This window comes from Cupriavidus sp. (assembly GCF_057315035.1).
Genome location: NZ_DBHKYV010000060.1, coordinates 1 through 40,444 on the forward strand (window position 1 = coordinate 1; position 40,444 = coordinate 40,444).

The window sequence follows — 40,444 nt, forward strand, 5'->3', positions numbered from 1 at the left end:
GCTTCCGTCCTTCCTGCGTAGCCCCGTCAAGACGGGTTCACCGGGCGCTTACACCGGAGCCGATTCTGAATCGCATGAACCAGGCGATAAACAAGGTACTCACCGATCCGGAAGTGATCAAGGCTTTCACCGAGATGGGCGCGGCACCGCTCGGCGGGGAACCGGCGAAGCTTGCGAACACCCTGTCGGCCGACTTGACAAAGTGGCGCTCAGTGGTGAGGCAAGCGAATATAGAGCTTCAATGAGTTTGCGGGCAATCGACGCCACACGACAAATACGAATGGCGGGAGCGTTGGCTAGCTTGGATTTGCTATTTATCATTGCTAGTGTGGCTTTGCGACACTGGGGCATCGTCCGACGGACTGTAGTGCCATCTAGCCTGAGCTACGACTACAGTTCCGCGTTGGCGTGCTCAGGTTTACCCACTGAGAGGGGATGCGCGCTCTGGTGTGGGGCGCATCTGGTGCTATTGCGATTGGATTCCTTATCTTAATAGTGCTGCTGGCGCGCATGTTGCCGAGGTGATCTCCCGCAATATGGTCTCGGTATGCCCGGCGCTGCCGATTTCGTGACCGGCTATCCCCTGCTGAGTGCCCTGCTATGGCCGGAGGCGCTCGAGGCGCTACGCCAAGCTCCCAACCTGCAAGCGTGCGCCAGTGCTGCAGATTCAGGTCGCGCCGGGACCTGGAAGCCGGGCAGCAGCTTGCTGCGCTGCTCCGCGACCGTCTGTCGGACTCGGCAAAGCCGTCATCCGCGCGGTCTCTGCTCGATGGCAGCGCAATCTGATGGCGCGTACGTCCACCAGCATGCGGGCCTGAGCCTGCGCCGCAATGAATTGCTCCGCGGCGCCAGCGGTCAGGTGGACGCTGGCCGGGTAGTCCTTGCCCGTGTTAACAGGTTGTGCGTCAGTCCGCGTTGACAACCTGCGGCCTTCCCCATTTGATGAGCTTATCTTCAGGCCATGCATTAACCCATTCCAGTGCGGCGGACTGGCCGGCCAGGTACTGCTGGACAAGGTCAAAGCGATTCTTCGTCAACGCCTCAATTTCTGCCGTGGCCGGCAAGAAATAGAGGAACATCTTCCAGCCTGGCTTGACGAATTCTGCAACCCAGCGGGAGGGCACGAAGAACACGTCGGGCTGCATGGTCATGTCGCCTTTGAAGTCCAGTAGCGCATAGACGAAGGACTCAGCGTGCTTGCCAATCACAGCGCCACCAACGTACCACTCGTAGCCTAGACGGCCGTAGCGCTTCTTCTTCGCGCTCTTTGCTGTCTTGACCTGAATCGCCATGGTGCGGCGCCCGTCGCTTGATGACGCTAGCGCGTCGACACTGGGAGCATTACCAAGCGTCAGACTGACGTTGATATGCCTCGCGGCTAGGGCATAAGATAGGTAAAACTGCCCGGCTGCACCAATAAATTGGGACTTTGCTTGTGCCAACTTGATATTTTTCTTGAAGAAAACTCCATTCTATTACGCGCAAAGAATCGAGGGTGCCGCCCGCATGTCGACTTCCGGCACGTTGACGTCGTACCTGTACAGGTCAAGAAACTGCTCCAGAAGCGGGCGAATCTGGCTTATGTCACCAATTGCCCCCGATGCCTGGAGGTCAAGGTTGGCCGCTGCATCGCCAGCCTTGTACTCCTCGATCTCTTCCAGATTGTTGCCTTGTTCACGGCGCTACCCATCCCCGGCGAGACTCGCCACCTCGAAATGCGCGCAGATGGTGTTAATTACCTCGGGGGTGAGAGCCTCGATTCGTTGGACGGCGTGGGGTTGCTGGCGCGCATGATTTGCGCCAAGCGTTGGCGATGCTTTTCCCACTCCGCACTCAGCTTGGCTTCTTCGCGCCGATGCGGCTCTATCGCAGTCCGATAATCTTTGGTTCTTAGGGAGAAGGACTCCTCGGTCTTGCCGGGGTAGCAGCTCAGGACGTCGGTGGATGCGGCGGCGCAAGTAGTACACGCCGGATTCTGAGTCGCGACGAAGGTCGGTAGGCGCCATGGGCATGAGTTCCAAAGTCCCGGTTTCAACCTCTTCCGCTTGGCACATCTCCAGGAGTGCTATGAGATCAGCTCGCTGTGTTCGATTTCCTCGATCGGAAGATAGCGGCGGTTGAGGCTGATGACCGATACTGCGGCGGACTGTCAGGACCCCACTTCCGGCTGGACCGCCATCACGAAGTCTTGTCTGAAGGACCGGATCGATCCGAAGTCCCAGAAACCGACCAATTCACCGTGGACCTCAGCGACGACGCGAGGATAGCTACCGTCTCCCACGATGCAACATCCGCCTACCTCGATTCGCGGCGCATCTGACAAGTTCCTGCTCCAGAACAGGCCAAATTCGTTGGCGAGCCGAATCCATCTGTCCGCGCGCGCGGCGTCCAAAGGATTGGGCCGAAGCGTCGCCGCAGTGTAGCGCCTGAGTTCGTTGCTCGCGGCGGCGTCGCCCGCAACAGGGGGCGCCAGGGCGAGAAACATCGCCTTGGCGCGCAACTGTTCGTTCTGACCGTTCGGGTCAAACGCGTCAAATTGCGATTCCGGAACCTTGTCACCGATACTCCATGCCAGCCACAGCAGCAGCACACGGAGCTGAATTGCTTCCTCGGTTTCAGCATGGGTATCGTCCGTCAGTGTGTCGATGAGCCGCGTTCTGGAATTGAACAAACACCCCATGGATTCGTCCAGAAAGCGACGGCGATCGGCCTCAGGAACGAGGAACTCGCGCGCCATTCGCCAACGGGGCAAGCGCTCGATACGCACCAGCTCTTTCACAAGCGAAAGTACGGCGATGAGTTGAACGACCGCTCGCGCCTTGGTGTCGGGTTGGTCGGCCTTCGTCAGCTTTAGGAGCATCCGGTTGATGAGGTTTGTCACTTTCTTGGCGACCCGCCGTGCGATCTCGGCATCTTGGAGTGCCTGAGCCTGAGCGTCAACGTATGGCATGTCGTCCGATTGCTCCGGTTCGTCGTCCTGATTAATCTGTTCTTCCTCGGTACGGCCTGACTTGTCCACAGGCACGGTCGGCTGCGTCTGTAGCTCCTCGCCGATTTTGCGGGTCAGCAGGTCAATCAGCGTGACGATATCAGCGGATTCGACCAGACGGCGACGTTTCCTGGACTGACGAAGCTCGCTGACGCTTACTTCAAATGTGTCAGGCCGGCCGCCACTCGCTGTGCCGGCTTGTGCCGATCCACGCCGTGATCGCACTTCGTTCTGCACTTCTTCTTCGGAAGCCGGTTCGAAGATCGCATCTTCGACCGCCTTGAGCATCTCCGAAATGCTCTCACCGGACGGGTCCAATGCACCGAGCGCATCGCGAACCTGACGATGCGACGATTGCGTCTCTGCCATCAGCAAATGCGGGTGCGCAATCATCGCCCTTGCCACGCGCTCACTACCCATGAACAAGTCGCACGCGCGGACCAGCCTCATGTCGACCGAGACGGGCACGCTCAGAACGTCACCCGTCCGAGTTACGGCGATATTCGCCTGAATCACGTCCAGACTGTCGCCCAACAGACTGGCGCTACCCAGCTCAATCGCCGGGCCCAGCGTCGCGATTCGCAGTTCGTTGGGGCTTGCCGCCACACCTATCCAGAAGGGCTCGGCGGATTCATCAGTCGCGCGTATTTCGGCGACACTTCGTGCAGCTGTTGCCTCAAGCTCGCTGGCCGAAAGCGCTGGTAGCGCGAACATTCCGCACAATCCCAGCGCCTCTGCCGTGGCCTGCGCGTCCGGGCCCATGCGCATAACCACCGCTTCGACATTCGCGCTGTTTCGATTGCCCATCCAAGCGGGGCGGCTAGGGTTGGCGCTTCCGGAGATGAGTATGCTCCCATCGCCATGCGTCTGCTCGATGTAAAGCGCCTTCGCGTGCAGGTACTTGTCGCCGCGATTGCCAGCGCTCGTCCAAAGAAGCCTCGCGTCCACGAAACGCGCTTGTACCTCACGCATGCTTGGCAAATGCACGGTTTCCGGATCAATTGCCACGACCACGTCGGCCCGCGGCCAGCGTTCGTGTAGATGCGCAACGAAAGCCAGGTCGCTATCGAAGAAGGCGCCGGTCACCCCGATCCTGCGAACCTCGCCATTCACACGCGCGCCGATCTGCTCGATGAGCGACGGTCCTCCCGGGCATTGATGCAAAGCGACAGTCGTCGTGGCCGCGCCCGGCGTCGACAATTGCGCCACGCTTTTGGAGAAGGAAAGTACCGCTTCGATCAAGGATGGCGGAACATGCTCGCGTGCGAGTTCGATCCATTCGCGCACCATCTGCCACACCGAGTCCAGCAATGCGGTGCCTTCCCGATCCTTACGGTCTGTCACGTGCACCCAGTTCGTGATCTCCCGGTTGTAGCCAAAGCCAGACAGTGTCAGATTGTGGCTGCCAACGAGAATCGCCGCCTTCTTTTTGCCGGCCAGAATGCAGACCTTCGGATGGAACGCCCCGGGCACGCTTACCGGCACGAGCGAATACGCCGTGCCTGCAAACCTCGGACGGGTCGCTTCAGATTGCCAGCTCAAACTGCATTGCGCGTGATCCATCAAGACGATGTTCTGCTGACATCCTGCCGCCACCAGACGACGCAGCACGACCTCCTCGTAGAAGGGCAGACTCGCGTTGAACGAGGTGATCAGCGATGCGTCGAAGCCGCCTTGCTTGATGACATTCAAAAGGGAGATCGAATCAATCACTGACGGCCTCCATCAACTGCTTGCCTTCCGCACTCAACGACGTCTGTTTGTCTTCATCGCGCACGACCACGCCTATGTCCATCAAGATCTGGAACGCTTGACGGAAGCGCGGCGTGGTATTGGATGGCGCCGGTATGTTTCCATCTGTCAGTTGCAAACCGCGCTCGGAGGGACGGAAGCGAAACGTCGCCGAACTCGTGCGATGAAGTTTGCGCAACGAAACGCGCAAATGCGTATTCATGCACCACGCAACGACGTCATAGATCACGTCGCCCAGTGGCATCTCGCGCCATGCCGCAGCTTTGCGCCGAAACGTATAGAGATTTATGGGGTAATCTTGCAGCGCTTGGGGCGTGATCGCGAGCCCGTCATAGGGCGCGCAACTCAAATCGTCGCGAATAGCGAGGATCGCGAGCACCCGCATGGCCGACGCAAGCAAAGCAGAGTCGCTTGCGCGCCCCCAGGACGACACCATTTTTTGAGCCAGCGGCAGCTCGTGACCGTCCGCGGACCATTCGCCGAGCGCCGGCAATGCCGATTCGATGTTCGAAAGCCACGCTCCAAACGTCGCGCAGTCCGTCTCGGCAACGAAGCCAGCCACGTGGCCCGATTCCCTGAATGCCTTCGCGAAAGCCTCGACCGTGTCGCACACGTAGCTCTCACCCGCAGTCCGCGGTGACAACTTGTTCAAGGTAAGCGCGAAGATCGTCTGAACGGCGACCGATAGCAGATCGTTGCGGACGTAGACAGCCCAGTTTTCACGGGTAGACGCCAGATCGGCCGGGATGTTCCAGCCCGTCGGGCCAGGCAACGCATTGCCATACACGGCGGCGCGGAATACGTTTTCGGAAAACTCGATACCGGGCGGCAGATTGTCGATGAGGCGCTGGATCAGCGCCAGCGAACGCTTGCGCTGAGTACCTTCCTCCCCGTACTCACGCTTCCGGTCGAAATAGATATCGGTGAGCTGATCGCGTTCGCTCGAGCCCGCGTTTCGAAGATTACACGGGCAAAACGCATGCAGTTGTTGAAGGCTGGCGTCAGCGACCTCACCATGCTCGACAATGTTCCAGAAGAGGTCTGCCGGCACCGAAGCATCAAAGGCTTCGGCTATTGGCTTGCCGACTTCCTTGGTGAATCGAAACCACGGCTTTCTGCCTCCGTCCAGCACGCGCAAGTCGGCGAGTGTGCCCGCGTAGTACTGCGAAAGTCCACCCATGCGATTCATAAAGTACCGGTCTTCGGAGTCGTTGGCGGTGAACCTAACGAGCTTCAGTGTCTCGCCGTCGAGCACTCGTTGCACCGCGCTGACCAGCTTCTGTCGACCGACCATCGCTGCGCCGTGGCGCTCGCTGATCTTGTCGGTGCATTGCGCGTGGTGTTCGGCGATCAGCGTGAACAGGCAATCGGCCCGCCGAAAACGCTCGACGAACGATGTCTCATCCTCGTCATCCGGAAAGCGTTGAGCAAGCGACCATATGAGCCACGGATAGAAGGAATAATAGCGTGCCCGGTCAGTGACGTTCGTGATACCAGGCAATAGCTGGCCGTAAATAAGAATGCACGGCGCCTGTGCGCCGAGGTGATCCAATCCGCCGATGGAGTACGGAGGTTCAACCCACGCGGTGTCGACTTTCAATTCCCTCTCTCTTAATGATCATATCCGGACCCGCGTAGCAGCATCTGCGGGGCCTTCGCTTCCTCATTTGCTTTATGCTGCATACGCATTCGATCGCACTAGGTCATGGCCTAGCGATTAACCGCCGCTGGTTTGCGTTGGAATGGTCAAGGCTAACAACTTGCTACCGCTACCATCGGACAGGTATCACTGTTAGCTAACTGCCGTGCCCTATCACCCTGGTGATCGCCGAACGGGTTCTTTCCAGAGATTTCTGCATCAGATGCCAACCGATCTCCACCGAAGCACCCTCCGCGAGGATGTCCTGCACTTCCTGCTCAGAGTCTTCCGCGAGTAGCACCTTGACGCCATCTTCCAGATCCCGCTGTGCGATGCCCTTGCGGATCTCCACGTCCGTGTCAATGGCCAGCAAGGTTTGCAGACGGATATCCTCAATCGCGAAATCGGCTAGGAGCTGTCGTTGGACCAACCCTCTTCGCCAGGTACTCAGCCCGGCGAGCGCTATGAAGAACGAATCACCCAACCTCGGGTTGGTCTCAAACATGCAACATCCGAACTCCCGTAGCGCAGGAGATTCACTATCCAGCAACGCAAGCATAATCTGTTCTGACGACATGTAAGCATCCACCATTCCCAGGCGGACCGCCTCACTGAGCGTGGCGTCGTACAGTAATCGACATCTTTGGACATCGTTCAGTGACTCGCTGAGACACTCGCATACCGCCTGCCTAACGGCATGGTCGGGGTGCTGGATCATCTTGTCCAATATGGCGTCCGAGAACGTCCGATAGTCGCCCGCCCTAGACTTGATGAGTTTCAGCTTCCGCGCCGCGCGACTGCTCAGGATCTTTTCGCACACCGCATCGGGTATGTCGCTTCGCCCGAGCAGCGCGCCGAAGACCGCTTCATTCTCATCATCCACGAGCGCAAGCAGCGCTGCTTCATGATCGCCCGCTGCAAGTTCCTGTCGCACCTTCAGACTGACGTCGCCCGCGAGTATAATCTGGATATCATGAGTCAGAGACCAGTTCCCCGCCAGCTCAAAGCGTACTGCTTCCGAAGCATCGCTGGCCATTTTTCTCTGTATTTCTTCGGGAATGCGTGCACCGGCCAGTGACTGTCGTACCGTTTCGTCAGCGTCCTCCGCTAGCGTATGCTGCGTCGAGGTAGACAGGCCGTAATTTCTTGCTAGATTTTTGCGAACCTCGACAGGAACTTCGTTTGATGACAGAAAGCGTTGCAGCGACGACGTGACATGCGGATTACGTGCCAATGCCTCCATTGCCGGCGTTGGGGGGCGCTTGCCACGGCTCGAGGTGAATACCCTCGATGCGAGCGAACCGCTTGGACGCCAGTCATCCAGGGATGCGGCCTGCAGGATGCGTTCGGGCTCCGCCGTCACGCGCAAGATTTTCCAAAGCACATCGTCGGGAACCTTGCTCGATTTGGTAATCCTCACCAGCAAATCGATCGGCGCCTTGCCATGGACACATGCCAGAGGAAAGATGTCGTCATCCTTGCTCTCCCCCTCCGCTCTGCTGATCTGCTCGGAAAGAAGGGACTCGGGACAACGAACATGCGTGTAGATGGCCTTGCGAACCTCGAGATCAGAGTCCTCCGCCAGTTTGAGCATGAGGTCCTCTGGCACCTCGCGACTATGGGCTACTTCAAGCCGGCGCAGCGGGTTCTTGGCGTCCGCCAGCCGGATCATCTCCGCCACGCTGAGTCCATCGTACCGTGAGGCTGGCTTAAGCTTCAGCTTATCAAACGCCTCTTCATACTCGCGCACCTTCTTTTGCATCGTCTCGCGCAGCGGCGTCGTCTGCTCGATGGCGGCATCGATCTGCTTCTGGCTCAGGACGCCACCCTCGACGAACGCGACCTCCATGGCCTCATTGATTGCGTTCTCGATATCGGCACCAGTATAGCCACGGCTAAGTGCAATCAACCCTTCCATGTTGAATGCCGTCGGATCCTGATGCCGTCGCTTGAGATGGATCTCGATGATCTCGCGACGCTCGTCGGAATCCGGGAAACCGACATAGAAAATCTCGTCGAAGCGACCCTTTCGCAGCAACTCAGGAGGCAACGCAGTGATGTCATTGGCGGTGGCGATCGTGAACACCGCGCCCGATTTCTCCTGCATCCAGGTGAGGAAGTATCCGAGCAGGCGCGACGTCACTTCGGAGGCGTTGGCGCCTCCCATGCCAACAAACGCCTTCTCCAGTTCATCGATCCACAGCACACAGGGACTGATGGCCTCGGCAGTATGGAGAGCCCGCCGCATGTTGTGCTCGCTTTCGCCCACATACTTCCCCAGCAGCGAACCGATATCGAGGCGAAGCAGCGGCAAGCCGAACATTGACGCGGTGATCTTGGCAGTCAGGGACTTGCCGCAACCCGGCATGCCAGCGATCAAAACGCCCTTAGGGGCTTGGACACCGAATGCCGTGGCCTCGGCAAGGTTCACCATTACCTTGGCGCGACGTTCAAGCCAGTCCTTCAGATTGCGCAAGCCGCCGACACTGTGCGCGGTGACGTCAGCACGCACCATCTCGAGTACACCGCTCTTGGCGATGCCCTGCTCCTTCAGCTGGAGCACGATATCGAGCGCCGAGTCGTCCAGCACCCCCGCCGCAAGCGGACTCGCAAGCGACAACGCATGGACAATCTCTTCCTGACTCAGGCCACCGCACGCTACTGTCAAACGCTTCAGCAGATCGTCGCTTGCAGCCGCATATCGATCTTTCACCAATGCAGCGACTTCTTCGCCGCGCGGCAGCGCCAAGCCGTACACCATCAGCTGCGCCTCTAGCTCAGACGGTACGTTCAGGCGCTCTGCGATAAGTACGACGGCGGATCGTCCCGCGTGATGACGCGTCACGCGGCTCAGCAGTAGTTTGAGTCGCGCGACCGCGACATCATTGCCCTCGAGCGCCAGCCGGGCATGACGAATGATCACCAGCCGTCCGTCCAATTCTTCGTCAAGCAGGCGCTCGAGTGCCTGCCCGAGTTCGTAGGCACGGTCGCCTTCCTCACGCAGCGGCCGTTTGGTGTCGAAGCGGCATAGGCCGTATGCACGATTCCATTCCATTGGTTTGAGAGCGCGCATCTCGCACAGCTCCACGAGAAGGCCATCCAGGCGCCCTTCCTCGGCCGATTGAATGTAGAAGCCGGTGGCGCCCGCCTGAATTTGCCGATCGAGTTCATCGAGCAGATCTTGTCTTCGCAGCATGAAGCCTCTACCAGGAGAACAGTGCCGCGACGGAGCTGACCGCGTTCTTTGCAGTCTCTGCAACCGTACTTGCCGCCGCGGACAAGAATGAAACAGTCTGTTTGCCGAGCTTCTTAGCGCCGGCGTAGATCGCCTGCCCCGCGGCACCGCCCGCGATGCCGCCGACTAGGCCGCCAGCAAAGCCTCCGATCGCCGTGCCGACCGGCCCGAACACCGTTCCGATAGCGCCACCGATCGCAGCACCCTCCCCTGCGGCAACCAGCGAGACTAGCGCGACCGTGGTGGTTTCCCCCATGGCGTCCAACGCCTCTTCACCATTAATGTCGCCCTTCCCTAGCTTGAACAGAATCTTGATGTTCTCTAGCGCGACGAACGCGGCGGTAGCGATGCGGCCCGGTGGCGTTGCCTTCAGCACTGAACCAACCAGCCCGCGCTTGACCGCGATCACCATCGCACCTGCGAATACGGTATGAACCCCGGTATTCGCGAAGCTCGACAATGAGGTTGACAGGAACTCCTGGAGGTCTTCGCTGGCCGACAGATTCCGCTTGCCTCGCAAGGTGTTCCACGCGCGGCGTCCCAGAATCCGCGCACCCTGGAAGCCCACCGAGATTAGCGAGGCGATCAGCGCATCCTTCAGCAGCTTCCGCGCGAATGTGCCGCGGTCGACGGTCTCCCAGTCGTAGCTTTTTGACTTGCCTTCCTTCTGCGCGCGCTCCTGGTGCTCCTTGGCGGCCTCCTTGCTGAAGGGCTTCGACTTGATGTCGCCGATCTCGATCGTCTCTGTGCTCTTGTGGATGTCCTTTCCGTGGCCCTCGGGCACGAGCTTGGTCTGGCCCCGATAGTCGCCGCTGTCGAAAAGCTTGCCCGTCGAATCCGCATCGGCGCCATACTTGGACTGATAGCGCTTCACGATCTTGCCGTCGCCATTGCGGATGACGATGTCGACCGAGTTCTTGCCGAATGTCTCGCCGGGCTTCGGTTTGAGGACCTCTGCGCGATACGGGCTGCCCTTGGTCGTTGCTTCGATATTGAAGGTGTCGACATGATGCTGCTCCGCGATGAACCCGTCGAGGTTCATGCATTGGCTGACTTTTCCATCCTGACGCAGGACGGCTGCCATGCTGTTCGCGGTGGCCTCTCCGAGCGCTGTCTCAATGCGTCCCGCATACGCGCCCATGTCGTTGATATTCTGAGCCGCGCCAATGCGGCTGATCTCGCCTGCGAGCCAGCTCGCTCGGCTTTTGCCCGCTGCCTGCGCCTTCTGCAGATCGGCCTTGCTGCGAAACGCCCGTTCGACGGAAGCCGCTACGTCACGCGCTGCGGACTCCCGTTCGGCGTCACTTTCCCAGACATCGGGATACTTGCGGAATTCCTTCGCTAGCCACTCCGCTTCCGTCTCGTTCGGCTGTCGCTTTGCGTACGACTCGAAGAACGATTGGACGACGTCAGCGGTGTCGGCGGCCGCGACGTCGATCGGTTGGCCGCCTGCATCGACCGGCAGTGGCAACAGGCTATCGGCATCAGCGCCTTCTTCGGCATTGAGTCCGCTGATGGCATCGGTTGAGATTGGAGCCCGTGCGGAATTCGGGCGTGGATAGGATTTGTCGAGGTGTTCGGATGACATGGTTCGGTTCAGTTTGGAGTTTTTGTGCTTTTCATTCTGTTCGGCAGTTTCGCCGCAATCTTTAGCGCTCTATGGGGGCCCGGATCGTTGCCTTGAGTCGATTAGAACGCCACATCTACGCATGCGTTGCGGAGATCGGCATGAACAATCCTCCTTGTCGTACTTCACTGGAGAAATTGCATGCACGCTCTGATGTCTGTTGCCCCCGCCGCCGCGCAAGGCCGCGCCGCTGTCCGCTCGAGTCGCCAGCAGGTGCTGCTGCGCCATTGGGGCTTCTCCAATCAGGAGGCCGCCAGTCTGCTGCCTGATCTGCCTGACCTCGGTGGTCGACTGGCGTGGGCGGTGGATGCACAGCACATGGGCTGCCCCGACCTGGTCGTCCATCTCGTCGATGCCACGCGATTGAGCGGCGTTTTCGGCGGGGCACGCTGGAATGCGATGGGCCCGGTCGACGCCATGGGCAAGGCGTACCGGCGGGGTGCCAGCGAGATCGCGCTGGTATTGGGCTCGATCCACCATCTGCCGCAGCGCCGCTATGGCTGCTGGGTGCTGTCCGGTGCCAACAGCCTCGCCAGTTCGCTGGCCATCATGGCGCGCACGATGATAGAACCGATGCTGAAGGCTCCGCAGGAGAAGCCGTGGAGCGCCCAGGAACTGGCGCGCATGAACGCGCTCTGTGTGCTGTCGAGCGAGCGTGGATCGAACCGCGACACCGTAGGTCGCCGCCTTACCGCCGCGGTTGCTACCGCGTTGCATGCGAGCCTTGTCACCCCCGCGCGTATCGTCGTCGCTGCGGAGATGCAGGTCATGGAGTGCGTCGTCTCGCTCAATCCGCTGATGCGCGAGCGCATGTGTTTGTGGCGACGCCCCTCCTCGGCTGCCGACCTGTCGGCCGAGATGCTGGTCGCCTATCCGTGGCCGATGTCTCACACGGCGGACTCCGGGCACTGAGGACCAGGCGCATCGCCTCGATCCGCGTCGTAGCAACTGGCAGCCTGCTGTAGCTGCGACGCAATCTCGGTGCGCAAGGCTGCCGGGGCCAGCACCTCGACGCGAGCACTGCGTTCCATCAGCAAGTTGCGCAGTGCCACGGAGAGCATCACAGTGGCTTGAAGGCGGAAGCCTCCCGGCTCATCGATGATCTGCTGGTCGTCGGCCAGCCACTGCTCACGAAAAAGGTGGCCGAAGTTGTCGTCCTCGAGGACGCGCAACTCCAGCCGGATCTTGCCGTCCGGAAAAAACGAGAAATACTCGCTTCGTCGGACGTATTCGTCCAGATCGAAGGCAGGATCCGTTTCTCCGGGCGTTTCGGTGCATGTCGCCGCAACGAACCGGTCCAGGCGCAGGTGGTAGTAGCGGAACGGGCCGGTGTGGCTGCGGCGCGTGGCAACCACGTACAGCACCGGCCCACGTTCGACCAAGCCCAGCGGCACCACCCTATACGACGACGGTGTCTTGGTGTCGAGCCGGGAATTGCGATACGTCACCTCGAGAACCCGGCCCGTGTACAGGGCATGTCGTACTGCGTTGAGAATCTCGTTCGATACAGGCGGCGATGTCAGTGGGTAGCCGACTTCAACCCGCACCGTCTTGCCTGGCCACGCCCTTGCCTGCCGTAGCAGCGGATCGACCAGGCTTTCCCCAAGCACCTTTTCAGCGCCTTCGAAATACGCCTGCAGGCCACGCGAAATATGGCCGGGAAGATGGTGGTGCGCATGCCGTCGCAGCGTCATCAGGGCGATCGCCAGGTCCAACGGCGGCCGGCGCGCGTGATCGGATGGAGCAGGCCTACCAGTTCGCCACCAGACTCGGGCCCGCGCTTCTCCCTGCTTGTCTATCAGGCCGTCGGCGTGCATCTGGTCGAGCGCGCGCGCGATCGTGTCGCGGCTAGGCGCGCCATCGCCACAGCGCTCCATCACGCGACTGTAAAGGATGCCAGACGAGATCGGTTCCCGCGGAACCTCCGGCATGCACTGCAAGATAATGCCGTCGAGTTGCGGCCACTTGCTGGAGTTCATACTCCCTCGCCCGCAGGAAATCGCTTTGACTGGAAGATCGAACTCGGGATTGAAGGGTCGCGACGGTTGGCTTGTTGCATGGTGCGGAAACAGAGCAAGAATAGGGGCGATGGATGCGGTCCTCAGCCTCAAATATCGACGCTGCCCGGTATGCCCTGAACCCGACGTCGGAGGGATGGACCACCTGAGGCCCAGCATGGTCGCCGTGTCATCGCAAACACAACCGACTACATCCCTCCGGAAGCAGCCGAATGACGAACCGCCCTTCACCTTGCAGAACTATTCAGTGTGGCCCTGAAAGGTTGACGCAATTTATGTTAAATGCGGTGTGTAGGTCGGAATCTTGTTTCGAACCGCAGACTCCCTCGTGGCCTGCCGGCCCCGATCGCTCCGATACCAATCAGATGGGTAGTAGTTCGGCTGACTCAACCCACCCGGCCAGAAGCGGGGGGACAAAGTGGGCTCGGGCTCCACCAGACCCCGATCTTGCCGATTCGCTTCTTCGATGTTCCCCCCTTGTTGCCGGCCTCCACCGCATCCACGCAGATGGGACGACCTCAGCTTCGATCATTCTTTTATTTCGTTGAAAACTTCATTCGTGTGACATCCCTATCCGCATAGGGAGACGTCGTTACCATGTATCAAGTTGTACCACTACGGACAACTCGGGTTGTCTTAAATGACGTCGTTACATTTCGCATGACGATGGGCTTCACCCTACTTTGCGCGTCCAGTCTGGCGTGGACACATGATTATCGGCGTAAAAATTTTCTAGCCGCATGCGGGTCGGCATTCCGGGCATCAACCCAAGGAAGTCGACTGCATTCTTCCCGAAGAACGCGTTTGTTAACGTCGTCTGCCGTACAACAACGCCCGTCTCCTCGGCCTCAATTCTCCCCATCAGTTCAATGAAGTCTGCCAGGTAGCGATCGACATTCTTCTGCGGGAGGATCATGGTCCAGTCTGTACCGTACATCAGCCGTTCACGTAGAACGTGATCCTGGGAAGCTGCGTATAACTTTTGCATGATCTCAGCCATCTTAGGCTGGTTAAGCAGCACACCAGCGAAGTAGCCACTATCAGCATAGGCGTTTATGCCTGCAGCGCCCTTCGTCGCACTCATTAGCTCGAGAAACTTGAGAGAACGATCTCCGCGATGGAGCTCCGTGTCCGTGTCACCGAAATGACCGAAGCTCACGCGCAAAGTCGGAAACTCCTTTAGTGCAAGCGCCCAATACTCGCTCCCAGCAAGATCCATGAGTGCATCATTTGGGCCATTCGAATGATTCGAATGCGCCATGACGGGAACATCGTTGTCGCAGCAGTACTTAAACAAGCTCCTCATGGATGCATCAAGGCGGTCACCAAAAGCAGGGGCGTACGCAGCTGGCAGTAGACCCGGGGTACCTTTCCAGACCGTTTTCCCACGATTTCCCAACGGTGCGAATCCCATTGGAGGATATAGCTTTACGCCTATGAACCCTTGCGTTTCTACTGCGCGTCTGACTAACCGCATGGAGTCGCCGAAGCCATCCTTACGTTTTGTCATCGTCTCCCGGAATGGGCAGAACGGTACAAATCCATGAACTCGACCACCCAGGAGAACCGAGATCTGCCCCATCAGATCGATCTGCTCTTCCATTGTCGTCGGCGTATGCCTTCCTTGCGCCAGCCACCAGTCATAATCGACCATACTGGCAACCAGAAGATCGATCTTGCGGCTCGAATTCCGCGAGTATGTCGTAAGATAGTCGATCGCGTTGACGTGACGGTAGTTGAAGTTATTCAGCACAAACCGCAAGTACCCGAGTACGGTCGGGTTGGATCCGAGTACGTGCAGAGAATCCGAACGAGTCTCTTCAAATTCCTGATACGTCGCTGGCAGCGCGCTTACAGCCGCTGCCAAACCGATCGCGTCGCCTGGCGCGGGCCCGAGAACAGCGGCGGCCTGAGGGGACTGCGAGACTCGATTTACAGCGCCCTCCAGCTCCCTCTTTCCTAGTTGGTAGCCCACATCGAAGGCTTGCGACGTTACGGTCTTCAGTTGTTCGCTCCCTTTGCACTCCTTCAGTCGGGCGGCATATGTCTCCAGCGCATTCTTTTCTCTCGATGCACTTGGAGCGAGATGCCATCCAACAGTTTGCAGAACCGCCCCCATGACATCCACAAGCGGATACAGCTCGGAACCTTGCTTGACCAGCGTCTTGGACAAGAACTTTCGAACCTGAAGGTCTCGCCCGTTGAAGATATGCGCATGAACGTCAATTGTCAGCGGTGCCGTGAGGTCCGAAATGGTCGGATCGTCCGGACAAAGAGTCTTCGCGCCTCCTAGCGACGGTACAGATGCAAATGCGGCGGCAAGCGTAGTAAGAAAGGACCGGCGGTCGATATGCATAGTAAGGATCCCTCAGTATCGAAGTTTCGCGGCGGGGTCGCCGTAATATACATACAGAAGTCCAAGAGGATTCTTCTTTTCGCGCAGAAGCTCCTGACGAACTTCGGTCAATGCGTCGCTAACCGATTGCCCTTGCCCAAGCTTTGCGATCAAGCGCGTTCCCACTTCGTGTCCAAGTGGGATCCACACTGAAACCTCCGTTACCACGACTCCCTGGACGCCAAGTTGAAACAGCGCGTCTTGGAGCTTCACGTGAGGCAGATGAGTGGACGGTCCCGTCTCACAAGCATTCAGGATTACCAGAGGCGTCCGGCTAAGATACGGCACCCCGGAATCAAACTCCTCCTCTGACAGTACATTAAGAAGGTTCTCAAGTTTTTCGCTCGTTACGAGATCGCCTGTATTGAATTCGAGCTGCGGCCCGACGAGGTCTGCGGTGCCCCCTCCCGCTCCCGATGATGCGTGCAGAAAGGCGACTACAGCGGAGATCTGCTTGCGCTCTTTTGACAGCGCACTATTCAGGAATTTTTGCCCAGAATCCACAACGAGCAAGTCCTGCACACTACCCTGCCGCAACTGTTTGATCTGTTGTAGCGCCAACGGCACGCTGCTATCCGCGCTGCTGCCATAGCGGGCAAACACGACCTTGTATTCTGCCGGGTCGTCCTTGAGCTTTCCCCGGTTCGATCCCCCTGCACTTGCGCGCGAGACACTGATACTGAATCGCATGCCCCAGAATTTTTTTGCATCAATAGAAGGGCCAATGGGATGAAGATACTGCCACGGCAACGAGATTCGATTCGTCACCACTTTGAGCCGAAGCGGTTTCGGCCTTGGCAAATCAGCGGCGTTCTCCAGAGATTGGATCATGGTGCGAAGATCGGAATCGGCTGACTGCGTGAACAGATTCCGGTAGAGCCGCTGCCCACTTTCCGCGATGGTGTTCGTCACGGCCATCGATTCATCGTCAGTAAGAGACAGGCTTTGCTGTGAGGCTTTCGACACTACTGCGTCCACGCCGGTCGCACTCAAGCGCCGGAGGAATTCGCCCTGCAAACTCACGGCAGACATTACTCCGTATGCATTCCTCGTCATAGCATCGACCATATCAGCGTCATTGATTCCGGATCGGAACCTCCTTCTCTGGCCCCCTTTGTCAAATGCCAGCTTCCCCAGCAGTTTCTTCATCTCCTCGCTTACCGGCTGGATCTCAAAACTGACATATCGCTCCAGCTCTTCGTTTGCGTAGAGAACAACATCGGGTTCCCAATCTGCTTTCGGACTCGGCTCGTTCACGGTAGCAAGCATTGCCGGCGCGAGGTTAGCACCTGCGGGAGATGTCTCTGCAGGCTCGATGACTACATCGACCGAGATGCGGTCTTGCTCCTGTCCTGTTCTGTCGTTGCTGACGAGAAGGAGCAATGTTCCGGTGTAGGGTGTACCCTGAGCAGTGCGACGCGGCGTAAAATTGAAGACGACTTCGTCGGACTTGTGCACATCTGGTCGATAGACCACTCTTTTGAGAGAGTCCTGAAAGGGCTCACAGAAAGAGCAGGCCATGACGACGCTCAAAGCAATGTCTGTTCGACTGGAAAGGATTTGCGGTACTGGAGACTGCTTGGCTATTCCGGAGGCCGGATCGCGCGGGCCAATGTTGAACCGCATGGTGGAGGCCTGGCCCGCTTTCACCGCTTGCCTGTTTGGAAACGCTGTGTTCTTCGGCAATGTTGGCGAGAGAATGGCGTTGTACACGACGTCAGCGCTTTGCGTCGGAGTCTTTCCCAAGTCAGCGGCAAGCCTCTCCATCTCAGCATAATTAACTGGCGTGAAGTCTATGTTTCGACTCACTGCCGGGAAGTACTTTTGTGACAATACGGCATTGCTGGCCGAAATGGCTCGTGCCACCTGCCCGACGGATCCTGGCTGATGCTCCTCAAGGAAAGGCTTCAGCTCCCCGATCAACGTGTCATAGTCATGCATCGAAAGCGGCGTTGTCGCGTGTGCCCTGCCCTGTACCAGCAAGCGATCTCTGGCTTCAGCCCGGGCTACTCTAGTGTTTTGCCTTCTGATGGCGACACTCGTTTCGTTTAGGAAACTCTTACGCAACAATTCCGGTAAGGCTTCCATAGCTCGACGATTCGCGACTAGCACGTAGCCCTGATACCGATGGTTAGTTTCCGCAACGGACCAGGCTGCCACCGAAGCGTTCACGAGTTCGGACCACCGTACCTCGGCAGCGTCGACTTTGCCTTCCTTCAGGACGATAACTGGGTTGTTATCTGCCTCCTTCACCGTGGTCACGCCGAAATTACCCCACTGTTCTTCCCTGACATCGCCCGACGCTGTCGTGCCAAGCGTAATGCCGTTTAGGTCTCGAGGTACCTTTAACTGCTTAGGCGAGACAATCTGTGACATGCCGGCGTGCAGGTAGCCCAATCCAACAAGCCCTTGGTGACCGACTCGCCGTAGCAAGGCCTGGCCGTCGTTGCTCCGTTGATATCGCTCCACCGCAGCCAGATCTCGGAAGACAAACAGCGTATCGAAGATTTCAAAACCCTGCGTTTGGACAGCCATGACCCCCAAAGGAATCACGGCCAGTTGAATGTCGCCACGCTTCACTTGCTCCAACGCCGAAGAGCTTGATGTCAAATTCTTAGCTGATTCAATTCGTAATGCGCGGCTGGCGCCTGGATCAAATGAGTGAAAAACCTCGGACATAGAATCTCGTGCGACGCTGGAGATTTCTGCTGGTAAGGCAACGCGCCAGTTGTAGACTTGGGCGACTGCGGACGGTGTCGCTAACGCGATGGCGAGCCACGTCAATATGAACAAAAGCCAACTTTCTTTGCTGGCTTTCCAGCATCCATGCCCAGATATTTTTTTCATTTTGATCCTCCCCCGAACAGCAAACTCAATCAAGCACGGTCCCGTGTCAATCCCCCCGATAGGGTGACGTCATTGTCCAGCAACACGTCAATAGATTGGGGGCGGACAAGCGTCGGTCATATTTGTCTAAGAACGGCGAACGATTGACGCTCAAATAGCCTAGGCAGGTGTACTGATCGCAACATCCTCACCGCAGGAGTGCTAGGGGGTTCATGGAGCGCCAATACCTACCTGCACCCGAGCGTCCCATGTCTTTGTCCGCGCGGGCAGGGAAGCTGATCCGAATATTAGCTCGCAGACAAGTCACTCTGATTCATCAAGTCGTCGGCTGGATAGTCCTCGGGCCATGGCGCGGCGCGACGAGAAGCACAGCCTGCCGCGCACTGCAAATATGAGAAAGAAACGTCCACACTAATGATTTCGCAGTGCCTTACGGAAGAACCCCTCCTAAGTTGGGATCTGATAGCGCGATCGACTTCATCCTCGTTTAGCTAGACTAGCTCTGAGCTGAAAAAACAAAAATCACGCTTCGATCGGGATTTCAACAAGGGAGAGAACAATGAGACGATGGAAATGGATGGCGGTGGGCGTCCCGGCATTACTAGCGTCCGGTTGCGGAGAAGATAATGCACTGCCCAAAGAGTGGGTCAAGACCGTGCGGCAGTACAACTACATCGCTGTATGGCCAGCGCGAAAGGACTTGCAAGTGGGTGACATTTACGCGGTCTGTGACGACAGCGACGAACTCGGCGTCCACAACATGTACGAGGCAGAAGCGCTCCCCAGACTGCTCGGGCGACTGGACGTTAAGGAAGACCTCAGAAAACACTATGAAAAATCGGTCGTGCTTCCGAAGAGGCCGATTACACCAGCGTCAGGAGCACAGGCACGACCAGCCGCTGCCTCAGATGCAGGTGCGACAGTCCCGGAAATGACTGTCGCACTGCCAGACCTCGGTTCCGTGACCGTAAAGAGCGCTAAATTTGGTGCGTCTCTGCCGGCAGGAGCGTTCCTAGGAACCATGGGGCTCTCAAGCGATTCATTGAAATCAGTGTCGATGTCGGTGCCTTCTGCCGTCTCATACGGTCTGCCGCACGATGCGCTTCGCGCACTCATCAAATCCGAAAAACAGAATAACAAGGTCGATGCATACGCTGAAGACAACCTGGTATCGCTTAACAATCTCGCGCGGCAATGCAAGACCAAGAATGCAACGCTAATAGTCATCAGTGAAGTTGTCGCGGCCTATGCAATCCAGGTCAGCATGGAGTTCAAGGAGGGAACAAAGGCCGCTGCCAAGGTGGCGATGTTGCTGCCCCCTGACTCCCAGCGTGCACTGGTCACGAAGACGCTTGGGAACCTTTTTGGTGTGAACCTGCCAACTGAAGGCGGTGGAAATGGAGGCGCGGACAAACCAGCGGCACAAAGCGAACAGACTGGAGCAAGCGCGCCAACCGCTACGCCTCCGATCGTCGACGCCAGCAAGCCGCTTGCTCAGCGCACCAAGGAGGTCGTCGATGCACTGGTCGTCGCTACGTCGATCAATAAGACGAACCTCGGCCCCGATTTCCCTGGCGTTTCAGCGTCCTTTTCCAGCGCGTCCGATTCACAACTGTCAATGGATACCCGGTTCGAAAGCCCAGTCACCTACGCCTTTCGGTATATGGCGCTCTGCCACGCAACGGACAGGCCGAAGACGACGCAGGGCGGCAATGGGGGAGCAAGTGCGCCCGCGGTTGGGGCGGCTAGTGCCACTGCGGCCAGTGGGGCAAGTACGCCTGCCGCCGCGCCCCCACCCACAAACTCAGCCGGTTGCGGCGAGAATCAGGTGGGTGGAGGCACCGGATCACCAGGGCCCGCCTACACAACACCCCCGCGTGTAGACCGATAATGGCGCAGCCATCAGATCTGCCGTAGAAAAATTGATCTGCCCAGCCCACGACCCCTGCCCTGGCTTGAGACGCGGCCTGCTGATCGACGTAGGGGACGGCACATCGGGGCCGCATCCTCGTCGCACCATCTGATATGCCGGTCCGCCCGGACGAAGTTCTCGAAACGGCGAAGGGGTCCTCAGGATCGAGAGTCCCTCGGCAACGCATCACTAAACCGTACCGATGTGGATCGAGCGGCCAGACTAGGTGAAGTCATGCGGCTCCCGTAAGAATTCGGTCAAATCACCTTTTAGCGGCTCCGACCTCCGGTACCCTTCCTACGAGAGAGATCCTTGTATGCCCTTGCGGCGCTAAGCTTTAAAATTGACTACTAGATCGGAATTCCAGTAGAGCAATGCCGGAGAGAACCGCCAGGAAACTGCCATGAGCAAAAAAGTGTTAGTCGGCGTGGCCGCCGTGATGGTAGTGGGCGCAGTCGCGAGTTACGCGAGTCCGTACTGGACCATCTACCAGATGCGCTCAGCAATCGAAAAGCGTGATGCGGAGAAATTCTCCACATACGTTGACTATCCTGCGCTCAGAGAAAGCCTTAAAGCCCAGCTGCTGATTTCGCTCCAGGGCGATGTAGCATCTTCTCCTGAGTTAAAAGACAACCCATTCGCCGGACTCGGGCAGATTATTGGCCTCGCTATGGTCAACACCCTCGTGGAAACCATGGGGCCCCCCGCTGGGGTGATGGCTCTGATGGCCGGTGAGAAGCCTGGTCCGAAGCCCTCGGCGCTGCAAGCACCTGCACCAGCCCCGGCACCAGAGCCGGACACACCTCGCAAAGACGCGGCAAAGGACACATTGCGGTATGACGTCTCGTATCGAAGTTGGGATTTGGTACAGGCCACAGCTACGAAAGAGAACGGAGAACCCATCACCGCTGACCTTCGACGCGACGGTCTTTGGTCCTGGAAATGGGTAGGCATCAAGATTCCCGATCTGTCGAAACCATAAATGGCTTCGACCGGCGCGCCCGTTGACATCGCCGGGCGAGCCGATCTTGCTCCAGCGCTCGATGCGCGCGAATAGCCCTTCAATGCGAGGATGGTAGCGGTGGTTGACGAACCCGGGCGGTCGTGTCGTCACGGAAGGGCCTACCGCTGGCCTGGAGAACCGCCACCAAGTCTTCCGCGCCTGAGGGAATGAAGACGTCGGAATCGACAGCGTCGAGGTACTACGGCAGGCCTTTTTCGGTCTTCCGAAGGATCGATGGCACCGAAAGGCCCCAGCCGAAGACGAACGGTCCATTGCGGGCGCCGGAGTCGTAGTTCAGCGAGAGTTGGGGTCCGAAGCCTGAACGGCATGGGCTGACGGCGATGGGCACCGACATCGAATCGGTGCTGGTCGCCGGGTTGGCGGCGAACTTCTTGCCGAGACCGCGGATCGCACCGCCGCTCTTTGGCAACGAGATCGAGGGCGTGGACAGACGCTGTGTCCCGTGATCGCCCGCGTTCTCGCCCGCTGCAGTGCCTATATCCATCGCAGGGGCTCCCGTTTAGTGCGTCTTGCTTTTACATGGGGAACCGCACCCAGGCGGATCCGAGCAATTGCTGGAGCGTAGAAGCCACCCGGCGAAATCCAATTGCACGAAATTTAGATCTGATGTGCACGAATTTTTTGCTTCCATCACGATTGATCGAGCGCCTTCTTAAAATAGGGAAGAGAACTGGCGGGCCGGATTCCCTTGGCGTTGGGATTGTCCTTTGGCTACCGTCGTAACGATTCGGTAGTTCAGGAGTAGAAATTTTTCCCATCGGCTCGCTCGAGTTGGTCAAGACTTCTCGCCAAGACCGGTCATTTGTGATTGGAGGATTTCCCTGCACCTTCAAACCCCACGAAACGATTCATCTAATACTTCTGGATGGTTGTGAGGATGCTTCATGCTCCTAAGCTTCAGAAGCTGAATTCTGGAAATGGTGGTGGCGTTCTTCGTCTTACATATTTTTCCACGAAGAAGATGCGGGGGAATAGACCGATGGCGGCCACGGGAACTGCGACACTGACCAGGATTGACCCAACGGATCCGGCAATCGAGAAGCTGCAGCTAGCTGATATAGCGCGAGTTGCGGCGTACAAGTTGAAGACCGCCCATCCGGGCGTAAGGTTCACCAGCGGCCGCCGCACACTAGTGAATCAAGCTGAAGCAATGGCAGAAAACGTGGCTCAAAATCGCGATTGGATCGAGCAAACATACTTGCCATCGTCATTGCGGTCCCAATGGCAGGAGTGGGTTGATCGGCACACGGAGATTACGAAGTCATCCGATATCGCTGCGGGGTTGCTCGACATTTTCAAACACGCCACTACTGAAGACCTCAATCGCTTCAGTAAGCATCTCTCTGGCCTAGCCTTTGATGTGAAGCCGATGGTAAATTCAACACAGATAGTTGCGACTATCAAAGCGTTGCCTGGCCTCAAAAAATTCCTTCAGAAGGAAGGAGGCCTTGTGCGTTGGCACGCCGAATTTTAGGAAGGCAGCTGGTCGTTGACGGAGGAGCAGAGCGTCAAATCCGGCACCATCCGCTATCTAGGAGGCATGAGCTGCGCAGAAATGCTTGCCAAACTCGAAGGCGAGCACGTCATCCTTTCCTATACGAGTGAGACAGCACATGCCATCCATACTGCACAAGATCGCCTGCCTGATGGCAACGATCATATTGACCGGACCCTCCCCAGCCGTTGGTGTTGAGATCTACGATGGGCTCTGCGACGCTTCTGCAGGCTTCGCCATCGGTCCGGAGCACTTTGTCGTGGTTGGTGACGAACGAAATGTCCTTACCTTGTACAAGGCAGGACAGAGAAATTGGGTTCGAGAAATCGATCTTTCCAACTTCCTCAATACGAAGCCAAAGAAGGAATCCGACTTGGAGGGTGCAGCGGCAATCAACAATCACGTTTACATCATTTCATCGCACGGCAGAAACTTACACGGCGAAATGCAAGAACGTCGCCATCGGTTTTTCGCCGTCGAGATCACCCCCCAAACCTTGACTGTTAGAACGATAGGGAAACCCTACGCGAAACTGTTGGACGACCTGCTCGCTACTCCAGGACTCAAACCGCTAAATCTTGCGAACGCGGCCAGCCTACGACCCGAGGAGCCCGGAGGACTGAATATAGAAGGACTTGCGGCGACGAAGGATGGCAGCCTGTTGATCGGATTCCGAAACCCATTGGTAGAGGGCAAAGCCCTCGTAGTTCCGCTCCTGAATCCTCGTGAGGTCGTAGACGGAAAGTCTGCGCGCATCGGAGAACCGGTGCTTTTGAATCTCGGTGGGCGTGGGATACGGAGTCTCGAGCGAGTCGGAGATGAATACCTCATCGTGGCTGGTCCTGTCGCGGACAATGGCACATTTGCGCTGTTCCGTTGGTCCGGTCGAGAGGGACAGCCGCCTTTGGCGTGGAATTCCGATCCTCTCGCAGAATTGAGACCGGAGGGGCTATTTGCCGTCCCTGGCACTTCGCAGGTGCGGATTCTTAGCGACGACGGTGGGATACCACAAAACGGCGTGGAATGTAAAAGTCTTCCGCAATCCAAGCAGTCGTTCCGCAGCATTACGATTACACCGTAGCGAGAGGGCATGCCGTCTGCCTCCACGATTTTCTACTTGGAGGCTAAATTCGCAGTCTGCATACTGCAAGACTGATTCCTCAGGTTAGCTCCATGGCGTTCTAGTAACGAAGGAGAAAGCTATGCCTAATAGCGAAATATCTGGAAGGTGCATGTTTGTTTGGCAACTTGGTCCTGTGATAGTCGCCGAGATGGGCGTCGACCGCATGGTCGAGAAGGCGCAAAAGGCAAATCTGAGCGGCGTCTGGATCAAAGTCGCTGACGGCGCGGCCCGTTTCGCCAACGTAACCGGTACGCGTCTTGACCAGTTTAAGGAACTGCGGCGGAAATTGAAGCAAACAGGAATCTCGGTGTGGGGATGGCAGGTTCCCTATGGCGGGACGGAGGGCAAAGCAGTGAGCGAGGCGGATCTTGCCGCAGCCTTAGCGGAGGAGTTGGATCTCGACGGAATTCTGATGGATGCTGAAGGAGGCAGCGGCTTCTTTGTAGGCAATAGCAAAGTAGCGAACGCTTACGCGGAACGTCTGGCGGAAAAACTGCTGCTAAAGGGGCGCGGTTTGGCGATGTGCGGAAACGATATACCGCAAAACTTTCCCGATTATCCATTCGAGACGTTTGTCAGCCGCGCCAAGTTCAATGCTCCGCAAGTCTATTACGGCGGGAGCCCCAGTGTCGAAAATAGACTTTCCCGTGCTATCAAGGCCAACAAAGCATGGCATCAACCGCTCATACCCGTAGGTGCTGCATGGGTGGGCGACGGGGGCGGCTGTCAATCACAGTCGGCGTGTGCTGAGCGTGCAAGAGAATTCGTGCGGCAAGTAAACGAACATGGTTTTCAAGGATATGGATTCTGGCACTGGATGGGAGCACCCTCGGCGTTCTGGCAGGCCATGTTCGAAACGCCAGCCTGACCGCGACCGTCACGCACGGAAGGCTGTTCGGTATTACTACCGCTTTGAGTGCCCCAAATTCGACCGGCGCACGCCGCATCCTGGCCTCGGTTAAGCTGGACTCGCCAGATTCGTTCGATCTCCGGGATCCTTGCATGGCTGGGAAGAAGGGCCCGTGACCTTCTGTTTCTGATTGGCAAGACAACACATCACTTTGGAGATATCGATGCCGAACAATTCAACGCGATTGTTAGCTATAGTCACACGCAGGCTATTCTTTACGCTTCTTCCGCTTCTCGCTATATGCCTCGCTCTCGCGGCATTTGTTTCCCATAAAGCCTACATTGTTACCGCACTGGTGATTGGTGCAGGCTCGATAGGCGGCTTTGTCGGCTTGCAACGGCGCCTAAAGGATCTGACAGAAGATGATCTGGAATTGCTGGCGACGTCATGGTTTCACACCTCGTTATCACCACTAGTTGGCAGTGTCTTGGCGCTTTTGATGTACATTCTTTTTCTTTCTGGGCTTCTGAGCGGAAGCCTATTCCCTTCGTTTATAGCGGATGATTCTGGAACTCAAGATGGTTTTTTATCGATCGCAAACCAGCATGCCAGAGACGGCTTTTCCGGCTATGCGAAACTCCTCTTTTGGTCATTTGTTGCTGGTTTCTCTGAACATTTCGTCACGGACGTTATAGGACGATTCGAAGGCGAAGCAATAAAATTCAAATCCCCGACACCGAATAGCGATCCAAACGAGTAACGTCTTCGATCGCGAAGTGAAAGCTGCTCAGAAGCAACTCGACAAGCTTCGCGCCGATCTGACAAAACAGGTCGCTGCCGGCAAGAAGGCCATCGCCAAGGCAGCTGCTGATTTGAAGAAGCGGCAGGAATCGGCACGCGCAGCCCACGCTGTAGAGAAGGCCGCTGCCAAGGAAGAGATTGCGGCCGCCAAGGAGAAGGCAACGGCAGCCAAGGCGAAGGCCAAGGCGGCGGTGAAAGCCACACCGTCGAAGAAGGCCGGCAAGCCGGCAAAGGCTGTCAAGGTCGCTAAGGTGGACAAAGCGGTCAAAACGGTGAAGACAGCTCCGAAGGCCACCGCTAAGGTTGCTCCGAAGGCGAAGCCGGTCGCAACGGCCCGCCTTGCGAAGGCCTCGAGCGTTAAGGCGGTTGCAGCCGTAGGGACGCCGGCGTCGATGGTTGCGACTGCAATCGCGTCGGCGTAAGCAGCTCGGTACGGTTCGGAAAGGGGCGGCAGATTGCCGCCCCCCCCTTTTAGCGCGACATCGCGCATCTGACGCGGCAGCCCAAAGATTTGAGCGCGAAAGCATTGGGGGCCACGTCCCTGCAGATCTCCGCCCTGGATCGCTGGCCGGTTGCGCAGCGCACCGCCACCTATCAGGCTACGTTTGTGACCCGCCCATGCCCCCAAGCTTGATGATTGTCTGCGCACCCTGCGCACGTAGGGTTCGACCATCGACATCTCCTGCCGATCATCAATCAGATGACCTGGCGCCCCTCACGCCGATTTCTACGGCCTCCGGTCTCGCCTCCTTCCGAATTCCACTAGGCTGCAATGTATACACTTCTTCACGTACACAATGAATTCCATGCTGTCGGGCACGGAACGTTCTTCGTCGGACATCTGCTGTGTTCAAATGGAGGCTGGGCCAAGCCCGACGCCGACATATTTCAGTGGGTTTAAGACTGCGGATCTCGTCGTCCAACGCAGATCGTGAAGGCCATATCTGCAGTTGAGTCATCGCAGCTCTGGAAAAAAAATGTGGACATGGCAGTCGTATCGCACTTCGACACGGATCATATCAATGGCCTCGAGCAACTCCTGCTGACGAACCGTGTTCGTAGCCTCGTGTTGCCCTACGCAAGCTTCCGCCAACGGTTGGCGACCATTGCATCGGCTCACTCAAACATGGAACCCATGTCGCCGCAACTGGCAGCCTTCAGCATCGACCCAGTGGGATATCTAGAAGGACGTGGGTTACTTGAGCAGATCGACAATATCGTCTTTGTTGCCGGCGGCGAACCCGGCGCACGCGATGGAGGTGGATCCCTCGATCCACGCCTGTCCGAGGGGGAAACTGCTACACGCTGGTCCAGTACATGGAACGATCCGCAATACGTGCGAGATTCTCGCAGCAGCAGCGGGGAGGTCCAGTACGGTGTTTTGCCGCACAACGCGCCGGTGGTTCTGCCCCAGTTTCAATGGGAGTTTTCGTTTTTCAACGCTGCGTTGCCAGACGAAAAAGCTTCCCGCTCGCGCACCAGCATCGCCGTCATCCAGGCGGAAGTGTCAGGCATTCTCCGTCGCAATCGCGTCCTGAGCAATGACGCAAAACCTAAGAAAGACTGGCGCCTGGAATTGAAGCGCTGCTATACAAAGCACTTCGGCAATAGCGGCCCCGAACGGAACAACATTTCGCTCTGCGTCCTCGCGCGGCCAATTGGCGGCGTTGACATCACCCCCACACGTCCGTACTGGACGATATCGCGGGATACGGTCCCGCGCACGCGGATTACAGCCAATCCGTTGTTCACACCTACCACGTAGACCTGCCGTAGCTATCGAAAGCAGCGCGATCTTCACCAAATCCAGAGACAGGGCCTCGACGAGCACCGCGCGTTGATCACACTACAGGAAACGCGTCGATTCCTTCCTCGCGTTGCCTAGGTCATAGTGCTTTCGCACTGGAAATCCTTTCTTTGCCACCGAACGCCGACTGCGCTGCGCCAGCGCTTCAATCTCGATATCGCCTACACTATCGGCCAGCGGGTTAGTAAATTGGTCCTGCACGCAATCAATTCTCCAAGGCCAAACGGACAAGCTTCTCAAGGACGCTCATCTTCGAATTGTCTCCGCCTACAAGTATTCCGTTGGTCATAGTGTGCAGATACAACTGAACGAGGGGCAGTTGCAGCAGGCCACCCTGGCTGGCAGCGCCATCGGCGCCGTAGTGCATAACGTCACGCATGCCGGAAAGCGCGTCCCCGGAGCCGTTGACACCCCCTTCCGGCGGCACAAAAAGCCGCACCCACGTACCACAGTCTTGCACCGGCATCTTCAACCCAATTCGCTCGCCACGCGTTGAGTGTCCAGGTCTGAACATCGAGATGTAGTACGGTAACAAGTTGAAGTCGCGGCTCTTGGAGAGAAGCCGGCCCTTGCCGCCGTCCTCTTTCTGTGCCGCCCGGAAATCGTCCTGTGCGGCGATGGCCGTTTCGATGTCCGGATACGCGTCACTGAGAATAATTTTTGGAACGAACCTACCGGCCCAGACAGTTAACCTGTCGCCCGTCTTGGCGTCAATGACCCAAAACTGCCCATCCCGAATCCAGTCCTTTCCGCTCTCCTGCAGGAAAGGAAGCTCTGATACGAACTCCAAAAGCGCGCTGGGCCTCCCCCACGGCGTTCTGCGAGTCCGTGTCACGTACAGCGCGCCACCCTCAACCATCACGTCGACAGCCGCCACCATCTGTTCGGGTGCCTCGCGGCCTGCCTGCCTGATGCGCCTTGTAGCAAGAAGTGTCAGTTTCCGCGGGGCTGCATCGGGCAGCGATGGGACCAAGACCGGCTTTTTCCCCAGCAGCACCTCCTTGAGCGATAGTTCTATGAGGCATCGCTTGAGAGCTTCCTGCAGTTGCCGAGCGCCCGAATCCTTCGCCTTGCCCGGTCGGAGCGCTGCAAGCGCCCCGGGACCATAGTCGAGGCCCTGCGCTGATACTTCGAAAGTCGCTCGCGCAAGCAGGTTGTGAAACTTCGCTTCCGTGTACGGGTCCGCCCTCCCCTCGCCTTTGGCCAGTGCCGTGTATGCAACCTCAGGCCGTGCCGGCTGCATGTTGCTGTCCGCCCCCCCCTTAGCAACAAGGCGGATGCTCCCCGACTCCTCATCGCCCTCGCCATTCAAAAAAAGGTAGTTCAGGTTGCCATCTAGTTGCAGCGGTACACCATCCGCGACCCGCACATCCGGGACCGGAAAATGCGTTTTCTTGTTGCCTGCAACATGATAGTCAGGCAGGTACTCGGGGAACTTCACCAAAGGCGCTGTGGCGTCATGGTCCATTGCTTCCACAGTGACGTTCACCACGATCAAGGGACGCTGCAGGTTGGCCAGCGGCTCAAGCGGAATGTACGCGTCGTCTACGTAGTGGGTCGCAGCGAAGGTTTCGCATGTGAAAGGAATACCAGACTTGGTGAACAAACGAGCCGCAAACTCCGTGAGAATGTTGAGATAGTACAGGCGGGTGCGCCTGACTTTCTCGCGGTCCAAGCTCAGTCCCTCCATCGGCTTCTTGCGCGCGTCGACCTCGAAAAAATCGCCCGGGACAATACGGGTCACTGCTACGAGGTGGCCCTCGCCCGCCATGGCGAGACGCGTGACAGCGGCAGTCTCTGAGTCCGCCGAAGTCTTCCGAGCAAACCGCTTTGACTTGACATCACATAGCAAGAGACCGTGCTTCATGTTGACCTCGAACTCGGCTTCCGCCAACTGGAGGTACGTCTTCGAAGCTTGGCTGACGCTGCCCAGATACACACCCGGTCCAAAGCCACCTCGAACAAACGTGTCCTCTTCGAAGGCTGCGGATTCAATCAGCTCCTTCAGCAGCATAAGCTCGATGAACTTGGCTGGCTGCGCGGCCACGGCGGCCAGCATCGAAGGGACGTCAAGCTTCGGGCGACGGCCAAGGTACCAGGCGTCTTTGCCCGCCATCGTGAACGACAGCTTCGAGGCGGCCTCCCCATCCAGTCCAAGTTCCCTCGCGATTTCGGCTCGCACAAGCTTTGCCCTGTCCCGGAAAAACCCTGCGCCTCGAGAAGCCCCTTCTTCGGCCTTGGTCATCACCAGCGGGATAGGTACAAGCAGACCACTTTGTCCGGCCTGCCACTTGGCAAGATGCTGCGCTGCTTCTACCACTGAGCAACTGAATCGAAGCGCGTTCAGCCGCGCACGTGCTGTGATCTGTGGGTCGAGTGTTTGGATAGGCATTACTTCCCCAGAATTGCGTCACGTAAGTTCCCATTGGGCATCCACCCGGCATCGCCAGTGTTCTGAACGTACATGGCCATGAAGCGAATCTTGCCACTCACTGAAAACTTGTGAGCACCCTGCAAGTTGACGTACAGCGAGTGAACGGTGGCATCTGGTAGCAGCTCACGAAGCTTGGCGTGCTTCTTCTCCGCGGTCTCCTGCAGCTGCTGTTTCTTGAGGCTGTCGGTGTTCCGGGTCCAGTTCTTCATGTCAACAGCCACCCACACATCTGGAGCGGGCCGCAAGTAGTAGTCAAAGAGCTGGTAGAGCTCGGCATAGAGCGGGTGCTGTGCCGGCTGGATATATTCGACCGGTCCGCCACCCAACTGCAGGTCCTTCGCCCAGACGTTGAACTGCTCGCCAACGTACTGCTCAAACTCGAGCTCGGCGATGTAGCCCTTCATGATTTCAGTCACGAACCAAGGCTGCGGGAGCAGGCGCTTGGTCTTGTCCGCCAGACGGAAGCCGCGCCACTCCTTCAGAAAGTGGTGCGTACTTTTCGAGAGTCGCGATACCAGGCTATCGGGCGCCACCATGCCCGTCCAGTCGAATGCTTCCGTTCCGTCGTCGGCATCTGTGATCACGAGGTCGGACAATCCGGCCATAGAGAACTGCCGGGTGTAGATATCAGCACCAGCTGGCACTTCAACGAAGCACCCGTCTAAGTAAGCCTCAGACACTCCGCTGGCCCGCAGATCCTCCACGTACTTGACGGGGTCGGTAAACATAGTGGACCGGAACAGCTGCTCCCACGTCGTGCGGGCTGCCGGGTCAGACCGGAAGCGCGCGGGCATCGAACTAGTGAACTCCCTGAACGCCACCGCCTTTTGCAGACTCTCTGTGTGATGACGCTCCCGTTCGGCCACGGACGCAAAAATGCCTGTCTCACGGTGATGCAAGGCCAACCTCTCCAGGACGGCACGTTGCGCCGGAGAAGCTCGTTTTCGCAGTTCGGGAGCATGTCGCAAGCCCAGATGCACCATCCGAGCAGCCTCAGAGCTGACATAGAGGTACTGGCACAGCATCTTTCCGTAGGGACGTCGCTCGCCGCGGCCTAAGGCTTGAAAGACCGTTCGGGTGATGTCGATGACGTGCTCTTTACGCAGGCGTTTCCAGCGATTGCGCGAGTACTCAAACAGCAGGTCGCCTTTGGACATGGCCGCCCACTCCGGAACGTCGTCCCGCAGCACCTGCGCGAAGCTCTGGAACATCTCCATCGAGAAACCGCTAGAGCCAGGCCGGGTATGCCGTGTGTAATATGGGTCATTGAGCAAGCAGAACAGCTCGAAGTCGCGTTCAGTATCATGCTGCCTGGTCAGGAAGTTGATGCCCCGAGAGGCCGACGCGTATGCTGTCCAGAGCAGCACCTTCTTGCGGCTAATATCCAGCGCGTCCTCCAACTCCTTGTTGAACTGCCCCTTATCGTCGTCCTCCTCGGCAGCGCCAGTCTTGCTGCGGTCCTTCTTGCGGAAGCGTTCCGCCGAGTACAGGACGATATGGATGTCTTCAGCCTGTCCAAATTCACGATATGTCGGGAGCGCCCGCGGCTTCACCACGAAGTAATCGCCCGTCGTGTCTTTCTGCGTAACAAGCCCGAGCGAGGAGTTGGCCAGACGAACTAGACACTTCTTCACATGTTGGGTGGTCTGACATAACACCAAGCCCGAGCGGATGCTGGTCGCCATCAGCTTGTCTAGGCTGGCGACGAGGCCCTGCAGTTCGTTGCGCTTGTGTCTGTTCAACTGTGCATAACCGAATTCACCCCTTTTTGGACGAGCTTCGTCAAACAGTTGATACAGTCCCTTAAATGCAGTCGAGGCGTCAAACGTGGGGGCCGGATTCTCGTCATCAAGGATTACGACCTTCCGCTCCCGCTTGTTCAGGAACTCCAGTGCACGGGCACCGACCACCTCCAGTTCGTCGTCGCCCATCTGCGAGAAATAGCCGCCGCGCTCTTCCAAATGCCGGCGCAGGTGCTTCGTATTGAAGGCTCCCGAGGAGGCGGAGTCCAAGCCACCGGTGGCGCTCATCAAGTACACACCGTTCGTGCGCCCAAGGGCTCGAACAATGTCTTCCTCGGGCGTCGCTCGCAAAGAGGTAATGGTAAGAGTCAGGCAGATGTCCGCTTCCTTGTTGTACTCCTCGGCTTGGTTGCGGCTCTCTTCCAGAGTCACCACGGATTTGGTGTGTTCGAAGAGGAATGAATCGGTGAGCAACTCCTTGTCGCTCACGTCGATCTGCAGTCCCTCAGAGGTTACCTTGCCGTCAAACAGCCGGCGAACATCTGAGCGGAACTTGTCTAGGCTGGGGTACCGCTCCTGGTCCACCTTGGACATCTCGATGACATCATCCCCGCTGGTCACCGCCAAAACGCGTGCCATGAAGACCACCAGGCGAAGATAGTCGTACAAGCTGTACAAACCCTCGGGGATATTGCCGTCGTGATACTGCAAGCGAACAGTTTGGTGCGCTGTGTCTTTTGTAAGCTGGACCTGCCGCAGGAACTCGGTGTCCATCACGCTGGCGGACTCCGAAAAGAAGGTCTGCCCTGGTTGGTCCAGCACCTCCCCGTATGTCGAGCGACTCATGGTGAAAAATTTCTTGTTCACCACAAGGTCGTGCAAGTTCACGAAAACATCGTAGTCAGAGCCTTGGCCTGGCTGGCGGATGGCCTGCACGTATGAGCGAATCCGCTGTAGGACTCGCGCCTTTTGACGGAAACGCTTGAAGTCGGCATGGGCGTCATTGCGCTCGTGTAGTTGTGTGAGGATCTGCAACAGTTCGTTGTCGGTGAAGCGTTCCGCCATAGTCGGACGCTGTTCGGACAACTTGGCGCGAAGCAATTCCACCTTCCGCTGCGATGAAATGAACGACGCCCTTGTGCGTTCAACTTCCAGCTTAAACTCGTCTTCTAAGCTCTTGCTGATACGGGCGAACTCTTCGAGGTGGTCGTACACCTTTTGCGCTAGGCCTCGCCGAGGACCAGACAGCTCGAGGCGCTCGAATGCCATCGGCCACTTCAGGTCGAAGTACTGGAAAAATTCCGTGATGACCAAGTTCAGATCATTCCGGCCGCCGGAGTTAACCACCGACTTACGCTGATCGAACAGGTACCAGTAAGAGTCCTCCTCCTCGTCAACGAACGTGACGACGCGGGTGGAGTCTGGCCGACGGGATACCAACCGGCCAAGCTCGCTCTCGTCTCGATTGAGCTCCTCCAGGAATAGCGGCAGGTTTTCCCACTCATGCTGTTTGAACCCGCCCTTCCCGTCAGCCGCAAAGACTTTGTGTGCCACCTGCGCCTTGGAAGCAGTGCTCACTATGATGCCGGGCGCATCGAGGAAGGCCTGAAGTGGGTGGAGGCGTCTCACTAGCTCCCCCACCTCTCTAGTTTGCATGTACCGCTCTTCGGCTCGGTTGGCGGACCGACTTTCCACGTCCAGTTGAATCAGCTTCCAGACAAATCTATCGGCCAAACCGCGGGCCTGCCGTGCTGACTTCAGGTATGCGGCTCTCGTATCCTCGTAAATATCGTCCGTCGGAGCCATACCGAGAAAGTTGGACTTCTCGCACGAGACCGCTTTGGCACGCAGCTCCTGAATGCGGCTGCGGATGCTCTTCTCTGTGTCAGCGTGTTTGGGCGAGCGCTCCATCTTCGCAACCACTCGCGGATTTCGCTCGAACCAGTGCACCAAAGAAAGGCAGGCGCTGAAGAAACTGCAGTCGTTAATGTGGTAGTCAATCGAGTACAGCCGGTAGACCGGAATGTCTGCACCACGCTTGACCACCTCTCGTTCGAGATCGTCGGCATAGCTACTGCGCTGCTGATGGGTGCGCACTTCGCTGCTGAACTGAGAAACGAGCGATTGCAGAGGTGCGATGAAGACAGGGATAACGTCGCAGTTGTGGAATAGCTCGATACTGAAAGCTGCAGCGTTATACGTTTTTCCGATGCCCGTGTACCAGTTCAGTAGTTTGATGAACGGGCGGTCATTCGAGCGCAGGTAGGGTTCTTTGAACCCCTTGAGAAAAATCTCCGACGCAGTCCGGGATTGCTTCTTGGTCATCTTGCCGCCTCCGCGGCGTTTGGCGCACGAAGAAGTTTTTAAGAAACTCACCGATTTCCGGCAACCGCTGCCAGGCTCCAATAGCCAGCAGATACGAGCTACGATGCCAGGCAGGGCAGGTTTAAGTCGCTTGGTGGACGGGCAAAATGGAGCAACGCCGCTATCCAGCCGGTAATCGCCAACCGCCAACACTCGATTTTCTTTGCGTCTGCCGGCGGCCGACAGCGATTCGAGCTGCTACAGAGCAATCCCCGTCCTCACGGACGCTTCCGCAGGTTGTCTGACAGCGGCTAGCAATAGTCTGACGCGAGCTTGTGTAGACGCCCATCCCCTATTTGGGGGAAATAACTGTCCGCAATAGCATCCCATACTACGGGAGTCGACCATTGCAGAACAATCTAGCCGCACTTCGCTATCGGCTTTACCCAGCGCCTACACGTCGAGTCTTGCTAGTCGAGTAGCTAGTCGGCGACACTCAAGGATCTCATCTGTCTGCCTCTTAGCGCCCTCAGAAGCGCTCTTTCCGAAGGTCCCAGCACGGGCCAGAAGCGGCCGTCCAGCTTCCACCCGATGTGTTCGCAGGAACGCTAGCATCCTAGCAGCACTCGCTTCTCTATAGTCGGGCAGTCGCGTGCCGCGGCACTACAAACGAACTTGATCATGCTACGGCGACTCGATTCTCAGCCGTCCTCGTAACAAGACGCACCGCCTCAGCATCTACATCCTGCCTTTCCTCCCACGCCACAAAGGCCTCGTCCCACCCGCGCAACGCGGGTCGGTATTTATTACTTGCGGTGACTAAAGCATTCGGCAATAATTTCAGGGCCTAGCATTTGTTCGAATGTTTCTGAACCGGGTTGCGGGTTGCAATCCGCCTTGATTTTTTACCTCTCTGGCGATGGGAGCCGTTCCGTCCCGCCGTCAGTCGACGGCGCGCCAAAACGGCTCCCATCGACGCTCTAGTAGGCATTGCTTGTGCGCGACTTAAAATACGAGAAGAGTGCAATAAGCAAGCAGTTAGAGAGGTTCGCCTCTCGCCTTCGCCTTCGCAGCCCATCTCTGTCGCGGACGAACCGCCTCCTGTTTCTGTGCGGAGCGAACCGCAGTCCCGGCGTCCCGTCTCCGCGACGACAGGCGATTAAGCGGTTCATCGAGAGCATGTCGCCTGACTATCGGGTGATTTACGCAGAAGGCGTATTCACGGAACTGGCTAAGGTCGGCCACGGAACCAACGCCTTGGATATGGAGCATGAAATATCTGCAATTGCAGATCGAATTCTCATTGTTCTTGAGAGCCCTAGTGCGTTCTGCGAACTCGGAGCGTTTGCCCATAAGACCCTTAGAGAGAAACTGATAATCGTCAACGATTCCCAGTTTCGTGGAAATGGTTCTTTCATCGATACCGGCCCACTTGCTGCGGCGCAAGAATGCAAGTCACCAATACTTTGGTATCCGATGGGGGCAGATGGCCTACTAAAGACGGATGGAATCGGCGCAATCTTTAGCGATCTAAAAGCAGCCGTTGACTCTAGACCAATTACCATCGGCAAGCCCGCCAGTTCAGATATCGCAGATCTGTCAGCCAACAAGCTGAGTCTCTACTTTATCCATGACCTCGTTTTATTTGTAGGGCCACTTACTTATGCTGAGCTCATCGATGTACTCGTTGCCGCCTTCGGAAAGAAGAGTTTCGACGCGGCGAAAAGCTTACTCGGAATTCTTCGCGAAGCACGATTAATTGTGAGCAGTCAAATAGGCGGCGAGTGGGTGTTTCAAGCTACCACAAGCTCTCCATTTCTGCGATACGCGACAGATACGAATGCATTAATAGCCACTTTTCGGCGATATCACCTCCAAACAAGCCCAAAGCGATTTTCCGATGAACATCGTGGAACGCATATCGAACGAGCTGTCGGTACCGCAATCGCTGCTTGAAAGCGCGCTGCGGCTAGCTCACGTTCGATTCAGAAAAATCAAAGTCGCCAAACGCTCCGGCGGCGATCGAATAATGATTCAGCCTGCGTCCCAACTTAAGCTTATTCAGAGTTGGCTTGATGCTCGCATTCTCTCCAATTTACCAATAAGTAGCATTGCGACTGCGTTTGAGCCAGGAACGTCAATTGTTAAGAACGCACAGGCCCACAGCAAGTCGAATTACTCCGTCCGAATCGATTTATCGAATTTTTTCCCATCGATTCGCTCGAGTGACCTGAGGTTGGCCCTGTCAACGGCACGCGAGGCATTGCCCGACTGGGCATTCGAAAGAGACTGTGACGCAGTCATACGCAACGCGTGCTTCGATCGGGCGGATAAACTGCCAATTGGCTACATGACCTCGCCGAGAATTGCAAACGCTGCTATGTTCGCGTTGGACACAGCTCTAGAGACGACTGTATCTCGCGACTCTGTTCGCTTCGGCCAGGCGGTCCTCACTCGATATGCAGACGATTTCGTTTTCTCGACAGATAAGAAAGGCGCGTGTAACGAATTTTTGACAGAGATGCGAGGCTTGTTGGCGTCAACACTGAGCCCAAAATTGTCGATCAACGAATCAAAGACTCGGTTCATGAGCCGCAAAGGTGGAACAACCCTGATTACCGGATTGCGCGTGAACAACGATGGGGATATTGGTATCCACGCAAACTATAGAGATCACATCCGGTTGTTGTTGAAGTTATTCTCGACGGGGCGTTTGGTGCCGACAGAGAACGAAAGCCTGCGCGGCCACCTTGCATTTGTTGAGCACGCCGATCCGGATTTCTTCACTCGTCTATCGTTTAGATACCACGCAGAGATAGCGAAATTGCGTGGGCGACCCAGCTTGAGCTCCGTTTGAGCTGCTTGACGCTCAAGATGCTGAGGCGCCAATTCGGTTTCTTCACCGATCCGGCCGCAGCGGGCGACACTGCAATGCGGTAACCGCGCCCCCGCTGCGACGAGCGCAATATTGCAAACCTCCTCCGTCTTTCCTGAATGAAACTCTTCCAGCGAGCTCGATTAGACATACGTGGGCTGAAGCAATTTTGCCGGGTACAAGCTTCAGTTCTTGGCTACTGTTGATCAATGCCATAACGGCCTTTGGCGGAAGCGGCAAGTGGATGTAGCGGCTGCAAAGCCTGTGCTGGCAGCCTCGTAGGCACTTTTGTGTAACGAACCGCTTGGCTGAATTGCTGTTCGTAGGGCTCGACTCCGCTGCCGGCTCGTTCCAAGAACGAGAATTCCCATTCTAAGGGCACTCAACTCAAACCGAATGGATTTCGGCCACCCCTAGTCGGGCGACAACAAGCGTCAACGTGGCGTGGTTTACCAAGGGCAGATGCCCTCCCGCTTCGCATCGAATTCCGCCTCTACCGGCGATCGCCTATCACAGGCTGGCCCCCGGCCAGCTCGCTTTACCAAAGAACATTTACCGCCCTACTCTCCCCGAGCCATCGAGTTTTGCCAATAACAAACATTATCGATACCGATGCCTTTCTATGGCAAACTGAGTCCTGTCAGTTTACGACTCACCGCAATGTCCCCACCTTCCCCCTTCAAACGATTCTGCTACGGATGCCACCATCCTGCCCGACGCGCCCCTTGGAAAGGGTGTCCGTTAGAATTATGCTCCGCGTACTTTGAATGCAGAAATAGTGTCGATCTGCGCTAGCGTTAGATATAGGGTCATCTTATTTTGACGTGTACCCGTTTTTCTTAACCATAGTCGAGTTTACGAATTCCTCGACTTCCATTCGTATTTCATTCCAATGCCCCAATAACTCTCCGCTTTGAAAATACTCAACCATTGGCCCGTATTGATGTTGCCATGCCGTTTGGCAGATTCCCGGCTCCCTTGCCTTGAAGACCCGAGTGCATCGAAAGATTATCAAGCTGCCTCGTGGAGTTTTTTCCTTAGCATCAGCAACGTATGTCAGGGCACCCCAACCCTGATCTGCGGGCGGCGCTCGCTCATATTCTGTTAGACCCAGGTCCGGCCGGTGAGTGATTTTTGTCCACTTATCTGCTTCAAGGATCGAATCCCAACGTACTGGATCTTCTTTGCCGCTCCCCATGAGATGAAGCTTCACGAGAGCGTCATAGGTCGACGGCGTAGTTGGCGGGACAGAGAAGTACCTCGAGAAATTAAATATAAACTCAAGTCTTGCAATTTCAGAACTCGTTGACTTGGTGTATGCGAACTTAATAGTGGGACGTATCCGCATCACGGCATCGCCGAACGGGATAATTGCGTTCCCCTCAGCATCATAATGACTGTCGTCGTTGTCGGATATCGGATTTCTAAAGACCCTCTTTTCCAATAGCATCGCACCCACCACGCAAACAACAATCAACATTACCCCCATCAACATTGACTTGTTTTTCATTTACTAAATGAGTCGCTTCGAATAATTTAATCTAGCTATCTACGCCGGAGTACTATGCCCCGTTTGGGTTCTACCAAAACTAACACGCATTAACTGACACCGCTCGCATTGGACGAGCAGATCCTGCTCGACTGGTCAGACTTCACGGTGGCAATGCACGATGAACGGGTACAGATCCCGAATCGGCGTGCCTACGTCGCCTGCATCGAGTCCCTGCGTGGCATGACCGACAAGAGCCAGGAGTAGCCACGTCTAGGCGCCGTGCCGACTGGAGTGACATACAGATCCATCGGCAGCGCCGCAGCGGCCGGCATGGGACCTCCATGATGCTATTTGCTCTCCGTTCCCGGCAATCAGGACTCGCAGCCTCAAGCCGCGTCGTGTTGTGATTTTGCAAGAGATCCGTGCCCTCCCCTTGTGCTTGCGGGAATAGCGGGGCTAAACTCCTTTCCGTCAGTCTCCCTTGGAGCTGAAGTGGTGCCAGCACGAGCTACTTGGCTGGTTCCCGTGTATGCCTTCTTCGGGCGAGCGGGGTTTCGAAGTTTCCGAAATCTTCCTGAACACAGGATCGCTCATGCCCACGACTCTCGCGCGTCGGCGCGCCAGCGCCTTTCAACTTCAATCCGGTCGTTGCTTCTATTGCCACTGCCCCATGTGGGAGCAATCCGTGGAAGCTTTCGCCGCGACCTTCCATCTCTCCACCCGACAGGCTCGACACCTTCAATGCACGGCCGAGCATCTGCACGCTCGAGTCGATGGTGGCGGTGACTCGCAACGCAACATCGTGGCCGCTTGCCAGTTCTGTAACGCCCAGCGACACCGTCGTAAGGCAGCGCGGGACGCAGTGCATCACAAGGGCCACGTTGAGCGCCGAATGGCGCGCAAGCAGTGGCATGCATCCTGGGTCTTCGAGAAGCTGATGCCGCCAGGTGGCTCTGTCACGCCGTTACCCAAGGCGCCGCCGATGCCGCGCGGGAGCCCACACTGAGCCGGCACGAGCCATTCCGTGACTAGGGTATGCCGGTCAAGCCCGACACCGGAATCGACGACCGCCCCATGCCGGCCGCGGCGCCCACCCACGACGACACTGTCCATCATCAGGTAGCGAGGTAACACCAACGTTGCGATCGTCAACGATCTGGGTAGCCAACCTAGGTTGGCCGGTGGCCACCGCTGGCCTCCTCGATTGCCCGCTATCGCACAGGCTTCGGGCCAAATTCAATGACGACGCATACTCCTCGCGATTGCCGTGAGGCCCTGAGCCGCGCCAGAGCGTGGGAATTGTTGGGCCAACGTCGGCGTGCGGCCTGGTCAGAGCGTCCCGGCGCACCCTCCGCTCGCACAACTATAGTTGCGTCCTATTTTTCGTCCGCTCCGCTGGCACCCAATCCCCCCAAAACCCTTGATCCGGTGCGCTTCCGCGCCGCCAAGGCCATCTGGCTTTTCCCAGCGAAAGTTGTGTTCTATTTCCAGTTTCCCACCGAAGTTGTGTCCTATTACAGGCGATCTGACGTGAGGAGCAGGTTGCTCCAATGCGTTCGCCGATTCGAGATTCCGGCAGGTGACCGGACGCAGCCGGCCCAACGGTTATCGGGCTTAGGCGGCACGTTGGCAACGCCGACGCCTGTCGACTGGCTCAGGCACGCGGCCCGTTTCAGCCGATAGAACACAACTTTAGTGGGAAGCTAAGGCACAACTTTAGTTGTGTCGGCGTCCCTGGAAGTCGAACCTTCTGATCTAAAACATCACTACAGAGATAACTCCTATTATCTTTGCACCGTCACTAGTGTGACTACGGTCGTCGCCCTCGCACGACCCTGATCATCTGTTCCGCGACGTCCAGTTCTACCGGGTCTGCCTGCCTGGCTCGCTTTGCACGCCAGCTTTCGAAAGGCGCTAGTGCCGCACCCGTACTATCCGCAAATCCACCCGGATCGCGCAACGCTCCCCAAACGTTGCCAGCACCCCAACACCCGACGCCATTCTGTTGGCGCCACCCCACCACTCGCCGCACCACCGGCAAGACCCCACGCGCCGGCGCACCCCCTCCCCCTAGCCGCAAACC

The 40,444-nt window shown here is 57.3% G+C and carries 26 protein-coding genes and 1 pseudogene; 14 read left to right on the plus strand and 13 right to left on the minus strand.

Translation table 11 applies throughout. From position 1 onward, the window contains the following. Positions 1-245, plus strand: a pseudogene (locus tag ACO550_RS37175) (tripartite tricarboxylate transporter substrate-binding protein); the annotation flags it as partial. Positions 246-905: 660 nt separating this feature from the next. Here ACO550_RS37175 and ACO550_RS37180 read toward each other — a convergent pair. The 6 genes from ACO550_RS37180 to ACO550_RS37205 form a co-directional block, all read right to left on the minus strand. Beyond that, positions 906-1,442, minus strand: coding sequence for a hypothetical protein (locus tag ACO550_RS37180; RefSeq protein WP_315597684.1), 537 nt, complete (start codon positions 1,440-1,442; stop codon positions 906-908). A gap of 293 nt (positions 1,443-1,735) precedes the next feature. Further along, positions 1,736-2,035, minus strand: coding sequence for a DUF6538 domain-containing protein (locus ACO550_RS37185; RefSeq protein ID WP_485995136.1), 300 nt, complete (start codon positions 2,033-2,035; stop codon positions 1,736-1,738). Between the two features lie 114 nt (positions 2,036-2,149). Then, positions 2,150-4,702: a hypothetical protein gene (locus ACO550_RS37190; protein WP_315597683.1), complete on the minus strand. Its 2,553-nt coding sequence runs from the start codon at positions 4,700-4,702 to the stop codon at positions 2,150-2,152. Beyond that, positions 4,695-6,341 (minus strand): hypothetical protein, encoded by a 1,647-nt coding sequence (locus ACO550_RS37195; protein ID WP_315597682.1) that lies wholly within the window; start codon positions 6,339-6,341, stop codon positions 4,695-4,697. Before ACO550_RS37195 ends, ACO550_RS37190 begins: the two co-directional genes overlap by 8 nt. Positions 6,342-6,537: 196 nt before the next feature. After that, positions 6,538-9,576 carry an AAA family ATPase gene (locus ACO550_RS37200; RefSeq protein ID WP_315597681.1) on the minus strand — a complete coding sequence of 1,013 codons (3,039 nt, stop codon included), beginning with the start codon at positions 9,574-9,576 and terminating at the stop codon, positions 6,538-6,540. Positions 9,577-9,583: 7 nt separating this feature from the next. Beyond that, complete coding sequence (locus ACO550_RS37205) at positions 9,584-11,203, minus strand: hypothetical protein (protein ID WP_315597680.1); 1,620 nt, start codon at positions 11,201-11,203, stop codon at positions 9,584-9,586. A 180-nt stretch (positions 11,204-11,383) separates the two neighbouring features. On the opposite strand from ACO550_RS37205, the gene ACO550_RS37210 reads away from it, so the two are divergent. Then, on the plus strand, positions 11,384-12,154 hold the full coding sequence (locus ACO550_RS37210; RefSeq protein WP_315597679.1) for a hypothetical protein: 771 nt from the start codon (positions 11,384-11,386) through the stop codon (positions 12,152-12,154). On the opposite strand, the gene ACO550_RS37215 is transcribed toward ACO550_RS37210, so the two are convergent. From ACO550_RS37215 to dctP, 3 genes are all read right to left on the minus strand, one after another. Then, entirely contained in the window at positions 12,130-13,221 is a 1,092-nt protein-coding gene (locus ACO550_RS37215) for a WYL domain-containing protein (RefSeq protein WP_315597678.1), read from the minus strand. The genes ACO550_RS37210 and ACO550_RS37215 overlap by 25 nt on opposite strands. 712 nt (positions 13,222-13,933) lie before the next feature. Next, on the minus strand, positions 13,934-15,616 hold the full coding sequence (locus ACO550_RS37220; RefSeq protein ID WP_315597677.1) for an amidohydrolase family protein: 1,683 nt from the start codon (positions 15,614-15,616) through the stop codon (positions 13,934-13,936). Positions 15,617-15,628: 12 nt separating this feature from the next. Further along, positions 15,629-18,535: a TRAP transporter substrate-binding protein DctP gene (gene dctP, locus ACO550_RS37225; protein ID WP_315597676.1), complete on the minus strand. Its 2,907-nt coding sequence runs from the start codon at positions 18,533-18,535 to the stop codon at positions 15,629-15,631. A 526-nt stretch (positions 18,536-19,061) separates the two neighbouring features. Here dctP and ACO550_RS37230 point away from each other — a divergent pair. Continuing rightward, positions 19,062-20,393, plus strand: a complete 1,332-nt coding sequence (locus ACO550_RS37230; protein ID WP_315597675.1) for a hypothetical protein — start codon at positions 19,062-19,064, stop codon at positions 20,391-20,393. A gap of 424 nt (positions 20,394-20,817) precedes the next feature. Continuing rightward, positions 20,818-21,396, plus strand: coding sequence for a DUF2939 domain-containing protein (locus ACO550_RS37235; RefSeq protein ID WP_315597674.1), 579 nt, complete (start codon positions 20,818-20,820; stop codon positions 21,394-21,396). A gap of 220 nt (positions 21,397-21,616) precedes the next feature. Here the strand turns inward: ACO550_RS37235 and ACO550_RS37240 are convergent, their stop codons facing one another. Then, positions 21,617-21,922 (minus strand): SpvB/TcaC N-terminal domain-containing protein, encoded by a 306-nt coding sequence (locus ACO550_RS37240; protein ID WP_315597673.1) that lies wholly within the window; start codon positions 21,920-21,922, stop codon positions 21,617-21,619. Between the two features lie 495 nt (positions 21,923-22,417). Here ACO550_RS37240 and ACO550_RS37245 point away from each other — a divergent pair, with 495 nt between their 5' ends. The 6 genes from ACO550_RS37245 (at position 22,418) to ACO550_RS37270 (ending at position 27,472) form a co-directional block, all read left to right on the plus strand. Then, a complete protein-coding gene (locus ACO550_RS37245; protein WP_315597672.1) occupies positions 22,418-22,912 on the plus strand; it encodes a hypothetical protein in 495 nt (164 codons plus the stop codon). A 139-nt stretch (positions 22,913-23,051) separates the two neighbouring features. After that, on the plus strand, positions 23,052-24,014 hold the full coding sequence (locus ACO550_RS37250; RefSeq protein ID WP_315597671.1) for a DUF3616 domain-containing protein: 963 nt from the start codon (positions 23,052-23,054) through the stop codon (positions 24,012-24,014). A gap of 151 nt (positions 24,015-24,165) precedes the next feature. Further along, positions 24,166-24,924, plus strand: coding sequence for a hypothetical protein (locus ACO550_RS37255; RefSeq protein WP_485995137.1), 759 nt, complete (start codon positions 24,166-24,168; stop codon positions 24,922-24,924). Positions 24,925-25,129: 205 nt separating this feature from the next. Next, complete coding sequence (locus tag ACO550_RS37260; RefSeq protein WP_315597669.1) at positions 25,130-25,666, plus strand: hypothetical protein; 537 nt, start codon at positions 25,130-25,132, stop codon at positions 25,664-25,666. A 16-nt stretch (positions 25,667-25,682) separates the two neighbouring features. Further along, on the plus strand, positions 25,683-26,129 hold the full coding sequence (locus tag ACO550_RS37265) for a hypothetical protein (protein ID WP_315597668.1): 447 nt from the start codon (positions 25,683-25,685) through the stop codon (positions 26,127-26,129). 563 nt (positions 26,130-26,692) lie between these two features. Then, the gene (locus tag ACO550_RS37270) at positions 26,693-27,472 is read left to right on the plus strand and encodes a hypothetical protein (RefSeq protein WP_485995138.1); all 780 of its coding nucleotides are present in this window, start codon (positions 26,693-26,695) and stop codon (positions 27,470-27,472) included. Between the two features lie 247 nt (positions 27,473-27,719). On the opposite strand, the gene ACO550_RS37275 is transcribed toward ACO550_RS37270, so the two are convergent. Together ACO550_RS37275 and ACO550_RS37280 are read right to left on the minus strand one after the other, a co-directional pair. Then, positions 27,720-29,906 (minus strand): hypothetical protein, encoded by a 2,187-nt coding sequence (locus ACO550_RS37275; RefSeq protein ID WP_315597666.1) that lies wholly within the window; start codon positions 29,904-29,906, stop codon positions 27,720-27,722. Continuing rightward, a complete protein-coding gene (locus tag ACO550_RS37280; protein ID WP_315597665.1) occupies positions 29,906-34,015 on the minus strand; it encodes a hypothetical protein in 4,110 nt (1,369 codons plus the stop codon). The genes ACO550_RS37275 and ACO550_RS37280 overlap by 1 nt, the downstream gene beginning before the upstream one ends. Positions 34,016-34,990: 975 nt before the next feature. Here ACO550_RS37280 and ACO550_RS37285 point away from each other — a divergent pair. Both ACO550_RS37285 and ACO550_RS37290 read left to right on the plus strand, forming a co-directional pair. Continuing rightward, the gene (locus ACO550_RS37285; protein WP_315597664.1) at positions 34,991-35,950 is read left to right on the plus strand and encodes a retron St85 family effector protein; all 960 of its coding nucleotides are present in this window, start codon (positions 34,991-34,993) and stop codon (positions 35,948-35,950) included. Continuing rightward, positions 35,895-36,851 (plus strand): retron St85 family RNA-directed DNA polymerase, encoded by a 957-nt coding sequence (locus ACO550_RS37290; protein ID WP_315597663.1) that lies wholly within the window; start codon positions 35,895-35,897, stop codon positions 36,849-36,851. The genes ACO550_RS37285 and ACO550_RS37290 overlap by 56 nt, the downstream gene beginning before the upstream one ends. Before the next feature lie 832 nt (positions 36,852-37,683). Here the strand turns inward: ACO550_RS37290 and ACO550_RS37295 are convergent. Beyond that, a complete protein-coding gene (locus ACO550_RS37295) occupies positions 37,684-38,379 on the minus strand; it encodes a hypothetical protein (protein WP_315597662.1) in 696 nt (231 codons plus the stop codon). 108 nt (positions 38,380-38,487) lie between these two features. Between ACO550_RS37295 and ACO550_RS37300 the strand changes: the two genes are divergently transcribed. Next, the gene (locus tag ACO550_RS37300; RefSeq protein WP_315597661.1) at positions 38,488-38,625 is read left to right on the plus strand and encodes a hypothetical protein; all 138 of its coding nucleotides are present in this window, start codon (positions 38,488-38,490) and stop codon (positions 38,623-38,625) included. A 406-nt stretch (positions 38,626-39,031) separates the two neighbouring features. Further along, a complete protein-coding gene (locus ACO550_RS37305) occupies positions 39,032-39,367 on the plus strand; it encodes an HNH endonuclease (RefSeq protein ID WP_485995139.1) in 336 nt (111 codons plus the stop codon). Positions 39,368-40,444: the final 1,077 nt, after the last annotated feature.

What these genes read in the sequence shown, in the direction of transcription:
- ACO550_RS37220 (WP_315597677.1), bottom strand. Translation starts at nt 15,616, where the DNA reads ATGCATATCGACCGCCGGTCCTTTCTTACTACGCTTGCCGCCGCATTT.
- ACO550_RS37250 (WP_315597671.1), top strand. Translation starts at nt 23,052, where the DNA reads ATGCCATCCATACTGCACAAGATCGCCTGCCTGATGGCAACGATCATA.
- ACO550_RS37280 (WP_315597665.1), bottom strand. Translation starts at nt 34,015, where the DNA reads ATGACCAAGAAGCAATCCCGGACTGCGTCGGAGATTTTTCTCAAGGGG.
- ACO550_RS37290 (WP_315597663.1), top strand. Translation starts at nt 35,895, where the DNA reads ATGAACATCGTGGAACGCATATCGAACGAGCTGTCGGTACCGCAATCG.
- ACO550_RS37245 (WP_315597672.1), top strand. Translation starts at nt 22,418, where the DNA reads ATGGCGGCCACGGGAACTGCGACACTGACCAGGATTGACCCAACGGAT.
- ACO550_RS37235 (WP_315597674.1), top strand. Translation starts at nt 20,818, where the DNA reads ATGAGCAAAAAAGTGTTAGTCGGCGTGGCCGCCGTGATGGTAGTGGGC.
- ACO550_RS37240 (WP_315597673.1), bottom strand. Translation starts at nt 21,922, where the DNA reads ATGGATATAGGCACTGCAGCGGGCGAGAACGCGGGCGATCACGGGACA.
- ACO550_RS37260 (WP_315597669.1), top strand. Translation starts at nt 25,130, where the DNA reads ATGCCGAACAATTCAACGCGATTGTTAGCTATAGTCACACGCAGGCTA.
- ACO550_RS37270 (WP_485995138.1), top strand. Translation starts at nt 26,693, where the DNA reads ATGGCAGTCGTATCGCACTTCGACACGGATCATATCAATGGCCTCGAG.
- ACO550_RS37255 (WP_485995137.1), top strand. Translation starts at nt 24,166, where the DNA reads ATGTTTGTTTGGCAACTTGGTCCTGTGATAGTCGCCGAGATGGGCGTC.
- ACO550_RS37305 (WP_485995139.1), top strand. Translation starts at nt 39,032, where the DNA reads ATGTGGGAGCAATCCGTGGAAGCTTTCGCCGCGACCTTCCATCTCTCC.
- ACO550_RS37215 (WP_315597678.1), bottom strand. Translation starts at nt 13,221, where the DNA reads ATGAACTCCAGCAAGTGGCCGCAACTCGACGGCATTATCTTGCAGTGC.
- ACO550_RS37275 (WP_315597666.1), bottom strand. Translation starts at nt 29,906, where the DNA reads ATGCCTATCCAAACACTCGACCCACAGATCACAGCACGTGCGCGGCTG.
- ACO550_RS37200 (WP_315597681.1), bottom strand. Translation starts at nt 9,576, where the DNA reads ATGCTGCGAAGACAAGATCTGCTCGATGAACTCGATCGGCAAATTCAG.
- ACO550_RS37205 (WP_315597680.1), bottom strand. Translation starts at nt 11,203, where the DNA reads ATGTCATCCGAACACCTCGACAAATCCTATCCACGCCCGAATTCCGCA.
- ACO550_RS37210 (WP_315597679.1), top strand. Translation starts at nt 11,384, where the DNA reads ATGCACGCTCTGATGTCTGTTGCCCCCGCCGCCGCGCAAGGCCGCGCC.
- ACO550_RS37295 (WP_315597662.1), bottom strand. Translation starts at nt 38,379, where the DNA reads ATGAAAAACAAGTCAATGTTGATGGGGGTAATGTTGATTGTTGTTTGC.
- ACO550_RS37230 (WP_315597675.1), top strand. Translation starts at nt 19,062, where the DNA reads ATGAGACGATGGAAATGGATGGCGGTGGGCGTCCCGGCATTACTAGCG.